This is a genomic window from Streptomyces sp. NPDC104381 (assembly GCF_055583745.1).
This window is the reverse complement of record NZ_JBVJNK010000008.1, coordinates 226766-282430: the sequence shown is the minus strand read 5'-3', so window position 1 is coordinate 282430 and position 55665 is coordinate 226766. Positions and strand designations below refer to the sequence as shown.

Here is a 55665-nt window from a genome sequence, read left to right as displayed (position 1 = left end):
CCGCCCGGCGCCTACTACGCGTACGCCGAGACGCCCGCCGAGACCACCACCCGGCTCCGCCCAGTGAAGGCCCGCAACCCCGGCAGGACCGTGGCGGCCGCCGTCTGCGCCGTGCTCGGCCTCGGCCTCATCGGCGGCGCGGCCACCGGCAGTTGGCTCACCGGCGACTCCGCCGCCGAGCCGGGCGACGCGAGCGTGTACACCGTGGGCCGCTCCGCCTGGCACAGCACACCCGTCGACACCCTCTTCCCGCGCACGCTCAAGGGCGACGGCGCGGGGCCCGGAGCCACCGACCGCGTCTGGACCAGGGTCGCCGTCGCGAGCGACAGCGGCTGCGCGGCGGGCCTGGACCCCCTGCTGCTCAAGACGCTCGGCCCGGTCGGCTGCGAACGCCTGGTGCGCGCCACCTACACCGACGCCACCCGCAGCAGCGTCACCACCGTCGGCATGGTCTTCACCGAGGCCGACACCGAGGCGATGGGCGCGCTCGACACCCGCTTCACCACCCAGCACCTCGCCGACCGCTCCGACCTGATGCCCCGCGCCTACCCGGTCAAGGGCACCGTCGCGGCCGGTTTCGGCGACCCGCAGCGCGCCAGCTGGACGGTCCACGTCCTGACCGAGCTGCCCGTCGTCGTGTTCGCCGTCTCCGGCTTCGCAGACGGCCGCGAGGTCACCGAGCCGCAGCCCGCCGCCTCGGCCATGGCCGCCGACGCCACGACCGCCCCCGCCCAGGCGGGACTCGGCCACGAGGCGAAGGGCATCGCCGACCGGGTGGAGCGCACCCTGCGCAGGACCGTCACCGACCTCACGGAGAAGCCGGCATGACCCGTCCCCGCCGGCTCCGGGCGCTCGCCGCCGTGGCCACGGCCACCGCCTTCGCGCTGCTGCCCGCCGTCCCCGCCCGGGCGGACGCCATCCGCGACCAGCAGTGGGGTCTGGAGGCCCTGCACACCGGCAAGGCATGGCAGACCACCAAGGGCAAGGGCATCACGGTCGCGGTCCTGGACACCGGGGTCGACGACGACCACCCCGACCTCGCCGGCCAGGTGCTCCCCGGCAAGGACCTCATCGGCTTCGGCGCCGGGCCCGGCGACCGCTCCTGGGCCCTGCACGGCACCGCGATGGCCGGCATCATCGCCGGCCGAGGGAACGGCCCGGGACAGGGCGACGGCGTCCTCGGCGTCGCCCCGGAAGCCAAGATCCTTCCCGTACGGGTGATCCTGGAGTCCGGCGACCCGTCGCGCGGCAAGGCCCGCGAGTCCCGCGGCGCCGCCCTCGCCGACGGCATCCGCTGGGCGGCCGACCAGGGCGCCGACGTCATCAACCTCTCGCTCGGCGACGACAGCGAGTCGGCCCACCCGGAGCCCGGCGAGGACGCCGCCGTGCAGTACGCCCTCGGCAAGGGCGTCTCCGTCGTCGCCTCCGCCGGCAACAGCGGCGAGAAGGGCGACCGGATCTCCTACCCGGCCGCCTACCCCGGAGTGATCGCCGTCGCGGCGGTCGACAAGTACGGCACGCACGCCGCGTTCTCCACCCGCCGCTGGTACGCCACGGTCAGCGCGCCCGGCGTCGACATCGTCGTGGCCAACCCCGACCAGCACTACTACATCGAGTGGGGCACCTCCGCCGCCTCCGCGTTCGTCTCCGGGGCCGTGGCCCTCGTACGCGCCGCGCACCCGGGGCTCTCCCCGGCGCAGGTCAAGACCCTGCTCGCGGACACCGCCGGCGACGCCCCCCCGGGCGGCCGCGACGACTCCAGGGGCTACGGTCTCGTCGATCCCGCCGCGGCGATCGAGGCCGGGGCGAAGCTGCGCCCCGACGACCTGAGCGCACAGTCCGCCAGGGCCGGCTACCGCGAGGAGTACTTCGGCCCGGGCCCCGATCCCCGCGGCGACGACGGAGGCCCGGCCGGCTGGCTGGCCCCCTCGGCGGGCGGCCTCGGCGCCGTGCTCCTCGCCCTGGCGGTGGTGCTCTGGCGCGGCAGGAACCCCGGCGCCGGGAAGCCCGGAGGCCGGCGCCCCGGCGGCCCGTACACCGGAGGGAACCCGCCCGCCCCCGGCTACAGCCCGTTCCCCACCGGCCCCCGGCGCTGAGCGGAGGCCGCCTGCCCAGGGCCCGGCCTCAGTCCGACCCGCCCGCCGCGTCCGTCACACCGACCGCCGCCTTCGCCACGGACTCCACGAGGTCGATGCCCGCCTCCTTCGTCGCGTGCCCGCGCGACAGCACCGCCACCAGCACGGTGTGCCCGCCGCTCCGTACCCGCCCGATGCTGTTGACGTCCCACAGCCCGGTCGTCGTCCGGGGCATCCAGCCGTTCTTCAGCACGGCGTCGGTGCCCGCGGCCGAGACCCCCCACCGCTGGTCCGCCTCGACCTGACCCATCAGCCCCGTCAGATACGCCCGCGAGGTCTCCGACAGCACCGAGTCGTCCCCGGACACCGCCTCCAGCAGCCGCACCTGGTCGGCGGCCGTGGTCTGGGTCAGCCCCCACGCGTGGGCGGCCTCCGTCCCGGTCAGCCCCAGCCGTACGTTGGCCGCGTCGAGGCCCTCCTCCCCGCCGACCACCTTGAGCAGCTCGGTGGCCGAGGTGTTGTCGCTGCGCCGGATCATGGCCTCCGCGTACGCCAGTTCGGCGCCGTTCAGCTCCCGGTCCTCGTCCTGCGCCCGGAGGAGCAGCGCCGCCAGGATGTCCACCTTGACGACGCTGGCGGCGTCGTACGTCCCGTCCCCGTACGCCGCGGTCGCGCCGCTCTCCGTGTCCAGCACGGCCACCGACACATCGGCGCCGTCCGCCAGGGGCGCCAGCGCGTCGGCCAGCTCCGCGTCGAGATCCACCTCGGGCTCCTCGCTCCGGCCCGTCGTGGGCGACGGGCTCGACGCGGACGATACGGCGGCGACGGCCGCGGACGCGTCATCCGTCGAGTGACCCACCAGATACGCACCTCCCGCGGCCGAACCGGCCAGCAGCACGACGGCGGCGGCGACGAGGCCGGACGGCGCGGACCTGCGCGTTCTGTGACGGGGCATGGCCCGGACGCTAGGCAGCCCAGCTGGCAGCAGCCTGTGTCCGACCTGTCGCCCAGGTGAGAGAACCGACCCACTACGCTCGTCGTGTGGAGCTCAAGAACATCCCGGACCCCGGTTTCTCCGACGACGACGGCACCGCCTCGCCCGAACTGACGGCGGCCCTCGCGGCGTGGTCCGAGGACCGGACGGCGGTCGGCCCGGTCCTCGCGGCGCTCACCGGCGCCCGGCTCCTCGTCCCGGTCGTCGCCGTGCTCGGCGAGGTCGAGGAGGGCAGCGCGGAGGGGAGCGAAGCTCCTGAGAAGGGTGGCGGCGGGCGACGGGGGAGCGGCCTGCGGCGGGAGAAGACCAGCGACATGGCCGTGCCCACGCTCCAGGCCGGCGACCGGCGGGCCCTGCCCGCCTTCACCTCCACCGCCTCGCTGGCCCGCTGGGACCCGCAGGCCCGCCCCGTCGCCGTACCCCTGCACCAGGCGCTCCAGGCCGCCGCGCACGAGAAGGCCGACACCGTGGTGCTCGACCTCGCCGGTCCCGTCGCCTTCGAGCTGACCGGCCCGGCGCTGCTGGCCCTGGCGGAGAACCGCACCAGCGCGGACCCGCTGGACGACCCCGCCGTCGTATCCGCCGTACGGGAAGCCGTCGCCGCCGAGCCCGCGGTGCTGCGGGCCCACCTCGGCCCGGGCCGGGCGGACGGCACCCTCGCCCTGGTCCTCGCCCCCGGCGCCGTGGTCGCCGACGCCGCCCGCCGGGTCGCCGACGCGCTGTCCGCCAGCGAGGTGCTCCGCGCCCGCCTGGTGCGCGGGATCGATCTGGCGCTGCTGCCGCCCGACGCCGAGGCCCCGGGCGAACCGCTGTTCAGCCGCTGACACGCAGGAGCCCGCCACCTGTCACAGGCGGCGGGCTCCCCAACGGTTGCGGGGTCTGCTAGCCGTAGACGGGACCGGTGTACTTCTCGCCCGGGCCATGGCCCGGCTCGTCCGGTACGAGCGAGGCCTCGCGGAAGGCCAGCTGGAGCGACTTCAGACCGTCGCGCAGCGGCGAGGCGTGGAACGTGCTGATCTCGGTGGCGCTCGCGTCGAGCAGCCCGGCCAGCGCCTGGACCAGCTTGCGTGCCTCGTCCAGGTCCTTGTGCTGCTCGCCCTCCTCGGTCAGACCGAGCTTCACGGCTGCCGCGCTCATCAGGTTGACGGCGACGGTGACGATCACCTCGACCGCGGGAACCTCCGCGATGTCGCGGGCCATGTCGTCGAAGCCGGGGTTCTCGGTGCTGGGAGTGGTGTCGCTCATGCCCCACACGATAAGGCCACGTCGGCGCCGCTCCTCCTGCGGGAGCCGCCCGGGACAGCGGTTCGCCGTAGCCCCGGGGAGCTGCTAACCTTGTGTAACGACCGGCCGGACACCTATGTGCTCGGCCCACAAGTGGAGGCTCCGATCTCCCACCTGACCGTCCTCACGGACGGCGGGTCACCGGTCAGGTGGTAGCCATCGTTCCGTACGGACGATGGAGCCGCCCGATTTGCGCCCCGCGGTAGCACGCGGCGGTGTTCCGGTAGTTCCTGGAGCCCCGCCTGTGTCCCGTCCGGGGCGTTTCTGATTTTCCCGGCTCGGTTGGTCTCAACAGAAGACGTTACGCGGCTGTCCGCCAGGCGGTCGCGTGGTGCTACCGAGGAGGATCCATCAGCGCCGAGCCCCGCATCAACGACCGGATTCGCGTTCCCGAGGTGCGACTTGTCGGTCCCAGCGGCGAGCAGGTCGGGATTGTTCCGCTTGCCAAGGCCCTGGAGCTCGCACAGGAGTACGACCTCGACCTGGTCGAGGTGGCGGCGACAGCCCGTCCCCCCGTGTGCAAGCTCATGGACTACGGGAAGTTCAAGTACGAGTCGGCCATGAAGGCCCGTGAGGCGCGCAAGAACCAGGCGCACACGGTCATCAAGGAAATGAAGCTCCGGCCGAAGATCGACCCGCACGACTACGACACCAAGAAGGGTCACGTCGTCCGGTTCCTCAAGCAGGGGGACAAGGTCAAGATCACGATCATGTTCCGCGGCCGTGAGCAGTCCCGCCCCGAGCTGGGCTTCCGACTGCTCCAGCGTCTCGCTTCGGACGTCGAGGACCTCGGCTTCATCGAGTCGAACCCGAAGCAGGACGGCCGGAACATGATCATGGTTCTGGGCCCGCACAAGAAGAAGACCGAAGCCATGGCCGAGGCCCGCGAGGCCCAGGCCGCCCGCAAGGCGGAGCGTCAGGGGCCGACCCCCGACGCCGAGTCCGAGGGTGACACCGCTGAGGCTCCGGCCGCAGCGGCCGAGGCTCCGGCCGAGACACCTTCCGAGGCGTGACCTCCGGGGGTCGCCACCCAGGCGCCCCCGGGTCCCTCGGAAACCACCCAAAGATCTGACGCCCCTGAAGTCCGGTGCCCGCACCGAGAGGGGCGCCACTGACGAGGAGATAACGGCGCGATGCCGAAGAACAAGACGCACAGCGGTGCCAGCAAGCGCTTCAAGATCACGGGCTCCGGCAAGGTGCTGCGCGAGAAGGCCGGCAAGCGCCACCTGCTCGAGCACAAGTCCTCGAAGAAGACCCGTTCGCTGACCGGCACGGTCGTCGTGGCTCCGGCCGACGCCAAGAAGGTCAAGAAGCTTCTCGGCAAGTGAGGCGCCGCCTCCGGTGAACCCGGGGGCACGACCTCGATCCGACCGGGACCAATTCGTTTCCGGGCCGGGTGAGTCCCACTGAGACCACCCGACCCCGCTGCAAGGAGTTAAAAGTGGCACGCGTCAAGCGGGCAGTAAACGCCCACAAGAAGCGCCGGGCGATCCTCGAGGCCGCCAGCGGTTACCGCGGTCAGCGTTCGCGCCTGTACCGCAAGGCCAAGGAGCAGGTCACCCACTCCCTGGTCTACAACTACAACGACCGCAAGAAGCGCAAGGGCGACTTCCGTCAGCTCTGGATCCAGCGCATCAACGCGGCTGCCCGCCAGAACGGCATGACGTACAACCGCCTCATCCAGGGTCTGAAGGCCGCCAACATCGAGGTGGACCGCAAGATCCTGGCCGAGCTCGCGGTCAACGACGCCAACGCGTTCGCCGCCCTCGTCGAGGTTGCCCAGAAGGCCCTCCCGAGCGACGTCAACGCCCCGAAGGCCGCCTGATCCAGGCAGTCCTTCCGACGTTCCAGCGTTCGAGCCGGACCCGCAGGCGTGTGCCGTCTGCGGGTCCGGTGCGTTGCAGCACGTGTCGCGTACGTAGTCAGCCGTACGCAGAGAAACGTACGCAGAGAAGCTGACTTACGCAGAGAGGCTCGCCGCCGACCATGGGCACCCCCGAACTGATCTCCGCGCGGTCGCCGCGAATCGCCGCCGCACGCCGGCTGGCCAGGCGGAACTTCCGCGGCAAGGAGCGCAGGTTCATCGCCGAGGGGCCGCAGGCCGTGCGGGAGGCCGCCGCGCACCGGGGCGGCGACGGCGCACCCACGCTGACCGAGCTCTTCGCCACCGTCGAGGCCGCCGACCGGTACGCCGACATCATCGGCGCCGCCCGCGCCGCCGGAGCCCGGGTGCACCTCGCGGACGCCGACGTGCTCGCCGACGTCTCGCAGACCGTCACCCCGCAGGGCCTCATCGGCGTCTGCCGGTTCCTGGACTCGCCCTTCGAGGAGATCCTCGCGGCGAAACCCACCCTGGTCGCCGTGCTCGCCCACGTACGCGATCCCGGGAACGCCGGCACCGTGCTGCGCTGCGCCGACGCCGCGGGCGCCGACGCCGTCGTGCTCACCGACGCCTCCGTGGACCTCTACAACCCCAAGTCGGTCCGCGCCTCCGTCGGCTCGCTCTTCCACCTGCCGGTGGCCGTCGGCGTACCCGTGGAGCAGGCCGTGCGGGGACTCCGTGACGCCGGGGTGCGCATCCTGGCGGCCGACGGCGCGGGCGAGGACGACCTCGACGACGAGCTCGACGCGGGCACCATGGGCGGGCCCACCGCCTGGGTCTTCGGCAACGAGGCCTGGGGCCTCCCCGAGGAGACCCGCGCCCTGGCCGACGCCGTGGTCCGGGTCCCGATCCACGGCAGGGCCGAGAGCCTCAACCTCGCCACCGCCGCGGCCGTGTGCCTCTACGCCTCCGCGCGTGCCCAGCGCCCGCGGCCGGCCCACTGACAACTCCGCACAGGCCCTAGTAGGGTGACGAACTCGGGGGCCCACTGCACCGGTTCGAGAGGTGGGTACGGGAAGATGGCTGTCGGCATGAGCAGGCCGCGAGCGGCGTACACGGCCGCCGTGCGCGCCCTCTCCGACGGAGCGGGCGCGCACCCGGCCCTCGGGGACCCGGTGACGGGCATCGGCCCGGACGACCTGCCCGACGGCCTCGTCGTCGCCGACGAGAACGGCAAGGTCATCTGCTTCAACGCGGCCGCCGCCCGGATCACCGCCACCCCCGCCCCCGACGCGCTCGGCCGCGCCCTGGACGAGGCGCTGCCCCTGGAGGACCTCAAGGGGCGGCGCTGGTGGGAGCTGACCGACCCGTACGGCGGGCTCGCCACCCGGGTCGGCCAGCCCGAGCGCAACCTGCTGCTCCCCGGCGGCCGCGAGGTCCTGGTCTCCGCCCGGTACGTACGCGAGAGCCCGACCGGCCCGGTCCGCCGGCTCGTCGTGTCACTGCGCGGCACCGAGGCCCGCCGGCGCACCGAGCTCAGCCACGCCGAGCTGATCGCCACCGTCGCCCACGAGCTGCGCTCCCCGCTGACCTCGGTCAAGGGCTTCACCGCCACGCTGCTGGCCAAGTGGGAGCGGTTCACGGACGACCAGAAGCGGCTGATGCTGGAGACCGTCGACGCCGACGCCAACCGCGTCACCCGGCTCATCGCCGAGCTGCTCGACATCTCCCGCATCGACTCCGGCCGGCTGGAGCTGCGCCGCCAGCCCGTGGACATCTCCGCCGCCGTCGAACGCCACGTCCAGGCCCTGGTCGCCGCGGGCCAGGCGCCCGACCGGTTCCTCGTACGGACCGGACAGCCGCTGCCCGGTCTCTGGGCGGACCCGGACAAGGTGGACCAGGTCCTGGGCAACCTCCTGGAAAACGCGGTGCGCCACGGCGAGGGAACCGTCACCATTGAGATCGCCCCTGCACCCGCACCGGGCAAGGACGACGAGAGCGGAACGGCAGTCACCGTGAGCGACGAGGGCCCCGGCATCCCCGAGGAGTCGATGGGCCGCGTCTTCACCCGCTTCTGGCGGGGGAGCAAGCGCGGCGGGACCGGCCTGGGCCTGTACATCGTCAAGGGCATCGTCGAGGCGCACGGCGGGACGATCACCGTCGCCCGGGGCCCCGGCGGCGGTGCCGAGTTCCGATTTATCCTGCCCGTGAGCGCGCCGGCCTACCTGGCCTGAGCCGCCCACGGGCTTCTTCGCCTCCCGGCGGCCCGTAGACTCGACTTTTGGCACCTTTGCGTCCTCAGTCGTCCAGCCAGGGTCGCCACCAGCCAATCGGAAGCACGGGAAGAGATGTCGGCACCGAACAAGTCGTACGACCCAGTCGAGGTCGAGGCACTGAAACCGGAAGAGATCGAGCGCATGCGGGACGAGGCGTTCGCCGCCTTCGCCGCCGCCGGCGACCTCGACGCGCTCGCCCAGGCGAAGACCGCGCACACCGGTGGTACCTCGCCCCTGTCGCTCGCCAACCGGGAGATCGGCGCCCTGCCCCCGCAGGCCAAGGCCGAGGCGGGCAAGCGCGTGGGCCAGGCCCGCGGCGCCGTCTCCAAGGCGCTGGCCGCCCGCCAGGCCGAGCTGGAGGCCGAGCGTGACGCCCGGGTGCTGGTCGAGGAGGCGGTGGACGTCACCCTGCCCTACGACCGCGTCCCGGCCGGCGCCCGCCACCCCCTGACGACCATCATGGAGCGCGTCGCCGACGTCTTCGTCGCCATGGGCTACGAGATCGCCGAGGGCCCCGAGGTCGAGGCGGAGTGGTTCAACTTCGACGCCCTGAACTTCGTGCCGGACCACCCGGCGCGGCAGATGCAGGACACCTTCTTCGTCCAGGGCGCCGACGGCGCGAAGAGCGACGAGTCCGGTGTCGTGCTGCGTACGCACACCTCGCCGGTCCAGGCGCGCTCGCTGCTCAGCCGCAAGCCCCCCGTCTACGTGGTCTGCCCCGGCCGGGTCTACCGCACCGACGAGCTCGACGCCACGCACACCCCGGTCTTCCACCAGATCGAGCTGCTCGCCGTCGACGAGGGTCTCACCATGGCCGACCTCAAGGGCACCCTGGACCACATGGTCCAGGCGCTCTTCGGCCCGGACATGAAGACCCGGCTGCGGCCGAACTTCTTCCCGTTCACCGAGCCGTCCGCCGAGATGGACATGGTCTGCTACGTCTGCCGCGGCGAGTCCGTCGGCAACCCGGACCGCCCCTGCCGCACCTGCGGCAGTGAGGGCTGGATCGAGCTCGGCGGCTGCGGCATGGTCAACCCCAAGGTGCTCGTCGCCTGCGGCGTCGACCCCGAGAAGTACAGCGGATTCGCCTTCGGATTCGGTATCGAGCGGATGCTGATGTTCCGCCACAACGTCGAGGACATGCGAGACATGGTCGAGGGCGACGTCCGGTTCACCCGGCCGTTCGGGATGGAGATCTGATGCGCGTCCCGCTTTCCTGGCTGCGGGAATACGTCGACCTGCCGGCGACGGAGACCGGCCGTGACGTACAGGCCAAGCTCGTCTCCGTCGGCCTGGAGGTCGAGACCGTCGAGCAGACCGGCGCCGGCCTCAAGGGCCCGCTGGTCGTCGGACAGGTCCTGACCATCGAGGAGCTGGAGGGCTTCAAGAAGCCCATCCGCTTCTGCACCGTCGACGTCGGCACCGCCAACGGCACCGGCGAACCGCAGGAGATCGTCTGCGGCGCCCGTAACTTCTCCGTCGGCGACAAGGTCGTCGTGGTCCTCCCGGGCGCCGTGCTGCCCGGCGACTTCGCGATCGCCGCCCGCAAGACGTACGGCAAGACCTCGCACGGCATGATCTGCTCGACCGACGAACTCGGCATGGGCGACGACGGCACGCACGGCATCATCGTGCTGCCGCCGGAGTACGAGCCGGGCACCGACGCGATCGAGCTCCTGGAGCTCGTCGACGAGGTCCTCGACATCGCCGTCACCCCCGACCGCGGCTACTGCCTGTCGATGCGCGGTGTCGCCCGCGAGACCGCCATCGCGTACGGGCTGCCGCTGCGCGACCCGGCGCTCCTGGACGTGCCCCCGCCCAACGCGCACGGCTATCCGGTGAAGGTGTCCGACCCGTTCGGATGCAGCAACTTCACCGCGCGTACGGTCACCGGGCTGCGGCCCGAGGCGCGCTCCCCGATCTGGATGCAGCGCAGGCTGCAGAAGGCCGGGATGCGCACCGTCTCGCTCGCCGTCGACATCACCAACTACGTGATGCTGGAGCTCGGCCAGCCGCTGCACGCCTACGACCGCTCCCGCGTCGCGGGGACGATCGGGGTGCGCCGCGCCCAGCAGGGCGAGAAGCTCACCACGCTCGACGGTGCCAAGCGCGTCCTGGACTCCCAGGACCTGGTCATCACCGACGACCGCGGGCCGATCGGTCTCGCGGGCGTGATGGGCGGCGCCGACACCGAGATCGCCGACCACGCCGAGGACGCCGGGACCACCGAGGTCGTCATCGAGGCCGCGCACTTCGACGCGATCGCCATCGCCCGGACCGCGCGCCGCCACAAGCTGAGCTCCGAGGCGTCCAAGCGCTTCGAGCGCGGCGTCGACCCGCAGGCCGCCGCCGCTGCCGCGCAGCGCACGGTGGACCTGCTGGTCCTCCTCGCGGGCGGCACCGCCGAGGCCGGCGTCACCGAGATCACCGCCCCGTCCGCGCCGCGCACCATCGCGATGCCCGCGAACCACCCCGACCGGGTGGCCGGTGTCGCGTACGGCCGCGAGACCGTCGTACGCCGCCTCCAGCAGGTCGGCTGCGACGTCTACGGGCAGGACGAGCTGATCGTCACCGTGCCGTCCTGGCGGCCCGACCTCGCCGAGCCGAACGACCTGGCCGAGGAGGTCATCCGGCTGGAGGGGTACGAGAACCTCCCCTCCACCCTGCCGACGCCGCCGTCCGGCCGTGGGCTCACCGACCGCCAGCGGCTGCACCGCCGCATCGGCCGGGCGCTGGCCGGCGCCGGTTACGTCGAGGCGCTCAGCTACCCGTTCATCGGTGACGCCGTCCTCGACCAGCTCGGCCTGGAGAAGGACGACGCCCGCCGCCGTACGGTCACCCTCGTCAACCCGCTCTCCGACGAGGAGCCCGCGCTGCGCACCACGCTGCTGCCGGGTCTGCTCGGCGCACTGCGGCGCAACGACGGCCGGGGCAGCCACGACCTGGCGCTCTTCGAGACCGGGCTGGTCTTCAGGCCCACCGGCGAGGAGACCAAGGCCGTACGGCTGCCCGTCGACCGCCGGCCCACCGACGAGGAGATCGCCGGGCTCGACGCGGCGCTCCCGCGTCAGCCGCGCCGTGCCGCCGTCGTCCTCGCGGGCGCCCGCGAGCAGACCGGCTGGTGGGGCAAGGGCCGCCCCGCCGACTGGGCGGACTCCGTCGAGGCGGCGCGCAGCATCGCCCGCGAGGCGGGCGTCGAGGTGACGGTCCGCGCCGACCGGCACGCACCGTGGCACCCCGGCCGCTGTGCCGCGCTGTACGTCACCGTGAACGGCGAGGAGACCCTCTTCGGGCACGCGGGCGAACTCCACCCGCGCGTCGTCAAGGAGCTCCACCTCCCCGAGCGGACCTGCGCCATGGAGGTCGAGATCGACGTCCTGGAGCGGGCCGTCGACGGCGCCCTCCAGGCGCCCCGGATCTCCACCTTCCCGGTGGCGACCCAGGACGTCGCGCTCGTCGTCGCCTCGGACGTGCCCTCCGAAGCGGTCGAGACGGCGCTCCGCGAAGGCGCCGGCGACCTGCTCGAATCGCTGCGGCTGTTCGACGTCTTCACCGGCGAGCAGATCGGTGAGGGCAACAAGTCCCTGGCGTACGCGCTGCGGTTCCGTGCCCCGGACCGCACGCTGACCGTGGAGGAGGCCTCCGCGGCCCGTGACTCCGCGGTCGCCCTGGCGGCCGGGCGCACCGGCGCGGTGCTGCGCGGCGCGTAGGGCCCACGGCAGTGAGAAGGGGCGTATCCGGCCACCGGATACGCCCCTTCTGTTCTCGCGGGACGGCCCGGGGACCACGACGCACCCGGCTGTCATCGGGGCAGTGGGACGTGCGGTCCGGCGCCGCCCGCCCTGCCACGGAGTGTCGGGCAGGCCGGCAGAACGAACGGCGCGGGGGCGGGTCGTCGAACTGTTACGAGGGGGAGCCGACGACCCGGCCGCCTCTTGCGAGGGACTCATTCAAGCGAGCGGCGCCGCGGCGCGGCAGAGCGCACAGCAGGATGGTTCGGGCATTCCGTTCACACCCCGTGTGAATCGTGCTCCACTTGGACCGTCCGGCACGTGGTGGGTGGCGTCGCGGGGCTGGGCACGCACATCTGCGGCGTTGTCGTCCATCTTCCCCAAGGTCTCGGCTTCGCTCGACCAGGGGAGGCCCCAATCGCTCCGCGTTGCCTCAATCCTCCGCCTTGCAGCTGCACGCACCCAGCCCCGCTCCTTCTTCCACCCACCATGTGCCGGACGGTCTAAGCTCATTGCGACGCGTACATGGGGGGGCAATGGAGCCCAACGTCCTGCTCGAATCCCTGATCGACGAGGCGGGTGTGTCCCGCGCCGGGCTCGCCGGCCATGTCAACCAGGCCGGCCGCGCCCGCGGGCTGTGCCTGCGCTACGAGCACACGGCGGTCGCCCGCTGGCTCAAGGGCCAGCGCCCGCGCGGACAGGTCCCCGACCTGATCTGCGAGGTCCTGGCGGGCCGGCTGGACCGGCCCGTCACGCTCGACGACATCGGCATGGGGATCCCCGGGATGCACACGGAGGCCCGGGGCGCCGGGTTGTCCGGCTTCGTCGAGCACGCCACGGCGCTGTGGCGCTCCGACGAACAGCAGCGACCGCACCTCGCCACCGCGCCCGCCGTCACGGGCACGACGGCCGTGATGCCGGTCTGGGAGTGGGAGAACCCGCCCGAGGACGCCGATGTCTCCCGCCCCGGGCCCTGCCGCGTGAGCATGGCGGACATAGCGATGCTCCGCGCGGCCCGCGCGCACTACGAGCAGATGTACCGGAAGGCCGGCGGCATCGCGACCAGGTCCCGCATCGTCGGCTTCCTCAACGCCGAGACCGCGCCGCTGCTGCGCGGCGGGTACAGCGACGCCACGGGCCGTCAGCTCCACCGCGCGACCGCCGGGCTGGTGGCCGTCGCCGGCATCTGCGCCTACGACTCCGACGCCCACGGCCTGGCCCAGCGCTACTTCCACCAGGCGCTGCGCCTGGCCAAGGCCAGCGGGGACCGGGGGCTCGGCGGCTATGTGATCGCGCTGCTGGTGAACCAGTCGCTGTACCTGGCCGAATTCCGCCGGTCCGTCGCCTTCGCCGAGGCGGCCCTGCGCGCGGCGGGCCCGCACATCACCCCGGCGCTGGCCAGCGACCTGCACGCGATGCAGGCCAAGGCGTACGCCCGGCTCGGCGACGACCGCAGCGCCCTGGAGTGCATCCGCCGCGCCGAGACCGAGTCGGCCCGCATCCGCAGCGGCGGCGAACCGGACGAGACGGGGTACGTCCAGCCGGGCCTCGTCAACGTCCAGGTGGCGGAGGCGCTGCTGTGCCTGGGCGACCTCGCGGGCGCCCGGGAGCACGCGGCGGCGGCCGTACGCTCCCCGGCGCACGATCGCGGGACCGTCCACCGGCTCGCCATGCTCACCCGTCTCGAACTGCTCCAGGGGGAGGCGGACCGGGCGGCCGTCACGGCCTCGGAGATGGCGGAACGCGCCCGGGGCATGGAGTCCCAGCGGCTCCGGGACCGGCTCCGCTCCGTACGGGGACAACTGGCCGCGAGCGGCAGCGCCGATGCCGCGGCTGCGGCCGGCCTCATCGAGGGGGCGCTGCGCGTGCCCCTGTGAGCCCCGTCCAGGGAGCCGTCACGCGTTCCCCTGCGGGGTGGACCCTGCTCCGATGTTGCCATCGACCAGTCGGAAGGTGGCAGAACTGTGCAGTGGACGAACCTGAACGAACAGACCGTGTATGAGAACCGCTGGTTCCGGGTCAACCTGGCGGATGTCGTTCTCCCGGACGGCCGGCATCTGGACCACTTCCTCATACGGCTCAGGGCCGTCGCCGCGGCGACCGTCGTCAACGAGGCCAACGAGGTCCTGCTCCTGTGGCGGCACCGCTTCATCACCGACAGCTGGGGCTGGGAACTCGCCGCGGGCGTGGTCGAGGACGGCGAGGACATCGCCGCGGCCGCAGCGAGGGAGATGGAGGAGGAGACCGGATGGCGCCCCGGCGAGCTGCACCCGCTGATGACCGTGGAACCGGCCAACGGCCTCGTCGACGCCCGGCACCATCTCTTCTGGACGCGGGAGGCCACGTACACCGGTCATCCGGCGGACGACTTCGAGTCCTCGCGCCGCGAGTGGGTCCCTCTCAAGCTCGTGCCGGACATGATCGCGCGCGGTGAGATACCGGCGGCCAACATGGCGGCAGGGCTGCTGATGCTCCATCACATGCGGCTGGGCTGACCGCGCGTACCGGTGCGGCGGGCGATCCGGCCACAAGGCCGGGCCGCCCGCCGCACCGGCGGAAGCGGTTCACTCGTACGGGTAGAACCCCGACCCCGTCTTGCGGCCGAGCCGGCCCGCGTCGACCATCCGCTGGAGCAGCGGGGGAGCGGCGTACAGCGGCTCCTTGTACTCGGCGTACATGGAGTCGGCGACCGAGGCCACGGTGTCCAGGCCGATCAGGTCGGCGAGCTTGAGCGGGCCCATCGGGTGGGCGCAGCCCATCTCCATGCCGTTGTCGATGTCCTCGCGGCTGGCGATGCCCGACTCGAACATCCGGATCGCCGAGAGCAGGTACGGGATCAGCAGGGCGTTGACGACGAAGCCCGAGCGGTCCTGGGCGCGGATGGCGTGCTTGTCCAGCACGTTCTGCACGACGGACTCGGCACGCTTGATGGTCTCGTCGGACGTCGTCAGCGCGGGGATCAGCTCGACGAGCCGCTGCACCGGGGCCGGGTTGAAGAAGTGGATGCCGATGACCTGGTCGGGGCGCGAGGTCGCGACGGCCAGCTTCACCAGCGGGATGGAGGAGGTGTTCGAGGCGAGGATCGCGTCCGGACGCGTCACCACCTGGTCGAGCACCTGGAAGATCTCCGTCTTGACCTGCTCGTTCTCCACGACGGCCTCGATCACGAGGTCGCGGTCGGCGAACTCGCCCAGATCCGTGGTGAAGCTCAGGCGGCCGAGCGTCTCGTCGCGCTCCTCCGGGGTGATCTTGCCGCGCTCGGCGGCCTTGGAGAGAGAGTTGTGGAGCCGGGTACGCCCTATTTCGAGGGCCTCGCCGGTGGTCTCGGCCACCATGACATCGAGGCCGCTGCGGGCACACACCTCCGCGATGCCTGCGCCCATCTGGCCACAGCCGACCACTCCGACGCGTGCAATGTCGGCCATAGAGTCCGTCACCTCGTGCCTTTCGCTGATCTTCGTGCGGCAGTCCCGTTTGATTCCGGTGCCCGCCTCGACCCCACGACGTTACTCCGCGATCCGGTTCCGGTGAGCTGCGGGTCGGGGAGCCCGGGGGCGGGCATGATCTGTGTCACGCACAGCACGGGTGTGACACACGCGAACCGATGAGCGAAAGGTGCACACATGCGTCGTATGGGCCGAAGGTCCCTGGTGTTGGGTGCGGCGAGCACGGTGGCCGCGCTGATGACGGCGGGGGACGCCGTCGCCGCGCGCGGACCCGCCTCCTCCCCGCACCGGCGCCGCCGCAGGGCGGAGACCGGCGAGCTGCGGGGGGTGTGGATCGCCACGGTCGCCAATCTGGACTGGCCCTCGGCGCCGGGTCTGAGCGCCGCGGCCCAGGAGGCGGAGCTGATCGCGCACCTGGACCGGGCGGTCGCCCTGCGGCTCAACGCCGTGGTGCTCCAGGTCCGGCCCAGCGCCGACGCCCTGTGGCCCTCCTCGTACGAGCCGTGGGCCGAGTGCCTCACCGGGGTCCAGGGCAAGGACCCCGGCTGGGACCCGCTGGGCACGGCCGTACGCGAGGCGCACGCCCGGGGGCTCGAACTGCACGCCTGGTTCAACCCCTACCGGGTCGCCAACCACACGGACCCCTCGCGTCTCGTCGCCTCCCACCCCGCCCGGCTGCACCCGGACTGGGTCCTTCCGTACGGCGGGAAGCTCTACTACAACCCGGGGCTGCCCGAGGTCAGGGAGTTCGTCCAGGACGCGATGCTCGACGCGGTGAGCCGCTACGCGATCGACGCGGTGCACTGGGACGACTACTTCTACCCCTATCCGGTGGCCGGCCAGGTCTTCGACGACGACGCGGCGTACGAGGAGTACGGCGAGGACTTCGCGACCAAGGCCGCCTGGCGGCGCGACAACACCGACCGGCTGGTGCGGGAGACGGCGGAACGCATCAAGGAGGTCAGGAGCGGCGTCCGCTTCGGGATCAGCCCCTTCGGGGTCTGGCGCAACGCCTCGACCGATCCGCTGGGTTCCGACACCGCGGCCGGTGTGCAGACGTACGACGACCTGCACGCCGACACCCGGAAGTGGGTGAAGGAGGGGTGGATCGACTACATCTGCCCGCAGCTCTACTGGAACATCGGCTTCGCCGCCGCCGACTACGCGAAACTGCTGCCCTGGTGGGCGGAGACGGTGCGCGGCACCGGCGTCGGCCTGTACATCGGTGAGGCGCTCTACAAGGCCGGCGACCCCGCCCAGCCCGCCGCCTGGCAGGACCCGGCCGAACTCTCACGCCATCTGGACCTGGCCGCCGGCCATCCGGAGGCGGGCGGGCACATCTTCTTCTCCGCGAAGCAGGTGAAGGCGGACCCCATCGGGGCCATGGCCCGGGTCGTCGCCGACCACTACCCGACGCGCGCCCGCACCCCGCGCTGACAAGGACGCGGGGCCCGGCGGCCGCTCGTGCTCCCGGGCCCCGCGCGCTCTACCGGTCCCGGTCCTCGGGGGCGGTGTGCTGGACGACGCTGTCCGGGCCCGGGGACCTGATCGATTCGTGCCCGTCCTCGAAGCGCAGACGGTACGGGGGGCTGCCCCCGTCGCCGAGCACCTCGATGATCTCTGCGACCCGGTCGTGCTGCCCGACGGTCCTGCCGTGCGTCACCAGCCGGTCGCCCGTGTGTGCCTCCATCGGGAGTGACCTCCTCACGGGTGGCGGTCCATGTCGACAAGTCTATGACTCGACAGGCGCCTCGGCCTTCGCTGTGCGCCCGCCGCGCCTTCCCGCGCGCTGGGTGACGGCGATGCACACCAGGACCGCCACCGCCGCCACCGGGGCGGCGGCGGACACCTCCTCGCCGAGGGCGAGGAACGACCAGACCAGGGTGAGCAGCGGCTGTGCCAGCTGGAGCTGACTGGCGCGCGGGACCCCGATCTCGGCCATGCCCCGGTACCAGACGTACAGGCCCAGGAAGGTGGACCCGGCGGCCACCCAGACCAGCCCGACGACGCCGTGCGCCGTGAGGTGCACCGGTTCGAAGGGCAGTGCCACCGCCGCGCCGGCCACGGCGAGCGGCAGGGCGAGGACCAGCGCCCAGCCGATCACCTGCCAGCCCGGCATCACCCCGGCCAGCCTGCCGCCCTCGGTGTATCCCGCCGCGCAGACCAGCAGCGCCCCGAAGAGGTACAGATCGCCGCCGGACAGCTTCCCGCCGCTCTGCTGGACCGTGAAGACGATCACCACGGCCGCCCCGGCCAGCGCCGCGAGCCAGAAGGCGCGCGGCGGCCGGGAGCCCGTGCGCAGTGCGGAGAAGAGCGCGGTCGTCAGCGGCAGCAGCCCCACCACGACCGCCGCGTGCGAACTGGTGGAGGTCTGGAGGGCCAGCGAGGTCAGCAGGGGGAAACCCACCACCACACCGCCCGCGACGACCGCGAGACCGGCCCAGTGGCGCCGCTCGGGCACCGGGACCCGCCCCACGAGCAGCGCGCACCCCGCGATCAGCGCCGCGAGCACGCTGCGGAGGGCGACCAGCGACCAGGGGCCGAAGCTCTCCAGGCCCCAGACCGTCGAGGGGAAGGTCAGCGAGAAGGCGAGGACGCCGAGTCCCGCGAGCACGACGCCTCCGCCGGGGCCGCGGCAGGCCGTCGGCCGGGTGGCATCAACCGCTATCGTGCGTGGTGCGGTAGTGCTATTCTGTGCTGTCATGCATGAGCGTAGCAGCGTCGCTGAACTGGTCACTTCCCTGAAGGGTGAGCTCGACCGCTACTCACCCGGTGGGAAGCTGCCGTCCAGTCGTGCACTCGTCGAGCGGTTCAAGGTCAGCCCGGTGACCGTCTCCCGGGCCGTCGCGCAGCTCGCCGCCGAAGGCCTGGTCGTCACCCGCCCCGGCGCGGGCGCCTTCCGGGCCGGGACCCGCGCCCCCGCACCGGCCCCGGGTGACACCTCCTGGCAGGAGGTCGCGCTCAGCGGAGGCGGTGGGCCCGAGGTCGTGCCGCGTACCGTCGACGCCTCGGGCGTCCTCGTCACGCTCGCCGAACCCCCGTCCGGCGTCATCGAGTTCAACGGCGGCTACCTCCACCCCGGCCTCCAGCCCGAGCGGGCCCTGGCCGCCGCGCTCGCCCGGGCCGGCCGCCGCCCCGGCGCATGGGGCCGGCCGCCCGTCGACGGGCTGCCCGAGCTGCGCTCCTGGTTCGCCCGGGAGATCGGCCCCGCCCTCACCGGGTCCGACGTCCTGATCACGGCCGGCGGGCAGAACGCCCTGTCCACCGCGCTGCGGGCGCTGGCCCCGCCCGGCGCCCCCGTCCTCGTCGAGTCCCCCACCTACCCGGGCATGCTGGCCGCCGCCCGCGCCACCGGGCTGCGGCCCGTGCCCGTGCCCGTGGACGCCGACGGGGTCCGCCCCGACCTGCTGGAAGCCGCCTTCCGTGACACCGGGGCCAAGGTCTTCGTCTGCCAGCCGCTCTTCCAGAACCCGACGGGCGTGACCCTCGCCCCCGAGCGGCGCGCACGCGTCGTGCGGGCCGCCCGGCAGGCGGGCGCCTTCGTCGTCGAGGACGACTTCGCCCGCCGTCTCGCCCACGACGACGCGGGCCCGCTCCCGGAACCGCTGGCCGCCGACGACCCCGACGGTGTGGTGATCCATGTGCGCTCCCTCACCAAGATCACCTCCTCCAGCCTCCGCGTGGGAGCCCTGGCCGCCCGCGGTCCCGTACGGGAACGGCTGCGCGCCATCCAGGTCGTCGACAGCTTCTTCGTGCCGCGCCCGCTCCAGGAGGCCGCACTCGAACTCGTCGGCTCCCCGGCCTGGGGGCGTCATCTGCGTACCGTGGCCGCCGAACTCGGCAGCCGCCGCACCGCCATGGCGGCCGCCGTGCGCGGCAGGCTGCCCGAACTGACCCTGACGCACGTGCCGTCGGGCGGCGGCACCCTCTGGCTCCGGCTCCCCGGCCCGGGGGACGGCGAGTCCGCCCTGGTCACCGCCGCGCTGCGGGCCGGCGTCGCCGTCGCCCCGGGCCGCCCCTACCACTGCGCCGAACCCCCCGCCGGACACATCCGGTTGAGCTTCGCGGCCGTCTCGGGCCCCGCCGAGACCGCCGAGGGCATCCGCCGGCTCCGCACCGCCCTCGACGGACTGCGGGCCCCGGGCGATAGCCTCCCCGGATGAGTGATGACAGAGGTGCGGGACAGCGCCACGAGATCTCCGACGACCCCTCACGGCTCGACGCGGCCCGCGTCCACCGCTGGCTGTCGACGGACGCCTACTGGGCCCTCGGGCGCACCAGGGAGCAGCAGGACCGCGCGATCGCGGGCTCGCTCAACTTCGGTGCCTACGACGTCGATTCGGGCGAGCAGACCGCGTACGCACGGGTGATCACCGACCATGCCTCCTTCGCGTGGATCTGCGATGTGTACGTCGACCCCGCGGCCCGCGGCCACGGCCTCGGCACCCGGCTGGTCACCACCGTCCGGGACCGGCTGGCCCCGCTCGGGGTGCGCAGGTTCCTGCTCGCCACCAAGGACGCCCACGGGGTGTACGCGAAGCTCGGGTTCGCACCGCTCGCCGAACCGGAGATGTGGATGTCCCTCCAGACGGGCTGAGGTGCGGGCGGACGCATATGGCCGGGTGTCCTCTTGACCGGCGCGGCGCCCGGCCCCACGATCGCGCCCATGAGTGTCCGGGTGTCCCTCGTCGCCGCAGCACGAAGTTCCGCCCTCCTCGCCGAGCGTTTCGACGACGACCGGCCGCTCGACCACGCCGGCTGGCGCGAGGTCCAGCTCGTCGCCCACATCCTGGTGCCGCTGGGTGTCGCCGAACTGCGCTACTGCTCGCCCACCCCGCGCAGCCGCGCCACCGGCGACGCCCTCGGCTTCGCGCCCCTCGTCCAGCCGGCGCTCCGCGACTGCGACATGGGCCGCTGGAGGGGCATGACCCTCGCCGAGGTGGCCGCCCGCGAGCCGGCCGGCGTCGACGCCTGGCTCGCCGATCCGCGTGCCGCCCCGCACGGCGGCGAATCCCTGCTCGCCTTCATATCCAGGGTGGGGAGCTGGCTCGACACCCGTCCGGTCCGCGAGGGCGCGCTCGTCGCCGTCGCCGAACCCGCCGTCGTCCGCGCGGCCCTGGTGTACGCGCTGAAGGCCCCGCCGTCGACGTACTGGAACGTCGACGTCCGCCCGCTCTCCACCGTGACGATCACCGGACTGCCCGGCCGCTGGAGCCTCAGCCTCGAATCGGTCCGGCACTGAGCCGGACGACGGGTTCACCCGGTCGCGGGAACGGCGCGTACGACGTCTTCCCGCCGGTCCGACCAGTCGGTACGGTGCGTGGACCGAGACGAGGAGAGAAGCCCGTGCCGCAGATCCAAGGCCACTGTGACGACCGGTTCGCCGCGGTGCGCGACGCGTTCGCCGCGAACTTCGCCGAGCGTGACGAGCTGGGCGCGGCGGTCACCGTCCTGCTCGACGGCCGTCCGGTGGTGGACCTCTGGGGCGGCTGGGCCGACGGGGAGCGGACCCGCCCCTGGGAGCGCGACACCGTGGTCAACGTCTGGTCCACGACGAAGGGCCCCACCGCGCTCTGCGCCCATGTCCTCGCCGACCGGGGCCTCCTGGACCTGGACGCCCCGGTGACCGCGTACTGGCCCGAGTTCGGAGCCGCGGGCAAGGAGTCCGTGCGCGTACGCCATCTGCTCTCGCACCGCTCCGGGGTCGCGGGCCTGCGCGATCCGCACACCCTGGCCGAGCTCTACGACTGGGAGCTGACGACGGCCCGCCTCGCGGCCACCGAGCCGTGGTGGGAGCCCGGCACCCGCTCCGGCTACCACGCCATCTCGTACGGCTTCCTCGTCGGCGAGGTCGTCCGCCGGGTCAGCGGCCTGCTGCCCGGGGAGTTCCTGCGCAAGGAGATCACCGGACCGCTCTCCATCGACTTCCACGTGGGGCTGCCGGAGCAGGACGCGGGCCGGGTCGCCGAACTGGTCCAGCCGAAGTCCGTCGCCCGCGAACAGGCCGCGCTCTTCGCCACGATGGAGCCGGTCGCCATCGCCTCGCTGCTCAACCCCGGCACGGGCATCGCCGCCGCCAACACCTCCGAGTGGCGCGCCGCCGAGATCCCCGCCGCCAACGGCCACGGCACCGCCCGCGGGGTCGCCGCGCTCTACGGCATCCTCGCCGGACGCGGCAGCCTCGACGGCCGGCGGATCCTCTCCGAGGCGGCGGCCGAGCGGGTCCGCGAGGGCCAGGGCGGTTGCCGGGACCTGGTGCTGGGAGCGGGCTTCGCCCACGAGACGGAGCTGGGGCTCGGGCTCTGGCTGAGCGGCCCGAACGGGTCGTACGGCCCCAACCCCCGCGCCGTCGGACACGACGGGGCGGGCGGCTCCTGCGGCCTCGCCGACCCCGAGGCGGGTGTCGCGCTCGGCTACGTCATGAACCGCATGGGCCCGCACATCGCCGACGACCCGCGCAAGATGGCCCTGGTCGACGCCGTGTACGCCGCCCTGTGAGCGGTGCCGTGGCCGCCGGCCGCCGTCAGTGACCCGCCGGCCGCACCAGTCCCGACTCGTACGCGAACACCGCGGCCTGGGTCCGGTCGCGCAGCCCCAGCTTCACCAGGATCCGGCTCACATGGGTCTTCACCGTCTGCTCCGCCACCACCAGGCGCACCGCTATCTCCGCGTTCGACAGGCCCTGCGCGATGAGGGACAGCACCTCCGTCTCGCGTTCCGTGAGATCCCCGACGCGCTCCCTGGTGGGGGCGCGCGGCGCCGTGCTCACCCGGGAGAACTCGGCGATCAGGCGCTTGGTGATGTTCGGGGCGAGCAGCGCGTCGCCGGCCGCCACCACCCGTACGGCATGGGCGAGTTCGGCGGCGGAGGCGTCCTTCAGCAGAAAGCCGGAGGCGCCCGAGCGCAGCGCCTCGTAGACGTACTCGTCGAGGTCGAAGGTGGTCAGCACGAGGACCCGGGCGGTGGCGCCGGGAGCCCCGGTGAGCCGCCGGGTGGCGTCGATGCCGCCGAGGCGCGGCATCCGTATGTCCATCAGGACGACGTCCGGGGCCAGTTCGGCCGCCTTCTCCAGCGCGTCCGCGCCGTCCACCGCCTGACCGACGACCTCGATGCCGGGCTCGGCGTTCAACAGCACCGTGAAGCCCTGACGGACCATCATCTGGTCGTCGGCGATCAGCACGCGGATGGTCATGCGGGGCCCTCCAGGGGGAGCGTCGCCAGTACTTCGTAACCCCCGCCGGGGGTACGGCCGTGGGTGAGGTCGCCGCCCAGCATGGCGGTGCGTTCGCGCATGCCGAGCAGCCCGTGCCCGACTCCGCCGGCGCGTGCGGCGGGCGCGTCCGGGGCGGTGTTGGTGACCCGGACGGTGACGGCCGCGGAGTGGTAGCCGACCTCGACCCGGGCGCGCGCCCCTGGGGCGTGCCGCATCACGTTGCTGAGCGCCTCCTGCACGATGCGGTACGCCGACAGCTCCACCCCCGGCGGCAGCGGCCTGGGGGTGCCCGTCGTCTCCGCGGCGACGCCGACGCCCGTGCGCCGCACCGTGCCGATCAGCTCGCCCAGGCTGTCCAGGGAGGGCTGGGGGGCGTGCCGTACGCCGTCCGCCACGGCGTCCTCCGAGCGCAGCACACCGAGCACCCGGCGCAGCTCGGCGAGCGCCTCCACGGCGTTCTCCCGTATGCCGGCGAGGTTCTCCCGGAGCTCCTCCGAGGGATTCTCGACCAGGTGCGGGGCGACCTGCGCCTGGATGGAGATCACCGACATGTGATGCGCGACCACGTCGTGCAGCTCACGCGCGATCCGGTTGCGCTCCTCCAGGAGGGTGCGCCGGGACCGCTCCTCCTCGGTGAGTCCCGACTGCACGACGAGCTGGCTGCGGGCCACCCTGAGCGCGCGCAGCGCCGCCCCGATCCCCACGGCCGTGATGACGACCGGCGCCCCGACGCCCAGGGAGTAGTGGTGGGCCTGGGTGGTGAAGGCGCTGCTCACCAGCCCGGCCAGCAGACTCAGCGCGAGCGCCAGGACCGCGCGGCGCGGATGCACCCGCAGCGCCAGCAGGAACAGCGCGCCGCCCTGCAACGCCATCTCGGGGCCGGTCCAGGGGAACAGCTCGCCGGGCGTCATCGCGGGCTCCGCGATCCGCACGCTGACGACCATCAGGCCCAGCGAGGCCCACCACGCGTACAGGGGCCGCCACATGCCGGCGAGGAGGGCCAGCGCCTGGCACACGACCAGGAGCACCACGTACTCGGGCACGGCGGCCCCCCGGGGCACCAGGTCGGGCACGTGCCAGACGGCGACGAGCGTCACCCCGAGCAGCAGCAGCATCCCGAACGCGGGCCGCCAGACCGGCGATCCGGGCGCGCCCATGGGCGGCACGGGATCGACGGGAGCGGTCCACAGGTCCTCGCGCAGCATCCGCGGCAGCCCGCGCAGCGCCGTCCGCCACCTCGTCCCGACCCCCGTCATGGCGCTCAGCTTAGGCATGGTGCGCCTCCTCGGTCAGGGCGGGGGAGCCGGTCCGTACGACCGTCGAACGGCCGCCGCCCCGCCGCTCGTACGGACCGAACGCGGCCCGGCACACCAGCAGCACCAGGGCGAACACGGGCAGCCAGGCCGGCCGGGCGCACACCCAGCCGGGGCCGTCGGGGACCGTGTGCAGGCCGGGCAGCGGGCCGTACAGGAACAGGGCGCTCGCGGTGACCACGATCATCGCGGTCTGGTGCCACAGGAACACGGTCATCGCGGAGAGGTTCAGCAGGGCCACCACCGCCCACACGGCGGGCCGCGCGAGGGCCCGCCGGAGGCGTCCGAGCAGCAGCAGGGCCCCACCGCACTGCGCGAGGCCGAAGGTGACGACGGCCAGGGTGGGCGGGTCGAGGTTGGAGAGCGTGGAGCCCGGCACCCCGACCATGGAGGCGGGGTAACCGGCGAACAGCACCAGTCCCGCCGTGACCACCGCGCCTCCCACCAGCAGCACCCAGCCCGTCCGCCGGTCGTTCAGCCCGCCCCGCGCCCAGGCCGCCCCCAGGCAGTAGGGGACCAGCCAGCCCGCCGCCACGTTGAGCAGGCCCAGCGCGGCGGGGCCGTCGAGCCCCAGCCGGAACAGGTCGACGTACAGGACGACGGTGAGCGGCCACAGCGGGTGGAGCCGGGCCACCAGCGGGGTCGCCGCGGTCAGCGCCGCGAACACCAGCAGGAACCACTGGGGCGACCACACCAGCTTGCCCAGCGCGCGTACCGTCGCCAGGTCCACGCCCGAGGCCAGCATCACGCCCGCCGCGACGGCCCATACGGCGGTCACGACCGCGACCGGCCGGAACAGGCGGAGCATCCGGACCCGCAGCCAGTGCCCGTAGGACTCGCCCCTGGCCCGGGCCGACGCGTACCCCCTGGCGCCCACCTGGCCGCCCACCAGGAAGAAGACGGCGAGGGTCTGGAACACCCAGGAGACCGGGGCGAGCCGGGGCATGAAGTGGAGCGGACTCGCACCGTGCACCGTGCCGCTGTCGGCGACCAGCGCGGTCACCAGCCAGTGGCCGCACACCACGCCCAGGATGGCGAAGGCGCGCAGCGCGTCGACCGCGCGGTCACGGTCCCGGGGTGTCGCCGTGTCGATCCGCCGCACCAGGGCGCGCACACCGCCGCGCCGCACGAGGTCACGCACGGCCGCCACCGGCCGTCCCCGCGACGATCGCGGCGAGGCCGCGCAGCGCGACCGAACCGGGCTCCAGATAGCCGCTGTGCCCGGCGTCGCCCGCGTCGAAGACCTCGGCGCCGAACTCCGGGGCCACCGGGTCCGTCCCGAAGCCGACCGTGCCGAACGGCAGCGGCACGGCGATGTGCGGGACCCGCGCGATCCAGTCCTCCCCGCCCAGGCCCGCCCGCACCGTGGCCCGGGTGTGCAGGTCGGCGGCGCTGCCGGCACCGGTGCCGGGACTTCCGTACAGCACGAGGTCCGCGACCTCGAGGCCGGACGCGGCCCGGGCGCAGACCACCGAGCCGTAGGAGTGGCACAGGAGGGAGACCCGGGGCGAGGGCGCCGCCGCGCTCAGCTCCCGTACGAAGGCCCGCAGGGCGGGAGCCGCCTCGCCGGCCCGGCCCGGGGTCATGGCCGCGGGGCTGAGCATGGCGGGCGTCCGGTAGCCGAGCCAGGCGACGACGGCGGACCCGCTGCCCAGCTCGTCCAGCAGCGCCCCGGCGCCCCGCCGTAAGCGCCCGTAATGATCGAGGTCGACGCCCGCTCCCGGCACCAGTACGGCGATGCGCCGCGCACCGGACAGATCGCCGAGGACCTCCACGCTCCGCCCGCCGTCGCGCCCGTCGAACATCAGGAAGGTCCTACCCGGGCGGGCCATGGCCGAGAGCGCGTCGGCCCGGCGCCGGTCGCCGTGGCGGGCCGCCATGTCCCGCGCCGCCCGGATCTCCGCCCGCCCCGCCGCGTACCTGGCCTCCAGCGCCGACGGCTCGACCGAGTCCAGCGGGGCGAGCGCGGCCGGGGCGGGGGCCGGGACGGCCGCGGGGCGGGCCGCTCCCGACACCGGCAGCGCCACGGACGCGGTGACGAACGCGGTGAGCAGGGCGCGCCGCGCGCGACCGCTCCGGGGCCTGGGCGCCATGGGAAGTCCTTCCGTACCGGGTCTGGTCGAATCCGGTACCGAAGGTAGGGAGCGGGCCGCGTGGTCGGCGTCCCGCTCAGGAGCGCACCTGGCGCGTAGCTCCGAGGTATGACGGGTAGGGGGCGGCCCGCCCGCTCACGGCCTGCGGCGGGGCTTTCCGCGCTTCGCGCCGCCCTTGGGGTTCTTGCCGCCGGAGCCGGAGCCGCCCCGGGAGGTCTTGCCCGCCGCCGGCTTGCGCGGGGTGCCACCGCTGCTCTTCTTCGCGGCGCGCGCGGCCTTGGGCTGCGGGGGTGTCGGGGGACGCCCCCGGGTGCTGTTGACCGTCCGGCCCCGGACGATCCCGATGAACTCCTCCACCAGGTCGGTCGTCCGCTCCTCCGGCCAGGACAGGGCGATCCGGGACTCCGGGGCACCGCTCAGCGGCCGGTAGGTGAGGTCCTTGCGGTGGTACAGCCGGGCCAGCGACTGCGGGACGACGAGCAGCCCCACCCCCGCCGCCACCAGCTCCACCGCGTCCTCCGTCGTGGCGGGCCGCTCCAGCGCGGGCCGGCCCGGCGGGTGCTCCCAGTCGAGGGTGTCGTCGAGGGGGTGCAGCACGGTCTCCTCGGCCAGATCCCCGGCCGACATCTCCTCGACGGCCGTCGCCGCGTGGTCCTTGGGGATCACGACCACGGTCGTCTCGGTGTAGAGGGGGATCGCGCTGAGATCCGTACGGTCGACGGGCAGCCGCACGAAACCGGCGTCGGCGCCGCTGTCGCGCAGCAGGCCGGCGGCCTCGGCGGCGGGCACGCCGACGAGGGTCAGCGGGGTACCGGGCAGTCGCTCGTTCCAGATCCGCACCCACTTGGTCGGGGTCACGCCCGGGACGTAGGCGAGCCGGAACGCGGGGGGTTCTTCCGAGCCTGTCACCCCGCCAGGTTACCGGCCGTGGTCGGAGGGGGCGCACATGCTCGATACCCTGGACACCATGACGTCGCACCAGACCACCCAGACGATGAAGCCCGCCACCGCGGCGAAGAAGCTGGGTGTGTACCTCGAAGCCACCCCCGCCGAGTTCCAGGAGGGCGTCGTCTCGCGCGCCGAGCTGAACGCCCTGCAGACCGACCCGCCGGAGTGGCTGAAGGAGCTGCGCAGCAACGGCCCGCACCCCCGGCCGGTGGTCGCCTCGAAGCTGGGCGTCTCCATCGCCGGTCTCGCGCGCGGCGGGGTCACGGAGCCCCTCACCACCGAGCAGATCGACGCCCTGAAGCAGGAGAGCCCCGAGTGGCTCCGGAAGGAGCGCGCCACCCAGGCGGAGGTCCGTAAGGAAGCGGCGCGCATCAAGGAGCGCGACGCGGCCCGTGCCGCCCGGGCCGACCGCGACTGACCCGCCCGCCTCCGCGCCCGGCCGGCCGGGCGTCGAGCCGGGCCGGCGGGACTTCCGGAAGGCCTCAGGCGCCGGTGTAGAACTCGATGGTCGCCACCGTCGTGGCGGTCACCGTCTCCGGGTCCGCGCCCGAGGCGGCGAACGCACGGCCCCACTCCTCGCCCGACCGTGCCACGAAGGCCTTCGCCTCGGGCGAGGTCTGCCACTCCACGGCGTCCTCCGGGCTGATCCCCTCGCCTGCCAGGTGCCATCCGAGCCCCAGCAGCGCCAGGTCCCAGCCGACCCCGACCGCGCCCGGTCCGTACTGGCTCCGGAACTCCTCGGGGACCACGGACACGTGCTCCAGCTCGAACACCGTCCGGTCACCGCCCTCCGGCGCCGGTGCGAGGCGCACCTCCACCTCGCTGAGGCCGGGGTCGGGGCCGAACAGCCAGGACACCCGCAGCCGCTCCCCGGGCAGGCACTCCAGGATCTCGCCGCCGGCGTTGCCCTCCAGCTGGTAGCGGCCGCCCACGCGGAACTCACCGGTCACCGGAAGGAACCACCGGGCGATCCGCTCCGGCGAGGTCACCGCGTCCCAGACCTCGGCGGGGCCGGCGTCGAAGGTGCGCCGCAACACCACCGTGCCCGCCTCCTCCGACCCCACCCGGCGCGTGCCGACCTCCCTGTGCACACGGCTGATCTCGTCGACGATCTCTCCCATGGACGCTCACTTCCCTTCCTGTGCGGCCGGCGGCGCTGTAACGATGTTCTGCCGTATCCAAGGTCACCGCGCGCGGAACGCCCCGTGCAGCTTTGCATAAAACTGCATAGATGCGTATAGTCATGCCATCGATGAGGAGGAATTCCGATGGTGGTACGTGCGGCAGTGGCAGGGGCGAGCGGATACGCCGGCGGGGAACTGCTCCGTCTGCTCCTCACCCACCCACAGGTCGAGATCGGGGCCCTCACCGCCCATTCCAACGCGGGGGAGCGGCTCGGCGCGCTGCAGCCGCACCTGAGGCCGCTCGCGGACCGCGTGCTCCGGCCGACCACGGCGGAGGTGCTCACCGGGCACGACGTCGTCTTCCTTGCCCTGCCGCACGGGCAGTCCGCCGCCGTCGCCGAACAGCTCGGTGACGAGGTGCTCGTGGTGGACATGGGCGCCGACTTCCGGCTGGGGAACGCCGCCGACTGGGAGAAGTTCTACGGATCGCCGCACGCCGGTACCTGGCCCTACGGTCTGCCTGAGCTGCCCGGGGCCCGCGCGGCGCTCGAAGGAACCAAGCGCATCGCCGTACCGGGCTGCTACCCGACGGCCGTCTCCCTCGCACTCTTCCCGGCGTACGCGGCCGGCCTCGCCGAACCCGAGGCCGTCGTCGTCGCCGCGTCCGGCACCTCCGGCGCGGGCAAGGCGGCCAAGCCGCACCTGCTCGGCTCCGAGGTCATGGGCAACATGTCGCCGTACGGCGTCGGCGGGGTCCACCGGCACACCCCCGAGATGATCCAGAACCTGGCCGCCGCGGCCGGTGAGCCCGTCTCCGTCTCCTTCACGCCGACCCTCGCGCCGATGCCCCGCGGCATCCTCGCCACGTGCAGCGCGAAGGCGAAGCCCGGGGTGAGCGCCGAGTCGCTCCGCGCGGTGTACGAGAAGGCCTTCGCCGACGAGCCGTTCGTCGACCTGCTGCCCGAGGGCCAGTGGCCCGCGACCGCGGCCGTGTACGGATCCAACGCCGTGCAGATCCAGGTCGCGTACGACGAGGCGGCCGGCCGGCTCATCGTGATCAGCGCCATCGACAACCTCGCCAAGGGCACCGCCGGAGGCGCCCTGCAGAGCATGAACATCGCCCTCGGACTCCCCGAGGATCTGGGTCTTTCCACGATCGGAGTCGCACCGTGAGCGACGCACGCGCAGCCGCCCGGCTGCGGGGGACGACGAAAGCCGCGCCGCTGCGCCGCGTGGGCGGAGAAACGAACGAGGAGATGCAGTGAGCGTCACGGCAGCCAAGGGATTCACGGCGGCGGGCATCGCCGCCGGGATCAAGGACAGCGGTAACCCGGATCTGGCCGTCGTGGTCAACCGGGGGCCGCGATGCGCCGCCGCGGGCGTCTTCACCTCCAACCGCGTGAAGGCCGCCCCCGTCCTCTGGTCGGAACAGGTCCTCAAGGGCGCCGAGGTGACCGCCGTCGTCCTCAACTCCGGCGGTGCCAACGCCTGTACGGGACCCCAGGGCTTCCAGGACACCCACGCCACCGCGGAGAAGGCCGCCGCCTCCCTGAACAGCGCGGGGTACGACGAGACGGGCGGAAACGGCGCCGGCACGATCGCCGTCGCCTCCACCGGGCTGATCGGCCTGCCGCTGCCCATGGACAAGCTCCTGCCGGGCATCGACAAGGCGGTCGCCCAACTCAGCGAGCACGGCGGCGAGAAGGCCGCCATCGCCATCAAGACCACGGACACGGTCCACAAGACCGCCGTCGTGAGCAGTGACGGCTGGACCGTCGGCGGCATGGCCAAGGGCGCGGGCATGCTCGCCCCCGGCCTCGCCACCATGCTGGTCGTCCTCACCACCGACGCCGATGTCGAGGCGCCCGCGCTCGACGTCGCGCTGCGTGACGCGACCCGGACCACCTTCGACCGGGTCGACTCCGACGGCTGCATGTCGACCAACGACACCGTGCTGCTGCTCGCCTCGGGGGCGAGCGGGATCACCCCCGGGCAGGACGAGTTCGCGGCGGCCGTCCGGACCGTCTGCGCCGACCTCGCCCGGCAGCTCATCGGTGACGCCGAGGGCGCCTCCAAGGACATCCGGATCGAGGTGATCAACGCGGCGACCGAGGACGACGCCGTCGAGGTCGGCCGGTCCATCGCCCGTAACAACCTCCTGAAGTGCGCCATCCACGGCGAGGACCCCAACTGGGGCCGTGTCCTCTCCGCGATCGGCACCACGAAGGCCGCCTTCGAGCCCGACCTGCTGAACGTCGCGATCAACGACGTCTGGGTCTGCAAGAACGGCGGTGTCGGCGAGGACCGCGAGCTGGTCGACATGCGCTACCGGGAGGTCAGGATCACCGCGGACCTCGCGGCGGGGAACGAGTCGGCGGTCATCTGGGCCAACGACCTGACCGCCGAGTACGTCCACGAGAACAGCGCGTACAGCTCATGAGCGCCGCGAGGAAGCACACCGCGCTGCCCAAGGCACAGATCCTCATCGAGGCGCTGCCCTGGCTCACCCGGCACAACGGCAGGACCGTCGTCATCAAGTTCGGCGGCAACGCCATGATCGACGAGGAGCTGAAGGCCGCCTTCGCCCAGGACGTCGTCTTCCTGCGGCACGCCGGTCTCAAGCCCGTCGTCGTGCACGGCGGGGGCCCGCAGATCAGCGCCCAGCTCGACAAACAGGGCCTCGTCAGCGAGTTCAAGGCAGGGCTCCGCGTCACCACCCCCGAGGCGATGGACGTCGTACGGATGGTGCTGGCGGGGCAGGTCCAGCGCGAGCTCGTCGGCCTGCTCAACCAGCACGGCCCGCTCGCCGTCGGCATGACCGGCGAGGACGCCCACACGATCACCGCCACCCAGCACCGCCCGATGATCGACGGGACGGCGGTCGACATCGGCCGCGTCGGTGAGATCACCGCCATCGACACGGGGGCGATCCAGGCGCTGCTGGACGACGGCCGGATCCCGGTCATCTCCTCCATCGCCCGGTCCGCCGAGGACAACCACGTCTACAACGTCAACGCCGACACCGCGGCCGCCGCGCTCGCCGCCGCGCTGAACGCCGAGACGCTGATGGTCCTCACCGATGTCGAGGGCCTCTACGAGGACTGGCCGAACAGCGACGACGTCATCAGCCGGCTCACCGCCACCGAGCTGGAGAAGCTGCTGCCGGACCTCTCCAGCGGCATGGTGCCCAAGATGCAGGGCTGCCTCCACGCCGTACGCAACGGCGTCGAGACCGCCCGTGTCATCGACGGCCGGGTCCAGCACTCGATCCTGCTGGAGATCTTCACCGACGAGGGAATCGGCACGATGGTCGTGCCCGACGCGGCACCCGCCGCACCGCACGAGGCAGAGGGGGAGTCATGACCGGCAACGAGGAGTTCGCGCAGCGCTGGCAGGGCGCGCTGATGGACAACTACGGCACACCGCAGCTGCCGCTGGTGCGCGGCGCGGGCGCCCGGGTCCAGGACGCGGAGGGCACCGAGTACCTCGACTTCGTCGGCGGCATCGCGGTCAACGCGCTCGGCCACGCCCACCCCGCCGTGGTCGAGGCGGTCTCCACGCAGATCGCGTCCCTCGGCCATGTCTCCAACCTCTACACCGCCGAGCCGCCCATCGCGCTCGCCGAACGGCTCCTGGCGCTCTTCGGACGCCCCGGCAGGGTCTTCTTCTCCAACTCCGGCGCCGAGGCCAACGAGGCGGCCTTCAAGATCGGCCGGCTGACCGGGCGTACGCACATGGTCGCCACCGACGGCGGCTTCCACGGCCGGACCATGGGCAGCCTCGCGCTGACCGGCCAGCCCGGCAAGCGCGACCCGTTCCTGCCGCTTCCCGGCGATGTCACGCATGTGCCGTACGGCGACGTCGAGGCGCTCCGTGCCGCCGTCATGACCGACACCGCGCTGCTGATCGTCGAGCCGATCCAGGGTGAGAACGGCGTCGTCGTCCCGCCCGCGGGCTATCTGGAGGCGGCCAGGGAGATCACGCGGGCCACCGGCACGCTGCTCGTCCTCGACGAGGTGCAGACCGGGATCGGGCGCTGCGGCCACTGGTTCGAGCACCAGGCCCACCAGGGCGTCGAACCCGATCTGGTCACCCTCGCGAAGGGGCTCGGCGGCGGACTGCCGATCGGCGCCACGGTCGCGTTCGGTGCCGCGGCCGACCTGCTGAAGCCCGGTCAGCACGGCACGACGTTCGGCGGCAACCCCGTCGCCTGCGCAGCCGGACTCGCGGTCCTGGACACCCTCGCGGCCGACGGGGCGCTGGACAGCGTGAAGCGGCTCGGGGAGCGGATCAGGGACGGCGTCGAGAGCCTCGGGCACCCGGCGGTCTCCCATGTCCGCGGCTCCGGACTGCTGCTGGGTATCGTGCTCACCGGGCCCCTCGCGCCGAAGGTGCAGCAGGCGGCCCAGGAAGCCGGGCTCCTGGTGAACGCGCCCGCCCCCGACGTCGTACGGCTGATGCCGTCGCTGCTCATCGGTGACGCCGAGGTGGACGAGTTCCTGCGGATCCTGCCGGGGGCGCTCGACTCGGCTTACGGGGACGGACGATCCGGGGAGTGACGATCCGGAGAATGAGGCGACGACGATGACCGAGGCGCAGGAAACCGACCACGGGGGGCAGTCGGTGCCGCAGACCCGCACGGCACGCCACCGCAGGATCGTGGACATCCTGAACCGTCAGCCGGTGCGCTCGCAGAGCCAGCTGGCCAGGCTCCTGTCCGACGACGGGCTGAGCGTCACCCAGGCGACGCTCTCCCGCGACCTGGACGAGCTGGGCGCGGTGAAGATCCGCAACACCGGCGGTGAGCTGATCTACGCGGTGCCGAGCGAGGGCGGATTCCGCACCCCGCAGGCGCCGCTGGGCGGGTCGGCCAAGGAGGAGCGGATGCGCAGGCTCTCCGCCGAGCTGCTCATCTCGGCGGAGGCATCGGCCAACCTGGTGGTGCTGCGCACGCCGCCGGGCGCCGCGCAGTTCCTCGCGTCGGCCATCGACCAGGCCGAACTCCAGGCGATCCTCGGCACGATCGCGGGGGACGACACGCTGATGCTGATCAGCCGTGACCCGAACGGCGGCCAGGCGCTGGCCGACCACCTGCTGCGGCTGGCCCAGAACGACCGGGGCTCTCAGTAGCGGGTGATCGCGGTCCGGCCGGACGCCGTCCCGACCGCGATGTGCGGACGGCGGCCCGGGTCGGCCCAGGCCAGGATCCGGTCCATCGCGGCCGCCGGCACGGACACACAGCCGGCGGTCGCGCCCTTGCCGTTCACGTGCAGGAAGATCCCGGCGCCCCTGCCGCGCACCGGCCGGTGGTAGTTGAAGCCGATGACGAGCGCACGGGCGTACTGGGTGGGATAGGTGACGAGGTGTTCGGCCTCGTCCGCGCGGCAGTCGGCGGGCCGCGGTTCCACCCAGCGGTTGTAGGCCGGGGACGCGTTGTCCTGGCACCACCACGCGTCCTGGCCGGCCCGCCGGTACGGGTAGCGGGCCCCGGGCGGGGCCGCCTCGGTGCCGAAGGCGTACGGCAGGTCGTACAGCCCCGTGGGCGTGGTGTTCGTGCCCTGGGTGCGGGTGGCGCCCTCCGTCAGGCCGTTCGCGCCGAAGCGGGCGGGCGCCGAACCCGCCGCCACCCAGCCGTCCTCGCGCCGGTCCCACCAGGTGACCGTGCCCGTGACGGAGCCCGTACCGGGGGCCTCGGCGGTGATCAGCTGCGTGCCGCCGCCCGTGTCGGCCAGCCGCTCGGGGAGGGGCGGCGGCCCGGCGGGCCGCGCCGCGAGCGAACCGGCCACGGCGAGCAGGACCGACGCGGTCACCAGGAGTCTGCGCATGTCCCGGACGGTACGGCGCGCCGCCCGCCGCCCCCACCGCGCCTGCTCCGTACGGCCCAGTGGCTCACTCCGTGGCCGGCGCCGGCATCGCGGGCAGCGGCAGGGGCAGCCCCGGCAGCCCGTCGATGCTGGTCGCGATGTGGTCCTTCTTCTCGAAGTACCTGCTCAGGCTCTCGTCGTCCTCGCGCCGGAAGCGGCCGGCGTGCAGGGGGCGGTCCTCGTCGTACGACATGAACGGCACCCCGTAGCCGCAGGTGTCCCGGATCAGTTCGGCGCTCACCACGATGACGGCGCGCAGCCCGTGGGGCGTGGGGTCGAGCTGCGGGAAGTGCCGGAGCAGCCCCGGGAAGCGCGGATCGTCACGGAAGACGGGCTCACCGTGCCCGTGCACACGGACGATGTTCGGCGGGCCCTGGAAGGCGCACCACATCAGCGTGATGCGCCCGTTCTCCCGGAGATGGGCGACGGTCTCGGCGTTGCTCCCGGCGAAGTCGAGATACGCCACGGTCCGATCGTCGACGACGGCGAAGGACCCGCTCACCCCCTTGGGCGACAGATTGACCGTGCCGTCGCCGTCCAGGGGCGCGGTCGCGGTGAAGAAGATGTGCTGTTCCTCGATGAAGGTCCTGAGCCGTCCGTCGATGCGCTCGTACGTTTTTCCCATGAGGGGATTGTCCGGCGAATCATCGGCCGGGGCCCGGCATTTCACCGTCCGGGACACCCGCCCACCTATGGGCGGAGGTTGGCCAGCGCCTGCGGGGTCAGGTGCCGGGCGAGTACGGCAAGGGCGTCGGCGACTTCCTGAATCCGTTTCGGATCGTCGGCACCGAGTGCCTTGGCGAGTGCGTCGTCGATCGTGGTGGCCCTGACCTGTGCCACTCGGTCCGAGGGGTCGGGGGACTGTCGGACCAGGAGGCGGCGACGGTCCGCGGGGTCGGGCGCTGTCGTGATCGCGCCTGTCTCCTTGAGGCGGGCGACGGCGGTCGATACCTGGCTCTGCGGCAGGCCGGTGCGTGCGGCGATCTCTCCGATGGCGCTGTCCGGGTGAGCGGCGATGTCGCTCATCGCGATCAGGACCGACCGGACGGTACCGGGGTGGCGTCCGCCGCCACCTTCCGGCTCCGGCATGGCCTCTTCGCCGATCTTCATCAGGGTGCGCCCCAACAGGAACAGCTCTACTCCATTCATGCCTCCACAATACATCCAACTCGATGCATCTGTATTGATGTATCGAGTTCGATGGAATATTGTCATGGCAGGCCCCGGGCGTTCCGTGGCCCGGGCGAAGGGGTCGATATCATGCGGAAATGGCACGCCAACCCGTGGGCTGTCCTGGTGACGCTCTCCCTCGGGTTCTTCATGACCCTGCTGGATCTGACGATCGTGAACATCGCGATCCCGGAGATGATCGAGGGACTCGGTGCCTCGCTCGGCCAGACGCTCTGGGTGGTCAGCGGCTACGCACTGGTCCTGGCGGTGCTGCTCATCACCGCCGGCCGGCTCGGCGACCTGTTCGGGCCGCGGAATCTCTTCGCCGCGGGGCTGGTGATCTTCACGCTGGCCAGCATCGCCTGCGGGACGGCCGCGAGCCCCGCACCGCTGATCGCCGCCCGCGCCGTCCAGGGGCTGGGCGCCGCCTTGCTCGTGCCCCAGACGATGACCCTGATCGTCTCGGTCTTCCCGGCGCAGCGTCGTGGTGCCGCCATGGGGGTCTGGGGCATGGTCGCCGGTCTGGCCACCCTGTCCGGCCCCACCCTGGGCGGCATCCTGGTCTCCACGGTCGGCTGGCGCTGGATCTTCCTGGTGAACGTGCCCATCGGCCTGGCCGCGCTCGCCCTCACCTTCCTGGTCGTCCCCGACATCCGGCACGGCCGCGAGCACCGCTTCGACGTGACGGGCGTACTGATCGCCACAGCGGCGCTGTTCTGTCTGACCTTCGGCCTCCAGGAGGGCGAGCACTACCACTGGGGCCCCGGCATCTGGGCGTTGCTGGCCGTCGGCGCCTCGCTCGTCGCGGGCTTCCTGCTGAACCAGCGCGGCAAGCAGGACCGGGAGCCGCTCGTGCCCTTCGCGCTCTTCCGCGACCGTAATTTCACCGTCATGACCGTGCTGGTCGCGCTGGTGTCGATGGCCATGATCGGACTGGTGCTGCCCTTCAACCTCTATCTGCAGTCGGTACTGCACATGAGCGCGATCAAGGCCGGCATGGTGCTTGCCCCGTCCTCGCTGGTGTCGATGACCGTCGGGCCGTTCACCGGCCGGCTCTCCGACCGCATCGGCGGCAAGTACCTGCTGATGGCCGGACTGACGCTGTACGCAGCCGGGATCCTCGCGATCGTGCTGATCGCGGGGGTGGCCACCCCCTGGTACGCGTTCATCCCGGCCACCGTGGTCACGGGCCTGGGAATCGGCTGCGTGGTCGCCCCCATGTCCACCGAGGCGATGCGCAACGTCGAACCCCGCCTGGCCGGCGCCGCCTCGGGCGTCAACAACACGATCCGCCAGATCGGCTCCGTCATCGGCGCGGCGACGGTCGGCGCCCTGCTGCAGGGACGACTGGCCGCGGAGCTGACCACCGGCAAGAGCTACGCCGACGCGTTCGTCGCCACGATGCACGTCACCGCGGCCCTGCCGATCGCCGTGGTCATGGCCGGAGCGCTCGCCTGCCTGCTGGTACGCAACCCCACCACGACCAGGCCCGCACACCCCGTGGCGGCCGCGGTCACCCAGGAGACCGTGGCCGGCCGCTGACCGAACGGCCCACTGCCGGGCCGCCACCCTCGCCGGGCGGCGGCCCGGCGGCCCTGTCGGACTTCCACGGAGCCGTCACGGTGGTCGCCCCGACCAGGAGTTTTGACAAAACATACAGAGGATTGCATAGTTATGCCTATCAGTGAATGCACCAGGGGCGGCGGGGAGCGTACGCGCAGCCCGTTCCCTTGCACTCCCGAGGAGCACCGCAGTGAGCAACGGCACCGGTAACAGCGACGTACGCCTCTGGGGCGGTCGTTTCGCCGACGGCCCCGCCGAGGCGCTGGCCAAGCTGTCCGCCTCCGTCCACTTCGACTGGCGGCTCGCGCCGTACGACATCGCGGGCTCCCGCGCCCACGCGCGCGTGCTCAGCAAGGCCGGGCTGCTCACCGCCGACGAGCTCGCCCGGATGATCGAGGGACTGGACGCGCTCGAGGCCGCGGTGGCCGACGGCTCCTTCGTCGGGACCATCGCCGACGAGGACGTCCACACCGCCCTGGAGCGCGGCCTCCTGGAGCGCCTCGGCCCGGACCTCGGGGGCAAGCTGCGCGCCGGCCGGTCCCGCAACGACCAGGTCGCCACGCTCTTCCGCATGTACCTGCGCGACCACGCCCGGATCATCGGCGGCCTGGTCGCCGAGCTCCAGGACGCCCTGGTGGGCCTGGCCGAGGCGCACCCGGACGTGGCGATGCCCGGCCGCACCCACCTCCAGCACGCGCAGCCCGTCCTCTTCGCCCACCACGTCCTGGCGCACGCGCAGTCCCTGTCCCGGGACGCGGAGCGGCTGCGCCAGTGGGACGAGCGGACCGCGGTCTCGCCGTACGGTTCCGGCGCGCTGGCCGGGTCGTCCCTGGGGCTCGACCCGGAGGCGGTCGCGGCCGACCTCGGCTTCGAGCGCGGTTCGGTCGGCAACTCCATCGACGGCACCGCCTCGCGGGACTTCGTCGCCGAGTTCGCCTTCGTCACCGCGATGATCGGCGTCAACCTCTCCCGCATCGCGGAGGAGATCATCATCTGGAACACGAAGGAGTTCTCCTTCGTCACCCTCCACGACGCCTTCTCCACCGGCTCCTCGATCATGCCGCAGAAGAAGAACCCGGACATCGCCGAGCTGGCCCGGGGCAAGTCCGGCCGCCTCATCGGAAACCTGACCGGTCTCATGGCGACCCTGAAGGCCCTCCCGCTCGCGTACAACCGTGACCTCCAGGAGGACAAGGAGCCGGTCTTCGACTCGTGCGACCAGCTGGAGGTCCTGCTCCCCGCGTTCACCGGCATGATGGCCACGCTCACCGTCAACCGGGAGCGCATGGAGGAGCTGGCCCCCGCCGGCTTCTCGCTCGCCACGGACATCGCCGAGTGGCTGGTCAAGCAGGGCGTCCCGTTCCGGGTGGCGCACGAGGTCGCCGGCGAGTGCGTGAAGGTCTGCGAACAGCAGGGCATCGAGCTCGACCAGCTGACCGACGAGCAGTTCGCGAAGATCTCCGAGCACCTCACCCCGGAGGTGCGCACCGTCCTGAACGTGCCCGGCGCGCTCGCCTCGCGTGACGGACGCGGCGGTACGGCCCCCTCGGCCGTCGCGGTCCAGCTGGCCGAGGTGAAGGCCGACCTGGTGACGCAGCACGCCTGGGCGACCGCGCGCGGCTGATTCGGCAGGCATCGCGGGCTACGTTGACGGGAAGGCGTTCGGAACCGACCCAGAGGAGCCCGCGATGCCCTTCGCCCGCCTGAACCGAGCGACTACCCCGACCTCCCACATCGGGCTCGGCCTGGCCGCCGTCGGCAGGCCCGGCTACATCACCCCGCACCGCGAGCGCGATCTGCCCGGCGACCGGGGAGTGGACGCGCTGCGCGCCCGCACCCATGAACTCCTGGACGCGGCCTACGCCCAGGGCGTGCGCTACTTCGACGCCGCCCGCTCCTACGGCCGCGCCGAGGAGTTCCTCGCCGAGTGGCTGACCGCCCGCCCCGACGTCACGGACGTGGTCATCGGCAGCAAGTGGGGCTACACCTACACCGGTGACTGGCGCGTCGACGCCGAGACGCACGAGGTGAAGGACCACGGCCCGGCCACCTTCGAGCGCCAGTACGCCGAGACGACGGCGCTGCTCGGCGACCGGCTCGACCTCTACCAGGTCCACTCGCTGACCGCGGACAGCCCGGCGCTGAGCGACAAGGACCTGCACGCGCGCCTCGCCGAGCTGGCCGCCGGGGGCACCACGGTCGGCTTCTCCACGAGCGGCCCCGGCCAGAGCGACGCCATCCGCGCCGCCGTCGCCCTGACCGTGGACGGCGAGCCCCTCTTCCGTACCGTCCAGGCCACCTACAACGCCCTGGACACCTCCGCCGGAGCCGCACTCGCCGAGGCACACGACGCCGGGCTCACCGTGATCGTCAAGGAGGCCATGGCCAACGGCCGGCTCGCCGGCACCGAGGCGCCCGCCGTCGTCCAGGAGATCGGCGCCGAGGCCGGGCTGGACTCGGACGCCGTCGCCCTGGCGCTGGTGCTCCATCAGCCCTGGGCCGGAGTCGTCCTGTCCGGCGCGGTCACCGTCGCCCAGCTCGCGGCGAACCTGCACGCACCGCTGCTCGACCTGGACCCGGAGCGCCTGGACCGGCTGTCGGCCCTGGTGGAGGAGCCGGAGGCGTACTGGCGCCACCGGGCCTCGCTGCCCTGGAGCTGAACGGCCGCCCCGCGCCGGGTACGGGGCGCGGCCCGGCGCGTGCTCACGCCCAGTCGGCGAGCGCCTCGAAGTCCTCCCGCACCAGCCCCACCCAGGGGTCGACCCTCCGCAGCAGGGCCCGGCCCGGGTGGTGCGCGGCGACCCAGGCTGTGTCGGGAGCGGTGATCTCGTCGTCGATCCAGGCGAACGGCCTGCCGTCCGCGTAGTCGACGATGTGGCGCGTCTTCCAGTACGTCCCGTCCGCCGTGACCGTGTGCATCGCGGGCCAGTCGATGTACGGCAACGGGGGCAGCCCGATGCGCGGGCCGACCCACTCGTTCGCCTCGTCCTTCCAGGTGGTGGCCCAGACGAGTTCGTACCGCCCGGCGAGGGCCAGCAGCTCGTCGCCGTGGCCGGGGCTGAGCAGGACGGGCAGGGCCGCCCCGGTCGTCCACCCCGTCGGCCGCATCCGGTGGAGCTCGTAGCCCTCCGGGAGGGTGCGGCCGGCCAGCGCCGCATACGGGTTGAGCGGACCGTCGATGTCGATCAGCAGCAGCGGCTTCATGGCGCCATGGTGCCCCCGGACCGGCCGGCACCGGCGGACCCTTTCCGGCCGTCGCCCCGCCCGGGCGGCGGAGTGGGACGTTCATGTCTCATGTGAGTTAGTGTCGTCTCATGACTCTCGACCGTGAGCAGGTGCTGCGCAGCGCCGCCGCCCTGCTGACCCGTAAATCCACCGCGACCATGGACGAGGTCGCCCGGGCCGCAGGCATCGGCCGCGCCACCCTGCACCGGCATTTCGCCGGGCGGGACGCCCTGGTCGGCGCCCTGGAGGACCTCGGGATCCGGGAGTTCGAAGCGGCCCTGGACTCCGCCGCGCTCGACGAGGGCACCGCCGAGGACGGACTCCGGCGGCTGATCGCGGCCGTCGAGCCGAGCGCCGGGCTGCTGTCCTTCCTCGTCACCGAGAACCAGCTCTTCGAGGGCGACGACGTCAACGAGGGCTGGAGCAGGCTCGACGCCCGCGTCTCGGCGTTCTTCCGCCGGGGCCAGGAGCGCGGCGAGTTCAGGATCGACCTCACCCCGGCCTGGCTGACCGAGGCGCTGTACGGACTGATCGGCAGCTGCGCGTGGTCCGTGCAGACCGGCCGGGTGGCCGCACAGGACTTCCCGTACATGATCGTCGAGTTGCTCCTGGGCGGAGCACGCCGGAGCGTGGAGAAATGAGCAGCACCTTTTCGAGGGCGGGCGTCACGGGCGACACGCACCACCCGGGGCGGTGGATCGCCCTCACCGTCCTCGTCCTGGCCGTGCTGCTGGTCGCCGTCGACGCCACCGTCCTCGGCCTGGCGACCCCGTTCCTCAGCGAGGACCTCGAACCGACCGGCACCCAGCTGCTCTGGATCGGCGACGTCTACTCCTTCGTCATCGCCGGACTCCTGGTCTCCATGGGCAGCCTCGGCGACCGCATCGGCCGCAAGAAGCTGCTGCTGACCGGCGCCACCGCCTTCGGCGCGGTGTCCGTGCTCAACGCCTACGCGTCGAGCCCCGAGATGATGATCCTGGCCCGTGCGCTGCTCGGTGTCGCCGGCGCCACCCTGATGCCGTCCACCCTGGCCCTGATCCGCAACCTCTTCCACGATCCGCGCGAACGCAGCCTCGCCGTCGGCATCTGGGGTGCGATGGCCTCGGCCGGTGCCGCCGTCGGACCGGTCGTCGGCGGGCTGCTGCTGGAGCACTTCTGGTGGGGCTCGGTCTTCCTGATCAACCTGCCCGTGATGGCCGTCCTCGTCGCCGTGGGCATCAAGATGATCCCCGAGTCGAAGAACCCGGCCCCGGGCCCCTGGGACCTGCTCAGCGTGGCGCTCTCCCTCGTCGGCATGGTCGGCGTCGTGTACGCCATCAAGGAGGCCGCCGCGCACGGCGTGAGCGCGGAGAACGTCGTGGCGGCCGTCGGCGGTCTGCTGGCGCTCACCTGGTTCGTGCGCCGTCAGCTGAAGCTCCCCGCCCCGCTGCTGGACATGCGGCTCTTCCACCACCGGGGGTTCTCCGGCGCGGTCCTCGCCGACCTGCTGACCATCCTCGGCCTGTCCGGGATCGTCTTCTTCCTCTCCCAGTTCCTCCAACTGGTCCAGGGGCGGGGCCCCCTGGAGGCCGGGCTCGCGGAGCTGCCGGCGGCGGTCGGCGCAGTCACCGCGGGCCTGCTCGCGGGAAGGGTGGCCCGCCGCTACTCCGTACGGTCCGTGGTCGCCGTCGGGCTGGGGGCCATCGGCGTGTCGCTCGCCGTGGTCACGGTGATCCACAAGGAGACCGGCTACCCCCTGATCGGGGTCCTGCTCCTGGTCGTGGGCGTCGGCGCGGGATTCGCGTTCACCGTCACCTCCGACGTCATCCTCTCCAGCGTCCCGAAGGAACAGGCCGGCTCCGCGTCCGCCGTGTCCGAGACGGCGTACGAACTCGGGGCGGCCCTCGGCATCGCGCTGCTCGGATCCATCGTCACGGGCGTCTACCGGGGCTTCGGAACGCCCGAAGGCATCCCGGCCGCCGCCGCGACGGCGGCCCACGAGTCGCTGGGCGGGGCCGTGGAGACGGCGGAGCACCTTCCGGCGCAGCAGGGGAGCGAACTTGTCGTCGCGGCCCAGGAGGCCTTCGTCAACGGGCTGCGGGTGTCGGCGGCGGTGGGCGCGGTGGTCCTGCTCGCGACGGCCGCGGCGGCGTGGTTCCTGCTGCGCGGCCAGCGGCTGGAGGACGGGATCATCCCGGACGAGTGAGCGCCCGGCGGGGGAGTGCCTGGGGAGCGGGAGCCCGGCACGCGCGGGTGCGCCCCACGGGTGTGCGCCGCACGCGCGAATGCCCGGCGCTTCCGCGCCGGGCACCGTGATTCCACCCGTACGGCTCAGGCGGCCTTGGCCTTCGTGGCGTACATGTCGACGTACTCCTGACCGGACAACCGCATCACTTCGGCCATCACGGAGTCCGTCACCGCGCGCAGCACGTAGCGGTCGCGGTCCATGCCCTCGTACCGCGAGAACTCCATCGGCTCACCGAAGCGGACCGTGACCTTCCCCGGCCGGGGCAGACCGGCGCCGCCCGGCTGCAGCTTGTCGGTGCCGATCATCGCGAACGGCACGACCGGCGCGCCCGTCATCAGGGTCAGCCGTGCGATACCCGTACGGCCCCGGTACAGACGGCCGTCGGGGGAGCGGGTGCCTTCGGGGTAGATGGCGAAGGCGTGGCCCTCCTCCAGCACGCGACGGCCCGTCATCAGCGCCGCGACGCCGCCCCGGCCACCGTCCCGGTCCACGGGGATCATGCCGCAGCCGGTGAAGAACCAGGCCATCAGCCGGCCCTTGAAGCCCTTGCCGGTGACGTACTCGTCCTTGCCGATGTAGAACACCGGCCGGTCGCAGCAGATCGGCATGATCATCGAGTCGATGAACGTCAGATGGTTGCCCGCGAGGATCACCGGACCGTCCCCGGGGATGTTTTCGACACCCTCCACCTGTGGCCGGAAGAGCAGGCGCAGGATCGGTCCGAGCACTGCCTTGATGACCGTGAGTCGGGACAACGCATCCTCCGGTGTCGTGGCCGGGCGGCCGGGGCGGGAATTCGCGAGGGTCTGTGCAGGTGAGGACGATACTCGCGGGTACCGCCTCTCCGCACATCGGGTTCACCCCGCGGATACGCAGTGTTGACGTGTGTTTCCGCCATGTTCGTCCACGGTCCGCCCCTCCGATGGCGTAGCTGCCTACGATCGAGCCTCGCACGAAGGTGCCGGACATCACATGCGAGGAGCATTCATGACAGAGCGCGCGCAGACCGGGCCGGGTCGCCGGACCCTCCTGGGGGCGGCCGTCCTCGGCACCACGGCCCTCGGTACGACGGCCCTCGGACCGAACTCCACGGCGAACGCCGCCGGGCGTGTCGCCACGGACGGGCACGGCGGCAAGGGCGGTTACCGGGACCTGCCCGTGCCCACCGTCATCGGCCACCGCGGCGCCAGCGGCTACCGCCCCGAGCACACCCTCGGCTCCTACCAGCTGGCCCTCGACATGGGCGCCCACATCGTCGAGCAGGACCTCGTGCCGACCAAGGACGGCCATCTGGTCTGCCGTCACGAGAACGACATCACCGCCACCACGGACGTCGCCGAGCACCCCGAGTTCGCGAGCCGCAGGACCACCAAGCGGGTCGACGGGGTCTCCCTCACCGGCTGGTTCACCGAGGACTTCACCCTCGCCGAGCTGAAGACCCTCAGGGCCCAGGAGCGCATCCCCGGCAACCGCCAGGAGAACACCCTGTATGACGGCCGCTGGGAGATCCCGACCTTCGAGGAGGTCCTGCGCTGGGCGGACAAGGAGGGCCGCCGGCGCGGCAGGCCCGTCTGGCTGTACGTCGAGACCAAGCACCCCACCTACTTCAGGGGCCTCGGGCTCGGCCTGGAGGAGCCGCTCGCCGAGCTGCTGCGCCGCCACGGCCGGCACCGGGCGAACTCGGCGCTGCTCCTCCAGTCGTTCGAACCGGACTCGATGCGACGGCTCTCGAAGCTCGTCGCCACGCCCCGGGTCGTCCTGCTGTCCGGACCGGCCGAGCGGCCCTGGGACTTCGTGGAGGCCGGCGACCCGCGCACCGTCGCCGACCTCGTGAAGCCCGCCGGGCTGAAGTGGATCGCCTCCTTCGCCCAGGGCATCGGCCCCACGCTGGACCTGATCATCCCCAAGGACGGCCAGGGACGGCTGACCACCCCCACGACCCTGGTCGCGGACGCGCACGCACGGGGCCTGGTCCTGCACCCGTACACGATGCGCAACGAGAACACGTTCCTGCCCGCCGACTTCCGGCGCGGCACGGACCCCAACGCGTACGGCGACGCCTTCGGCGCCTTCCGGGCGTACTTCGCCACGGGCATCGACGGGATCTTCTCCGACAACCCGGACACCGCCCTGCTCGCGGCGGCCGACCACGCCGCGCGCTGACCCGGGGACGCGTCAGCCGCCCGGCCCTCGTGCCCCGGTCGGGTGGAGCTCCCCGTGTGCGGCAACCCGCCGCGCACGGGGAGCGTTGACGGGGCATGACTCTTGTTGATCATGTACCGGCCGTGTCTCCGGCCGCCCCCGCCCCCGGGAGGGCGGGTGACGGCTGGCGGGCCGTCGTGCTCGCCCTGCAGGCGCTGGTCCGCGCGGAGGCCGGAGCCGAGGCCCACGCCGCCGGCGTCGAGGCCGCCGACCTGGAACAGTCGGTCTGGCTGAGGCTGCTGGAGCGAAGGCCGGGCCCTGAGGTGCCCACCGACCCCGCCCGCTGGGTCCGCGCCGCCGTACGGGCGGAGGTGCGCGGAGCCCGCCGCAGACGCCGGCGCGAGCGGGCCTACGCCTTCGGCGGGCCGCCGGGCGACTGGGCCGGCTCTCCCGAACGGATCGCGGTGGGGGCCGACGAACGCCGGGCGCTGCGCACGGCGGTGGGGCGGCTGCCGGGCCGCTGCCCGCGCTTACTGGAGGCGATGCTGGCTCCCCACGATCCGACGTACCGGGAAATCGCAGGGGAGTTGGGTATGTCACAGGGGAGTTTGGGCCCTATGCGTTCCCGATGCCTTGGATGTCTGCGCAGAATGCTCGCGGCGGAGGTTGTAGCTCCTGAACCGTGGGGAATGGAGCGGTAGACAACCGGCGGACCAGGTGAGCGGGAGGCATGCACACATGGGCATGAGCGTGACCATCTCGGCGGCGACGGCACAGGACGTCGAGCAGATCTTCAGACTCCAGTACCTCTGCTTCCAGAGCGAGGCGGAGCTCTACGGCAACTACCGGATCGACCCGCTCGTCCAGAGCCTCGACTCCGTGCGGGACGAAGTCGCCACGGACCTGGTGTTCGTGGCCCGGCTGGGCGACGAAGTCGTCGGCTCCGTACGCGGCTTCACCGACGGCGACGGCGCCGGCCGGATCGGCAAGCTCTGCGTCCACCCCCGGCTCCGTAACCACGGCCTCGGCACGCGTCTGCTGCGGGCGGCGGAGTCCGGTCTGGCGGACGGGCGTTCGGCGACCCGCTTCCGTCTGCACACGGGGGAGCGCAGCGAGGGCAATCTGCGTCTCTACCGCAAGGCGGGGTACGCCAGGGTGGGCAACACCACCGGTGGCGACGGTGTCCGGCTGGTCCTCCTGGAGAAGGACGCCACCGCGCCGGCCTATGTGACCAGCGCCTGAACCGCGTGCCCGGACGGCCCTCGTGACGCTCAGGCGTTGCGCGCGCGGCGCAGCCAGATCATCCCGGTGACCGGAAGGATCACCGGGATGAACAGGTAGCCCATGCCGAAGTCCGACCACACCGTGGCGTCGGGGAACGCGGACGGCTTCACCAGCGTCCAGGTGCCGACGACCAGGACCCCGGCCAGTTCGACGGCGCAGCACACGAGCGCCGCCCGGCGGGCCTTCTCGCCGCCCCGCACCAGCGAGTAGGTGATGAAGCCGTACACGACGGCGGCCACGGCCGACAGGACGTACGCCAGGGGCGCCTTGTCGAAGTCCAGGATCATCTGGACGATCGAGCGGGACGCGGCGGCGACGGTGAACACCCCGTAGAACCAGACCAGTACCCGCCCCGGTCCGGTGCCGAGCTCGAACTGCTGCTTCTGCCGCGGGGCGTCCGTCTGCGGGGCCGGGGACGCGGGCGCCCCCGTGCGGTCGGTGTCGCTCATGGTCAGTTTCCCCAGATGTCGTAGAGCCGCACTTCGAGGACGGCGAGCACGACCGCACCGGCCGCCACCGTCACCGAGCCCCACCGGGTCCGCTCCGTCAGCGACAGGAAACCCGCGGCCGGTACGGCCGCGAAGGCGCCGATCAGATAGGCGATGAAGATCGTCGTGCCCTGCTCGGGCCGCTCGCCGCGCGCCAGCTGCACGATTCCCACGAGCAGCTGCGCCAGCGCCAGCACGGAGACGACCGCCATGCCGATGAAGTGCCAGTCCTTCGTGGGCTGGTCCCGGTAGGCGGCGATCCCGCACCAGGCGGCGAGGGCGAGCGCGGTCACGGCGACCGCGACCGTCAGGGCGTCAAGCATGGAGTGAGGGTATTACGGACGGACGGCGCCCCCGCGTGCGGCCCCGGGGCGCGGTGGTGGGCGGCCGTCCGGCGGAGAGGGGTCACGGGAATCGTGGCCTTGACCACAGGGCTTCCGCGGCATGATCGCGGCGGCACCCCTGGACGTACGGCAAGGACCGACGTTTTCGCAGGTCAGGGCGGTGCGCGCGGCGATCCCGGCACGGGCCGGTCCGTATCCACGACCGTCCGCTATTCGGACATGGTGGATCGCCCGGAAGTTACGTCTGTTTTACTTGGGGCATGACCACGACGAGCTACCGCAGCCCTGCGACCGAGGCGATCCTGACGCCCGGTGCTCGTTGTATGTGTCGAATGCGCGCCTTCTGAGGGCCCCCGCCTGAGCCTCGCGCCCCGAAGCGAGACCGAGCCCGTGCCGTCCGTACCCACGGACCGAGCCGGCCCGCCCATGCCCCGCGCCCGGCGACTCCGCCGCGCCGGACCATGACGGGACTCCCACCGGTCGACCACTGAGAACAGTCCCATCAGACGAATGCCCCGTGCCCGGCGGATACCGCGCCGCGCACTCGACAGTGACGGAAACCCTGTGATCACCACTTCGGGCCTCACGAAGGTCTACCAGTCACGCGGCCGCGAGGTCACCGCCCTGGACGGCGTGGACCTGCATGTCCGCGAAGGCGAGGTCTACGGCGTCATCGGACAGAGCGGCGCCGGCAAGTCCTCCCTGATCCGCTGCGTCAACCTCCTCGAACGCCCCACGGCGGGCACCGTGACGGTCGCCGGACAGGACCTCACCGCCCTCGCCGGCCGAGGCCGGCGCGCCGGCAAGGAGCTGCGCCGGGCGCGCAGCCGCATCGGCATGGTCTTCCAGCACTTCAACCTGCTGGACTCGCGCACCGTCCGGGACAACGTCGAGCTGCCCCTGGAGATCCTCGGGATCTCCGGACAGGCACGCACCCGCAAGGCACTCGAACTCCTCGACCTCGTCGGCCTCGCCGACAAGGCCAAGGCCTACCCCGCCCAGCTGTCCGGCGGCCAGAAGCAGCGCGTCGGCATCGCCCGCGCCCTGGCGGGCGACCCGAAGGTGCTCCTCTCCGACGAGGCGACCTCCGCGCTCGACCCCGAGACCACCCGCTCCATCCTCCAGTTGCTGCGCGACCTCAACCAGGAGCTCGGCCTCACCGTCCTGCTCATCACGCACGAGATGGACGTCGTCAAGACCGTCTGCGACTCCGCCGCGCTGATGAGGAAGGGCCGCATCGTCGAGTCCGGGACCGTCGGCGGACTGCTGGCCACCCCCGGCTCCGAACTGGCCCACGAGCTGTTCCCCGTCGGCGGGGCCCCCTCCGGGCCGGGCTCCACCGTCGTCGACGTCACCTTCCACGGTGAGGCCGCCGCCCAGCCGGTGATCTCGCAGCTCTCCCGCACGTACAACATCGACATCTCGATCCTGGGCGCCGCGATGGACACCGTCGGCGGCAAGCAGATCGGCCGCATGCGCATCGAGCTGCCCGGCCCCTTCGACGAGAACGTCGTACCGATCGGCTTCCTGCGCGAGCAGGGACTCCAGGCCGAAGTCGTGGACGGCGGCCCCGCCGCCACCACCGGCGTCCCCGCCCAGACCCCCGCCGCGATCACCAAGGAGGTGGCGAAGTGACCTGGTCCGAAATGCAGCCACTGCTCACGCAGGGCACCATCGACACCCTCTACATGGTGCTCTGGTCCACGCTCGTCACCGTCGTCGGCGGACTGCCGCTCGGCATCCTGCTCGTCCTCACGGACAAGGGCGGACTCCTCCAGAACACCGTCGTGAACAAGATCGTCGGCGTGATCGTGAACATCGGGCGCTCCCTGCCCTTCATCATCCTGCTGATCGCCCTGATCCCCTTCACCACCTGGGTCGTCGGCACCTTCATCGGCCCGTCCGCGATGATCGTGCCGCTCGCCATCGGGGCCATCCCCTTCTTCGCGCGGCTCGTCGAGACGGCGGTGCGCGAGGTCGACCACGGGCTCGTCGAGGCCGCCCAGTCGATGGGCGGGTCCATCCCGACGATCGTCCGCAAGGTCCTGCTGCCGCAGGCCCTGCCCTCGCTGGTCTCCGGCGTCACCACCACCGTCATCGTGCTCATCGGCTACTCCGCGATGGCCGGCGCCGTCGGCGGCGAAGGGCTCGGCTCCAAGGCCGTCACCTACGGATTCCAGCGCTTCGACGACCAGTTCATGCTCATCACCGTCGCGCTGCTCATCGTCATCGTGACCGTGGTCCAGCTGATCGGCGACGTGGCCGGGCGCCTGCTCGCCCGCCGGGGCCGCACCACCACCTGATCCTTCTCCTCCCCTGAAGCCCGAACTCCTTGTCCGGGCGCACCACCACCACCGGAAAGAGGCACTCTTCGTGCGTAAGAACATCAAGATCACCGCTGCCGCCGCAGCCACCGCCGCCCTCGCCATCGGGCTCAGCGCCTGCGGCACGGACTCCGACCCGGCCGGCAAGGGCGAGACCGGCGCCAAGGCGGACACCTCCAAGGCCCTCGTCGTCGCCGCGTCCCCGACGCCGCACGCCGACATCCTCAACTACGTGAAGAAGAACCTGGCGGACAAGGCCGGTCTCAAGCTGGAGGTCAAGGAGTTCACGGACTACGTCCTGCCGAACACCGCCACCGAGAACGGCCAGGTCGACGCCAACTTCTTCCAGCACAAGCCCTACCTGGACGACTTCAACAAGAAGAACAAGACCCACATCGTCCCGGTCGTCAACGTCCACCTGGAGCCCCTCGGTCTCTACTCCAAGAAGATCAAGGACCTGAAGGACATCAAGGCGGGCCAAACCGTCGCCGTCCCGAACGACACCACCAACGAGGGCCGCGCGCTCCAGCTCCTCGCCGAGAACGGCCTGATCACCATCAAGGACGGCGTGGGCACCAACGCCAAGCTGAGCGACATCACGGACAAGAAGGGCCTGGAGTTCAAGGAGCTGGAGGCCGCCACCGTGCCCCGCGCCCTGGACGACGTCGACGCCGCCGTCATCAACGGCAACTACGCCATCGAGGCCGACCTGAAGCCCGCCCAGGACTCCCTGGCGCTGGAGAAGGCCGAGGACAACCCGTACGCCAACTTCCTGGCCGTCAAGGAAGGGAACGAGGACGACCCCCGCGTCCAGAAGCTCGCGAAGCTCCTGAACTCCGACGAGGTCAAGAAGTTCATCGAGGACACCTACAAGGGTTCCATCGTCCCCGCCTTCGGCGAGCCCGCCAAGTCCTGACCTCCCGGACGGACTTGTGTCACGAGCCCCGCACACCCGGACCGGGTGTGCGGGGCTCCGCCGTGCCGACCCGGCCATGCGCATCCACGCCCCGATGCTGCATGCTGGTGCCTTTACACGGTCTTCTGCATGGAGCTGCGCATGACTACGACCTTCCCGTCCATCTCCATCAGCACGGACAGGTTGGTGCTGCGCCCCTTCGACATGGCGGACGTCCCCGCGTACATCGAGATGATGAACGACGAGCTGGTCACCGCCTGGACCGACGCCCCCCACCCCTACACCCAGGTCGACGCCGAACGGTGGGTCCGCAGGATCGCGCCCGCCGAACGCTCCCAGGGCAACGGCATCGTCTTCGCCGTCACCGAGTTCCTCACCCAGCGCCTCGTCGGCTCCGTACGGCTCCTCAACACCGACCGGCGCACCCTGGCCACCGAGGTCCGCTACATCACCGCCCCCTGGGCGCGCGGTGAGGGATACGCCACCGAGTCCGTGCTCGCCCTCGCCGAGTGGCTCTTCCGCGACCAGGGCTTCGAACGCATCGAGCTGCGCACCCCCGCCGGCAACACCGCCTCCCAGCAGGTCGCCCAGAAGCTCGGCTGCATCAGCGAGGGAGTCCTGCGCAACGCCCGCATAGCCAGGACCGCCACCGAGGACGGGGGCTGGACCGACATCAGGACCGACCTCATCGTGTGGGGCCTCCTGCCCGAGGACCTGGAGGGCGTCGCCGAGCAGCTGGCCGACGCGGGCGGCTACGGCACGTACAACGACTGGAACTGACCTCCCTCCCGGGTGCCGGGAGCCCCCGGCGGAGCGCGGAAACGGACCGGATACGCTCACCCTTGCTCCGACCCGTCCGGCGGAGCGCCCCGCCTGCTCACACCCTGGAGACTGACGACGATGGCCGACCGGGTCACGGTGATCGGCTGGGACGGCTCCCCCCTGACCGGCGCGGCCACCGCAGCACTCTCGGCCGCCACCCTCGTCGCCGGAGCCGGCCACCACCTCGCGCTCCCCGAGGTCCCCGAGCGCGCCGAGCGGATCCGCCTCGGCAGCGTGGACCTGGCCGCCCGCAGGATCGCCGGCCACCGAGGGAGCGCCGTGGTCCTCGCCGACGGCGACCCCGGCTTCTTCGGCGTCGTACGCACCCTGCGCAAGCCCGAACACGGTCTGGAGGTCGAGGTCGTCCCCGCCGTCTCGTCCGTCGCCACCGCCTTCGCCCGCGCCGGAATGCCCTGGGACGACGCGCAGATCGTCGTCGCCCACCCGCGCACCCTGCGCCGCGCGGTCAACGTCATCCGCGCCCACCACAAGGTGGCCGTCCTCACGTCCCCCGGCGCCGGCCCCGCCGAGCTGGCCCTGCTGCTCGAAGGGGTCCACCGCACCTTCGTGATCTGCGAGGAACTCGGCACCGTACGCGAGCGGGTCACCGTCCTCACCTCCGACAAGACCGCCGACCACACCTGGCGCGACCCCAACGTCGTCATCGTCATCGGAGGCGGACCCGAGACCGCCGCCACCGGCCCCTGGATCGCCGGCCGCCGCACCGAGGACGTCCGGGGCTGGGCCCTGCCCCCCACCTCGTACGGTGGGGCGGGGGACACCGGGGAAGGGGAGTTCCCCGGACTGCGCGCGGCCCAGCTCGCCCGTCTCGGCCCGCGCACCGGCGATCTGGTCTGGGACATCGGCTCCGGCAGCGGCGCCCTCGCCGTGGAGGCGGCCCGCTTCGGCGCGGCGGTGCTCGCCGTGGACCGCGACCCGGACGCCTGCGCGCGTACGTCCGCCGCCGCCCGCGCCTTCCGGGTGGGCGTCCAGGTCGTCAGGGGCGAGGCCCCGCACGTGCTGGAGCGCCTGCCCGAACCGGACGTCGTACGGATCGGGGGCGGCGGGGTGACCGTGGCGACGGCCGTCGCCGACCGGCGGCCGGAACGTATCGTCACCCACGCCTCGAACCGGGACGAGGCGGAGGCGCTCGGCGCGGCCCTCTCGGAGAACGGCTACACCGTCGGGTGCTCGCTGCTCCAGTCCGTCGAACTGGACACCACGGCCTGGGCCGAACGCGAACGGTCCGTCGTGTTCCTGCTCTCCGCGGTGCGGTCCGATCTCGCCCCCTGAGGTGTGCGCGGGGGAGCGCGAGGTAGGCTGACCGATTGTTGTACCGCGCCCGGCTGTTCGACGGTTCGTTCGTCAATGTCCGGAAAAGTGGACCGTTTTGGTCCGCGATGTGGTACGGCGCAACCGGGGGACGCGCAACGTGGCGCAGTCCACAGCGAGCCGAGGCAGAACTGTCTGTCGCGGCGGCGAACGGCCGCGAGAATGTACACCTCCGCGCGCGTTTCGTGCCGCGCGGGGAGCCCGCTCGTTCTTGTTGACGAGCACCGGCGTGCCGCGGTTCGGGCATCCCGGGCGAAGGGCGAAGGAGCACTGACGATGGGCGAGGGGTACGCATGACTGACACCGGCCAGATCCCGGGCGAGGGACTGCCGGAGAACGCAGGCATGGTGGAGCAGCCGGGCGTACCCGCCCAGGACGCCTACACCTACCTCGAACCCTCCGAGCACACGTCCGAGGACGACGACCTCCTTCTGATGCCCGCCTCCCAGGGCGCGTGGAGCGATGCTCCGGCCGCCCAGCCGGAGCAGGTCCCGGCCCACGCGCCCGTACAGGTGCCGGCGGCGGCCGCGCCCGCCCGGCGCCCGCTGCACCGCGGCCCCGCGTCCACCGAGGCACCCTCCTACGGGGGTTCGCCCACCGGCGGAGTGGTCCGGTCGCTCGCGGACCGGGGGCCCGCCGGCCCGCAGAACCCGATGCCCGTACGGCACGCGGGACCGCCGACGGTGGGACCCGAGTACTTCGAGGTCCCGGCCGGCGACGCGACCCTGCTGCCGGGCCCGCAGCTGGGGGAGATCCCGCCCCAGGGCGCGCCCGCGTGGGGCGCGCCCGAGCCGGTTGCCGCTCCTGAGCCGGTCGTCGCGCCCGAGCCCGCCGCCGCTCCCGAGCCGGTCGTCGCGCCCGAGCCGGTGGTGGAGCCTGCCCCGGTGGTGGAGCCCGAACCGGTGGCAGAGGTCCAGCGGGTGGAGCCCGAGCCGGCCGTGGTGGCCGAGCCGGTGGCACAGCCCGAGGCGCCCGCCGAACAGCTCGCCCCCGAGGAACTCGCCGCACCCGTCGAGGCAGCCGCACCCGTCGCGCCCGCCCCGGATGCCCCGGCCGCCCCGGACGCCGCGCCCGCTCCGGACGTAGCGCCCGCCCCGCCCGTCGCACCCGCAGAAACGGTCGCCCCGGAGCCGGTGGCAGCCGTGGCACCGGAGGCTCCCGTGACGCCGGAGGCTCCCGTGGAGCCGGCGCCGGAGGCGGCCGAGGTGCGCCCCGCCGAGGTCGTGGCCGAGGTCCCCGAGCCCGTCCAGGCCGACGCCCCCGTGGAGACGGCCGTCGCACCGCCCGTCGAGGCCGCCGCCCCGGCCGAGCCGGCCGGATCGTTCGTCCCCGTGGAGGGATCCGTACCGACGGCTCCCCACCTCGCCCCGACCCCCGTGGCCGAGGCAGCCGTGACCGAAGCGGCCGCCCCCGCCGCCGAGCCCGAGCAGGCCGCCGAGCCCGCTCCGGAGCCCGTGGCGCCCGAGGCCCAGGAGGTTCCGGCGCCGGAGACCGTCCAGCAGCCCGAGATCCTGCCCGAGCCCGTCGCGGCGCCCGAGCCGGCGCCCGAGCTCCTCGTCGTACCGCAGGCCGGGCCCCAGATCCTCACCGAGCCCGAGGTCCAGCTCGACGCCGACCCCGAGCCCGGCACCGGGCCCGAGATCATCGAGACCCCGGAGGCCGAGCCCGCGTTCGCCGAGCCCCCGGCAGCCGCCCCGGCCCCCGCCGACGAGGCCCCTCAGGAGGTCCCGGCCGGCGAGGCGACGGAACAGCCCGGAGCCGCCGCGACCGAAGCAGTCGTCACGGAGCTGCCCGAGGCCGTGGAGGGCGACGAGGCCACCGAAGCGGCCCCCGCCTCCCCGCCCGCCCCCGGCTACGGGGACGCCGAGCGCGAGGCCGTCCTGCGCGTCATGCGGGAACGGCGCGACATCCGCAACGGCTTCCGCAGCGACCCCATCCCGCACGAGGTCCTCCTCCGCGTCCTGGAGGCCGCGCACACCGCACCCAGCGTCGGCCACTCGCAGCCCTGGGACTTCGTCGTCATCCGCTCCGCGGAGACCCGCCGCTCCATGCACGAACTGGCCCAGCGCCAGCGCGAGGCCTACGCCAAGTCGCTGCCGAAGGCCCGGGCCAAGCAGTTCAAGGAACTGAAGATCGAGGCCATCCTCGACACCCCCGTGAACATCGTCGTCACCGCCGACCCCACCCGGGGCGGCCGCCACACCCTCGGCCGGCACACCCAGCCGCAGATGGCCCCGTACTCCTCCGCGCTCGCCGTGGAGAACCTGTGGCTCGCCGCCCGCGCCGAGGGCCTCGGCGTCGGCTGGGTCAGCTTCTTCGACGAGCGTGAGATGGTCCGCGCGCTCGGCCTGCCCGACCACCTCGAAGTCGTCGCCTACCTCTGCGTCGGTTACGTCGACGAGTTCCCCGAGGAGCCCGAGCTGATGCAGGCGGGCTGGTCCAAGCGCCGCCCGCTGTCCTGGGTCGTCCACGAGGAGACGTACGGCCGCCGCGCTCTGCCCGGCGAGGAGCCGCACAACCTCCTCCAGGAGACCATCGCCGGCATCCGCCCGCTGGACGCCAAGGCGCTCGGCGAGGCGTGGGAGCGGCAGAAGCGGATGACCAAGCCCGCCGGCGCGCTCGGCATGCTGGAGATCATCTCCGCCCAGCTGTCCGGACTCTCCCGGCTCTGCCCGCCGCCCGTCCCGGAGCCCGCCGCCGTGGCGATCTTCGCCGGGGACCACGGGGTCCACGCCCAGGGCGTCACCGCGTGGCCGCAGGAGGTCACCGGCCAGATGGTCGCCAACTTCCTCGGTGGCGGCGCCGTCTGCAACGCCTTCGCCGCCCAGGTCGGCGCCGAGGTCTGCGTCGTCGACGTCGGCGTGGCCTGCGAGCTCCCGCCGACCCCCGGCCTGCTGCCCCGGAAGGTCCGGCCCGGCACGGCCGACTTCACCACCGGCCCCGCCCTCACCCGTGAAGAGGTGCTCGCGGCGATCGAGGTGGGCATCGAGACCGCCCGTGACCTGGTCGCGGCGGGCAACAAGGGTCTGCTCACCGGTGAGATGGGCATCGCCAACACCACCGCGTCGGCCGCCCTGATCTGTGTCTACACCGGCATGGACCCCGCGGAGGTGACCGGCCGCGGCACCGGGATCAACGACGAGATGCACGCCCGCAAGGTCGACGTCGTACGCCGCGCCCTGGACCTGCACCAGCCCGACCCGACCGACCCGATCGGCGTCCTGGCCGCGGTCGGCGGCCTGGAGCACGCCGCCATGGCCGGCTTCCTGCTGGGCGGCGCCTCGCTCCGTACGCCGGTGATCCTGGACGGCGTGAGCGCCGGCGCGGCGGCGCTCGTCGCCCGGGCGATCGCCCCCGAGGCGCTCGCCGCGTGCATCGCGGGCCACCGCAGCGCGGAGCCCGGCCATGTCGCCGCGCTCAACAAGCTGGGCCTGCGCCCCCTGGTCGACCTCGACCTCCGCCTCGGCGAGGGCACAGGCGCCCTGCTGGCGCTCCCCATCGTGCAGAGCGCCGCCCGCGCGATGCACGAGGTGGCGACGTTCGACTCGGCAGGCGTCACGGAGAAGTAGCCGGTCACGGGGTGGGGCGGGGCGGGGGGCGGGCGGGGGGCGCCGCCCGCCCCCCCCCCAGCGGGTAACCCCCCCC

General features: G+C 72.7%; 55 protein-coding genes (1 of these 55 running past the window's edge). 37 read left to right on the top strand and 18 right to left on the bottom strand.

Features of this window, described 5'->3' with window-relative positions:
- Together ACZ607_RS27980 and mycP are read left to right on the top strand one after the other, a co-directional pair.
- On the top strand, positions 1–828 hold the 3' portion of the coding sequence (locus ACZ607_RS27980; RefSeq protein WP_469739366.1) for a hypothetical protein. 36 nt of this gene lie to the left of the window's left edge; 828 of the gene's 864 nt are visible here — the last part of the coding sequence; its start codon lies off the left edge, out of view; its stop codon occupies positions 826–828.
- Positions 825–2096 carry a type VII secretion-associated serine protease mycosin gene (gene mycP / locus ACZ607_RS27975; RefSeq protein WP_469738961.1) on the top strand — a complete coding sequence of 424 codons (1272 nt, stop codon included), beginning with the start codon at positions 825–827 and terminating at the stop codon, positions 2094–2096. Before ACZ607_RS27980 ends, mycP begins: the two co-directional genes overlap by 4 nt.
- Positions 2097–2124: 28 nt before the next feature.
- Here mycP and ACZ607_RS27970 read toward each other — a convergent pair whose 3' ends face one another.
- Positions 2125–3030 (bottom strand): serine hydrolase, encoded by a 906-nt coding sequence (locus ACZ607_RS27970; RefSeq protein WP_469738959.1) that lies wholly within the window; start codon positions 3028–3030, stop codon positions 2125–2127.
- An 86-nt stretch (positions 3031–3116) separates the two neighbouring features.
- On the opposite strand from ACZ607_RS27970, the gene ACZ607_RS27965 reads away from it, so the two are divergent.
- Entirely contained in the window at positions 3117–3893 is a 777-nt protein-coding gene (locus ACZ607_RS27965) for an SseB family protein (protein WP_469738957.1), read from the top strand.
- A 58-nt stretch (positions 3894–3951) separates the two neighbouring features.
- Here ACZ607_RS27965 and ACZ607_RS27960 read toward each other — a convergent pair whose 3' ends face one another.
- Positions 3952–4314 (bottom strand): DUF1844 domain-containing protein, encoded by a 363-nt coding sequence (locus tag ACZ607_RS27960; RefSeq protein WP_469738955.1) that lies wholly within the window; start codon positions 4312–4314, stop codon positions 3952–3954.
- A 389-nt stretch (positions 4315–4703) separates the two neighbouring features.
- On the opposite strand from ACZ607_RS27960, the gene infC reads away from it, so the two are divergent.
- The 9 genes from infC to ACZ607_RS27915 all read left to right on the top strand — a co-directional run bounded on the left by infC (position 4704) and on the right by ACZ607_RS27915 (position 14677).
- Complete coding sequence (infC, locus tag ACZ607_RS27955; protein ID WP_469739364.1) at positions 4704–5366, top strand: translation initiation factor IF-3; 663 nt, start codon at positions 4704–4706, stop codon at positions 5364–5366.
- 120 nt (positions 5367–5486) lie between these two features.
- Complete coding sequence (gene rpmI, locus ACZ607_RS27950; protein ID WP_099176763.1) at positions 5487–5681, top strand: 50S ribosomal protein L35; 195 nt, start codon at positions 5487–5489, stop codon at positions 5679–5681.
- Between the two features lie 113 nt (positions 5682–5794).
- The gene (rplT, locus tag ACZ607_RS27945; RefSeq protein WP_003970214.1) at positions 5795–6178 is read left to right on the top strand and encodes a 50S ribosomal protein L20; all 384 of its coding nucleotides are present in this window, start codon (positions 5795–5797) and stop codon (positions 6176–6178) included.
- Positions 6179–6339: 161 nt separating this feature from the next.
- The gene (locus ACZ607_RS27940) at positions 6340–7179 is read left to right on the top strand and encodes a TrmH family RNA methyltransferase (RefSeq protein WP_469738952.1); all 840 of its coding nucleotides are present in this window, start codon (positions 6340–6342) and stop codon (positions 7177–7179) included.
- Between the two features lie 75 nt (positions 7180–7254).
- A complete protein-coding gene (locus ACZ607_RS27935; RefSeq protein WP_469738950.1) occupies positions 7255–8409 on the top strand; it encodes a sensor histidine kinase in 1155 nt (384 codons plus the stop codon).
- A gap of 114 nt (positions 8410–8523) precedes the next feature.
- Positions 8524–9651 carry a phenylalanine--tRNA ligase subunit alpha gene (gene pheS / locus ACZ607_RS27930; RefSeq protein ID WP_124279656.1) on the top strand — a complete coding sequence of 376 codons (1128 nt, stop codon included), beginning with the start codon at positions 8524–8526 and terminating at the stop codon, positions 9649–9651.
- On the top strand, positions 9651–12161 hold the full coding sequence (pheT, locus tag ACZ607_RS27925) for a phenylalanine--tRNA ligase subunit beta (protein ID WP_469738948.1): 2511 nt from the start codon (positions 9651–9653) through the stop codon (positions 12159–12161). The genes pheS and pheT overlap by 1 nt, the downstream gene beginning before the upstream one ends.
- A gap of 557 nt (positions 12162–12718) precedes the next feature.
- Positions 12719–14059 (top strand): transcriptional regulator, encoded by a 1341-nt coding sequence (locus tag ACZ607_RS27920; RefSeq protein ID WP_469738946.1) that lies wholly within the window; start codon positions 12719–12721, stop codon positions 14057–14059.
- A gap of 87 nt (positions 14060–14146) precedes the next feature.
- Entirely contained in the window at positions 14147–14677 is a 531-nt protein-coding gene (locus tag ACZ607_RS27915; protein ID WP_469738944.1) for an NUDIX hydrolase, read from the top strand.
- 69 nt (positions 14678–14746) lie between these two features.
- Here ACZ607_RS27915 and ACZ607_RS27910 read toward each other — a convergent pair whose 3' ends face one another.
- Positions 14747–15607 (bottom strand): 3-hydroxybutyryl-CoA dehydrogenase, encoded by an 861-nt coding sequence (locus tag ACZ607_RS27910; RefSeq protein ID WP_469738942.1) that lies wholly within the window; start codon positions 15605–15607, stop codon positions 14747–14749.
- 198 nt (positions 15608–15805) lie between these two features.
- On the opposite strand from ACZ607_RS27910, the gene ACZ607_RS27905 reads away from it, so the two are divergent.
- Complete coding sequence (locus tag ACZ607_RS27905; protein WP_469738940.1) at positions 15806–17065, top strand: glycoside hydrolase family 10-like protein; 1260 nt, start codon at positions 15806–15808, stop codon at positions 17063–17065.
- Between the two features lie 49 nt (positions 17066–17114).
- On the opposite strand, the gene ACZ607_RS27900 is transcribed toward ACZ607_RS27905, so the two are convergent.
- Both ACZ607_RS27900 and ACZ607_RS27895 read right to left on the bottom strand, forming a co-directional pair.
- Entirely contained in the window at positions 17115–17318 is a 204-nt protein-coding gene (locus ACZ607_RS27900) for a DUF1918 domain-containing protein (protein ID WP_469738938.1), read from the bottom strand.
- A 42-nt stretch (positions 17319–17360) separates the two neighbouring features.
- On the bottom strand, positions 17361–18332 hold the full coding sequence (locus tag ACZ607_RS27895; RefSeq protein ID WP_469738936.1) for a DMT family transporter: 972 nt from the start codon (positions 18330–18332) through the stop codon (positions 17361–17363).
- Between ACZ607_RS27895 and ACZ607_RS27890 the strand changes: the two genes are divergently transcribed.
- The 4 genes from ACZ607_RS27890 to ACZ607_RS27875 all read left to right on the top strand — a co-directional run bounded on the left by ACZ607_RS27890 (position 18331) and on the right by ACZ607_RS27875 (position 22126).
- Complete coding sequence (locus tag ACZ607_RS27890) at positions 18331–19791, top strand: aminotransferase-like domain-containing protein (protein ID WP_469738934.1); 1461 nt, start codon at positions 18331–18333, stop codon at positions 19789–19791. The genes ACZ607_RS27895 and ACZ607_RS27890 overlap by 2 nt on opposite strands.
- A complete protein-coding gene (locus ACZ607_RS27885) occupies positions 19788–20225 on the top strand; it encodes a GNAT family N-acetyltransferase (protein WP_469738932.1) in 438 nt (145 codons plus the stop codon). The genes ACZ607_RS27890 and ACZ607_RS27885 overlap by 4 nt, the downstream gene beginning before the upstream one ends.
- A 69-nt stretch (positions 20226–20294) precedes the next feature.
- Complete coding sequence (locus ACZ607_RS27880; RefSeq protein WP_469738930.1) at positions 20295–20870, top strand: histidine phosphatase family protein; 576 nt, start codon at positions 20295–20297, stop codon at positions 20868–20870.
- 104 nt (positions 20871–20974) lie between these two features.
- Positions 20975–22126, top strand: a complete 1152-nt coding sequence (locus tag ACZ607_RS27875; RefSeq protein ID WP_469738928.1) for a serine hydrolase domain-containing protein — start codon at positions 20975–20977, stop codon at positions 22124–22126.
- A gap of 25 nt (positions 22127–22151) precedes the next feature.
- Here the strand turns inward: ACZ607_RS27875 and ACZ607_RS27870 are convergent, their stop codons facing one another.
- From ACZ607_RS27870 to ACZ607_RS27850, 5 genes are all read right to left on the bottom strand, one after another.
- Positions 22152–22820 carry a response regulator gene (locus ACZ607_RS27870; protein WP_469738926.1) on the bottom strand — a complete coding sequence of 223 codons (669 nt, stop codon included), beginning with the start codon at positions 22818–22820 and terminating at the stop codon, positions 22152–22154.
- On the bottom strand, positions 22817–24115 hold the full coding sequence (locus ACZ607_RS27865) for a sensor histidine kinase (protein ID WP_469738924.1): 1299 nt from the start codon (positions 24113–24115) through the stop codon (positions 22817–22819). The genes ACZ607_RS27870 and ACZ607_RS27865 overlap by 4 nt, the downstream gene beginning before the upstream one ends.
- Entirely contained in the window at positions 24108–25295 is a 1188-nt protein-coding gene (locus ACZ607_RS27860) for an acyltransferase family protein (RefSeq protein ID WP_469738922.1), read from the bottom strand. The genes ACZ607_RS27865 and ACZ607_RS27860 overlap by 8 nt, the downstream gene beginning before the upstream one ends.
- Positions 25288–26247 carry an alpha/beta hydrolase gene (locus ACZ607_RS27855; protein ID WP_469738920.1) on the bottom strand — a complete coding sequence of 320 codons (960 nt, stop codon included), beginning with the start codon at positions 26245–26247 and terminating at the stop codon, positions 25288–25290. Before ACZ607_RS27855 ends, ACZ607_RS27860 begins: the two co-directional genes overlap by 8 nt.
- 135 nt (positions 26248–26382) lie before the next feature.
- Positions 26383–27156 (bottom strand): LysR family substrate-binding domain-containing protein, encoded by a 774-nt coding sequence (locus ACZ607_RS27850; RefSeq protein WP_469738918.1) that lies wholly within the window; start codon positions 27154–27156, stop codon positions 26383–26385.
- 58 nt (positions 27157–27214) lie between these two features.
- Here ACZ607_RS27850 and ACZ607_RS27845 point away from each other — a divergent pair, with 58 nt between their 5' ends.
- Positions 27215–27613: a DUF5997 family protein gene (locus tag ACZ607_RS27845; RefSeq protein ID WP_469738916.1), complete on the top strand. Its 399-nt coding sequence runs from the start codon at positions 27215–27217 to the stop codon at positions 27611–27613.
- A gap of 64 nt (positions 27614–27677) precedes the next feature.
- Here ACZ607_RS27845 and ACZ607_RS27840 read toward each other — a convergent pair whose 3' ends face one another.
- Positions 27678–28316, bottom strand: coding sequence for an SRPBCC family protein (locus ACZ607_RS27840; RefSeq protein ID WP_469738914.1), 639 nt, complete (start codon positions 28314–28316; stop codon positions 27678–27680).
- 147 nt (positions 28317–28463) lie between these two features.
- Here ACZ607_RS27840 and argC point away from each other — a divergent pair, with 147 nt between their 5' ends.
- From argC to ACZ607_RS27815, 5 genes are all read left to right on the top strand, one after another.
- Positions 28464–29492, top strand: a complete 1029-nt coding sequence (argC, locus tag ACZ607_RS27835; protein ID WP_469738913.1) for an N-acetyl-gamma-glutamyl-phosphate reductase — start codon at positions 28464–28466, stop codon at positions 29490–29492.
- Between the two features lie 88 nt (positions 29493–29580).
- Positions 29581–30759 (top strand): bifunctional glutamate N-acetyltransferase/amino-acid acetyltransferase ArgJ, encoded by a 1179-nt coding sequence (argJ, locus tag ACZ607_RS27830; RefSeq protein WP_469738911.1) that lies wholly within the window; start codon positions 29581–29583, stop codon positions 30757–30759.
- The gene (gene argB, locus ACZ607_RS27825; RefSeq protein ID WP_469738909.1) at positions 30756–31682 is read left to right on the top strand and encodes an acetylglutamate kinase; all 927 of its coding nucleotides are present in this window, start codon (positions 30756–30758) and stop codon (positions 31680–31682) included. The genes argJ and argB overlap by 4 nt, the downstream gene beginning before the upstream one ends.
- A complete protein-coding gene (locus tag ACZ607_RS27820) occupies positions 31679–32878 on the top strand; it encodes an acetylornithine transaminase (RefSeq protein WP_469738908.1) in 1200 nt (399 codons plus the stop codon). Before argB ends, ACZ607_RS27820 begins: the two co-directional genes overlap by 4 nt.
- Positions 32879–32903: 25 nt before the next feature.
- Positions 32904–33449, top strand: coding sequence for an arginine repressor (locus ACZ607_RS27815; RefSeq protein WP_469738906.1), 546 nt, complete (start codon positions 32904–32906; stop codon positions 33447–33449).
- Here the strand turns inward: ACZ607_RS27815 and ACZ607_RS27810 are convergent.
- From ACZ607_RS27810 to ACZ607_RS27800, 3 genes are all read right to left on the bottom strand, one after another.
- Positions 33443–34144: a L,D-transpeptidase family protein gene (locus ACZ607_RS27810; RefSeq protein ID WP_469738904.1), complete on the bottom strand. Its 702-nt coding sequence runs from the start codon at positions 34142–34144 to the stop codon at positions 33443–33445. The genes ACZ607_RS27815 and ACZ607_RS27810 overlap by 7 nt on opposite strands.
- Positions 34145–34208: 64 nt before the next feature.
- A complete protein-coding gene (locus ACZ607_RS27805; protein ID WP_469738903.1) occupies positions 34209–34808 on the bottom strand; it encodes a pyridoxamine 5'-phosphate oxidase family protein in 600 nt (199 codons plus the stop codon).
- Between the two features lie 65 nt (positions 34809–34873).
- Positions 34874–35332 (bottom strand): MarR family transcriptional regulator, encoded by a 459-nt coding sequence (locus ACZ607_RS27800; RefSeq protein WP_469738901.1) that lies wholly within the window; start codon positions 35330–35332, stop codon positions 34874–34876.
- A 111-nt stretch (positions 35333–35443) separates the two neighbouring features.
- Here ACZ607_RS27800 and ACZ607_RS27795 point away from each other — a divergent pair, with 111 nt between their 5' ends.
- From ACZ607_RS27795 to ACZ607_RS27785, 3 genes are all read left to right on the top strand, one after another.
- Positions 35444–36895 carry a DHA2 family efflux MFS transporter permease subunit gene (locus ACZ607_RS27795; RefSeq protein WP_469738899.1) on the top strand — a complete coding sequence of 484 codons (1452 nt, stop codon included), beginning with the start codon at positions 35444–35446 and terminating at the stop codon, positions 36893–36895.
- Positions 36896–37106: 211 nt separating this feature from the next.
- Positions 37107–38540 carry an argininosuccinate lyase gene (gene argH / locus ACZ607_RS27790; protein ID WP_124279679.1) on the top strand — a complete coding sequence of 478 codons (1434 nt, stop codon included), beginning with the start codon at positions 37107–37109 and terminating at the stop codon, positions 38538–38540.
- 64 nt (positions 38541–38604) lie between these two features.
- The gene (locus ACZ607_RS27785) at positions 38605–39576 is read left to right on the top strand and encodes an aldo/keto reductase (protein WP_469738897.1); all 972 of its coding nucleotides are present in this window, start codon (positions 38605–38607) and stop codon (positions 39574–39576) included.
- A 43-nt stretch (positions 39577–39619) separates the two neighbouring features.
- Here ACZ607_RS27785 and ACZ607_RS27780 read toward each other — a convergent pair whose 3' ends face one another.
- The gene (locus ACZ607_RS27780) at positions 39620–40120 is read right to left on the bottom strand and encodes an HAD domain-containing protein (protein WP_469738895.1); all 501 of its coding nucleotides are present in this window, start codon (positions 40118–40120) and stop codon (positions 39620–39622) included.
- A gap of 110 nt (positions 40121–40230) precedes the next feature.
- Here ACZ607_RS27780 and ACZ607_RS27775 point away from each other — a divergent pair, with 110 nt between their 5' ends.
- The gene (locus ACZ607_RS27775; RefSeq protein WP_382986505.1) at positions 40231–40782 is read left to right on the top strand and encodes a TetR/AcrR family transcriptional regulator; all 552 of its coding nucleotides are present in this window, start codon (positions 40231–40233) and stop codon (positions 40780–40782) included.
- Entirely contained in the window at positions 40779–42326 is a 1548-nt protein-coding gene (locus tag ACZ607_RS27770) for an MFS transporter (protein ID WP_469738893.1), read from the top strand. Before ACZ607_RS27775 ends, ACZ607_RS27770 begins: the two co-directional genes overlap by 4 nt.
- Positions 42327–42451: 125 nt before the next feature.
- Here the strand turns inward: ACZ607_RS27770 and ACZ607_RS27765 are convergent, their stop codons facing one another.
- A complete protein-coding gene (locus tag ACZ607_RS27765; RefSeq protein ID WP_469738891.1) occupies positions 42452–43123 on the bottom strand; it encodes a lysophospholipid acyltransferase family protein in 672 nt (223 codons plus the stop codon).
- A 232-nt stretch (positions 43124–43355) separates the two neighbouring features.
- Between ACZ607_RS27765 and ACZ607_RS27760 the strand changes: the two genes are divergently transcribed.
- The 3 genes from ACZ607_RS27760 to ACZ607_RS27750 all read left to right on the top strand — a co-directional run bounded on the left by ACZ607_RS27760 (position 43356) and on the right by ACZ607_RS27750 (position 45752).
- The gene (locus tag ACZ607_RS27760; RefSeq protein ID WP_469738889.1) at positions 43356–44531 is read left to right on the top strand and encodes a glycerophosphodiester phosphodiesterase; all 1176 of its coding nucleotides are present in this window, start codon (positions 43356–43358) and stop codon (positions 44529–44531) included.
- A 95-nt stretch (positions 44532–44626) separates the two neighbouring features.
- On the top strand, positions 44627–45211 hold the full coding sequence (locus tag ACZ607_RS27755) for a sigma-70 family RNA polymerase sigma factor (protein WP_469738887.1): 585 nt from the start codon (positions 44627–44629) through the stop codon (positions 45209–45211).
- A 37-nt stretch (positions 45212–45248) separates the two neighbouring features.
- Complete coding sequence (locus tag ACZ607_RS27750) at positions 45249–45752, top strand: GNAT family N-acetyltransferase (RefSeq protein WP_469738885.1); 504 nt, start codon at positions 45249–45251, stop codon at positions 45750–45752.
- A gap of 29 nt (positions 45753–45781) precedes the next feature.
- Here the strand turns inward: ACZ607_RS27750 and ACZ607_RS27745 are convergent, their stop codons facing one another.
- Positions 45782–46243 (bottom strand): hypothetical protein, encoded by a 462-nt coding sequence (locus ACZ607_RS27745; RefSeq protein ID WP_469738883.1) that lies wholly within the window; start codon positions 46241–46243, stop codon positions 45782–45784.
- Positions 46244–46245: 2 nt separating this feature from the next.
- Positions 46246–46605: a hypothetical protein gene (locus tag ACZ607_RS27740; RefSeq protein WP_383889297.1), complete on the bottom strand. Its 360-nt coding sequence runs from the start codon at positions 46603–46605 to the stop codon at positions 46246–46248.
- A gap of 585 nt (positions 46606–47190) precedes the next feature.
- Here ACZ607_RS27740 and ACZ607_RS27735 point away from each other — a divergent pair.
- From ACZ607_RS27735 to cobT, 6 genes are all read left to right on the top strand, one after another.
- Complete coding sequence (locus ACZ607_RS27735; protein ID WP_469738881.1) at positions 47191–48261, top strand: methionine ABC transporter ATP-binding protein; 1071 nt, start codon at positions 47191–47193, stop codon at positions 48259–48261.
- Positions 48258–48929 (top strand): methionine ABC transporter permease, encoded by a 672-nt coding sequence (locus tag ACZ607_RS27730; protein ID WP_469738879.1) that lies wholly within the window; start codon positions 48258–48260, stop codon positions 48927–48929. Before ACZ607_RS27735 ends, ACZ607_RS27730 begins: the two co-directional genes overlap by 4 nt.
- Before the next feature lie 70 nt (positions 48930–48999).
- Positions 49000–49866, top strand: coding sequence for a MetQ/NlpA family ABC transporter substrate-binding protein (locus ACZ607_RS27725; RefSeq protein ID WP_469738877.1), 867 nt, complete (start codon positions 49000–49002; stop codon positions 49864–49866).
- A gap of 141 nt (positions 49867–50007) precedes the next feature.
- The gene (locus ACZ607_RS27720) at positions 50008–50646 is read left to right on the top strand and encodes a GNAT family N-acetyltransferase (protein ID WP_099176802.1); all 639 of its coding nucleotides are present in this window, start codon (positions 50008–50010) and stop codon (positions 50644–50646) included.
- A 120-nt stretch (positions 50647–50766) separates the two neighbouring features.
- Positions 50767–51981 (top strand): precorrin-6y C5,15-methyltransferase (decarboxylating) subunit CbiE, encoded by a 1215-nt coding sequence (cbiE, locus tag ACZ607_RS27715; RefSeq protein WP_469738875.1) that lies wholly within the window; start codon positions 50767–50769, stop codon positions 51979–51981.
- A 332-nt stretch (positions 51982–52313) separates the two neighbouring features.
- Entirely contained in the window at positions 52314–55589 is a 3276-nt protein-coding gene (gene cobT / locus ACZ607_RS27710) for a nicotinate-nucleotide--dimethylbenzimidazole phosphoribosyltransferase (protein WP_469738873.1), read from the top strand.
- Positions 55590–55665: the final 76 nt, after the last annotated feature.

Bases quoted from the DNA above. Each gene is read 5' to 3' on its own strand.
- mycP (WP_469738961.1), top strand. From the start codon at position 825: ATGACCCGTCCCCGCCGGCTCCGGGCGCTCGCCGCCGTGGCCACGGCC.
- ACZ607_RS27970 (WP_469738959.1), bottom strand. From the start codon at position 3,030: ATGCCCCGTCACAGAACGCGCAGGTCCGCGCCGTCCGGCCTCGTCGCC.
- ACZ607_RS27960 (WP_469738955.1), bottom strand. From the start codon at position 4,314: ATGAGCGACACCACTCCCAGCACCGAGAACCCCGGCTTCGACGACATG.
- rpmI (WP_099176763.1), top strand. From the start codon at position 5,487: ATGCCGAAGAACAAGACGCACAGCGGTGCCAGCAAGCGCTTCAAGATC.
- ACZ607_RS27940 (WP_469738952.1), top strand. From the start codon at position 6,340: ATGGGCACCCCCGAACTGATCTCCGCGCGGTCGCCGCGAATCGCCGCC.
- ACZ607_RS27935 (WP_469738950.1), top strand. From the start codon at position 7,255: ATGGCTGTCGGCATGAGCAGGCCGCGAGCGGCGTACACGGCCGCCGTG.
- pheS (WP_124279656.1), top strand. From the start codon at position 8,524: ATGTCGGCACCGAACAAGTCGTACGACCCAGTCGAGGTCGAGGCACTG.
- pheT (WP_469738948.1), top strand. From the start codon at position 9,651: ATGCGCGTCCCGCTTTCCTGGCTGCGGGAATACGTCGACCTGCCGGCG.
- ACZ607_RS27920 (WP_469738946.1), top strand. From the start codon at position 12,719: ATGGAGCCCAACGTCCTGCTCGAATCCCTGATCGACGAGGCGGGTGTG.
- ACZ607_RS27910 (WP_469738942.1), bottom strand. From the start codon at position 15,607: ATGGCCGACATTGCACGCGTCGGAGTGGTCGGCTGTGGCCAGATGGGC.
- ACZ607_RS27905 (WP_469738940.1), top strand. From the start codon at position 15,806: ATGCGTCGTATGGGCCGAAGGTCCCTGGTGTTGGGTGCGGCGAGCACG.
- ACZ607_RS27900 (WP_469738938.1), bottom strand. From the start codon at position 17,318: ATGGAGGCACACACGGGCGACCGGCTGGTGACGCACGGCAGGACCGTC.
- ACZ607_RS27890 (WP_469738934.1), top strand. From the start codon at position 18,331: ATGCATGAGCGTAGCAGCGTCGCTGAACTGGTCACTTCCCTGAAGGGT.
- ACZ607_RS27895 (WP_469738936.1), bottom strand. From the start codon at position 18,332: ATGACAGCACAGAATAGCACTACCGCACCACGCACGATAGCGGTTGAT.
- ACZ607_RS27885 (WP_469738932.1), top strand. From the start codon at position 19,788: ATGAGTGATGACAGAGGTGCGGGACAGCGCCACGAGATCTCCGACGAC.
- ACZ607_RS27880 (WP_469738930.1), top strand. From the start codon at position 20,295: ATGAGTGTCCGGGTGTCCCTCGTCGCCGCAGCACGAAGTTCCGCCCTC.
- ACZ607_RS27870 (WP_469738926.1), bottom strand. From the start codon at position 22,820: ATGACCATCCGCGTGCTGATCGCCGACGACCAGATGATGGTCCGTCAG.
- ACZ607_RS27865 (WP_469738924.1), bottom strand. From the start codon at position 24,115: ATGCCTAAGCTGAGCGCCATGACGGGGGTCGGGACGAGGTGGCGGACG.
- ACZ607_RS27855 (WP_469738920.1), bottom strand. From the start codon at position 26,247: ATGGCGCCCAGGCCCCGGAGCGGTCGCGCGCGGCGCGCCCTGCTCACC.
- ACZ607_RS27845 (WP_469738916.1), top strand. From the start codon at position 27,215: ATGACGTCGCACCAGACCACCCAGACGATGAAGCCCGCCACCGCGGCG.
- ACZ607_RS27840 (WP_469738914.1), bottom strand. From the start codon at position 28,316: ATGGGAGAGATCGTCGACGAGATCAGCCGTGTGCACAGGGAGGTCGGC.
- argC (WP_469738913.1), top strand. From the start codon at position 28,464: ATGGTGGTACGTGCGGCAGTGGCAGGGGCGAGCGGATACGCCGGCGGG.
- argB (WP_469738909.1), top strand. From the start codon at position 30,756: ATGAGCGCCGCGAGGAAGCACACCGCGCTGCCCAAGGCACAGATCCTC.
- ACZ607_RS27820 (WP_469738908.1), top strand. From the start codon at position 31,679: ATGACCGGCAACGAGGAGTTCGCGCAGCGCTGGCAGGGCGCGCTGATG.
- ACZ607_RS27815 (WP_469738906.1), top strand. From the start codon at position 32,904: ATGACCGAGGCGCAGGAAACCGACCACGGGGGGCAGTCGGTGCCGCAG.
- ACZ607_RS27810 (WP_469738904.1), bottom strand. From the start codon at position 34,144: ATGCGCAGACTCCTGGTGACCGCGTCGGTCCTGCTCGCCGTGGCCGGT.
- ACZ607_RS27805 (WP_469738903.1), bottom strand. From the start codon at position 34,808: ATGGGAAAAACGTACGAGCGCATCGACGGACGGCTCAGGACCTTCATC.
- ACZ607_RS27800 (WP_469738901.1), bottom strand. From the start codon at position 35,332: ATGAATGGAGTAGAGCTGTTCCTGTTGGGGCGCACCCTGATGAAGATC.
- ACZ607_RS27795 (WP_469738899.1), top strand. From the start codon at position 35,444: ATGCGGAAATGGCACGCCAACCCGTGGGCTGTCCTGGTGACGCTCTCC.
- ACZ607_RS27785 (WP_469738897.1), top strand. From the start codon at position 38,605: ATGCCCTTCGCCCGCCTGAACCGAGCGACTACCCCGACCTCCCACATC.
- ACZ607_RS27780 (WP_469738895.1), bottom strand. From the start codon at position 40,120: ATGAAGCCGCTGCTGCTGATCGACATCGACGGTCCGCTCAACCCGTAT.
- ACZ607_RS27775 (WP_382986505.1), top strand. From the start codon at position 40,231: ATGACTCTCGACCGTGAGCAGGTGCTGCGCAGCGCCGCCGCCCTGCTG.
- ACZ607_RS27770 (WP_469738893.1), top strand. From the start codon at position 40,779: ATGAGCAGCACCTTTTCGAGGGCGGGCGTCACGGGCGACACGCACCAC.
- ACZ607_RS27760 (WP_469738889.1), top strand. From the start codon at position 43,356: ATGACAGAGCGCGCGCAGACCGGGCCGGGTCGCCGGACCCTCCTGGGG.
- ACZ607_RS27755 (WP_469738887.1), top strand. From the start codon at position 44,627: ATGACTCTTGTTGATCATGTACCGGCCGTGTCTCCGGCCGCCCCCGCC.
- ACZ607_RS27750 (WP_469738885.1), top strand. From the start codon at position 45,249: ATGGGCATGAGCGTGACCATCTCGGCGGCGACGGCACAGGACGTCGAG.
- ACZ607_RS27745 (WP_469738883.1), bottom strand. From the start codon at position 46,243: ATGAGCGACACCGACCGCACGGGGGCGCCCGCGTCCCCGGCCCCGCAG.
- ACZ607_RS27740 (WP_383889297.1), bottom strand. From the start codon at position 46,605: ATGCTTGACGCCCTGACGGTCGCGGTCGCCGTGACCGCGCTCGCCCTC.
- ACZ607_RS27720 (WP_099176802.1), top strand. From the start codon at position 50,008: ATGACTACGACCTTCCCGTCCATCTCCATCAGCACGGACAGGTTGGTG.
- cbiE (WP_469738875.1), top strand. From the start codon at position 50,767: ATGGCCGACCGGGTCACGGTGATCGGCTGGGACGGCTCCCCCCTGACC.
- cobT (WP_469738873.1), top strand. From the start codon at position 52,314: ATGACTGACACCGGCCAGATCCCGGGCGAGGGACTGCCGGAGAACGCA.